This is a genomic window from Gardnerella sialicivorans subsp. sialicivorans (genome assembly GCF_056746795.1).
The window spans coordinates 115,343-173,013 of sequence record NZ_JBWPXA010000004.1 but is presented as its reverse complement, the minus strand read 5'-3'; the positions used below and the strand labels follow the sequence as shown (position 1 = coordinate 173,013).

General features: G+C 42.7%; 54 protein-coding genes and 1 tRNA gene (1 of these 55 cut by a window edge). 22 read left to right on the top strand and 33 right to left on the bottom strand.

The window, feature by feature from the left end; all coding sequences use genetic code 11:
* Positions 1-52 precede the first annotated feature (52 nt).
* Positions 53-685 (bottom strand): histidine phosphatase family protein, encoded by a 633-nt coding sequence (locus AC1EKB_RS04175; RefSeq protein ID WP_481248955.1) that lies wholly within the window; start codon positions 683-685, stop codon positions 53-55.
* 23 nt (positions 686-708) lie between these two features.
* Positions 709-1,218, bottom strand: a complete 510-nt coding sequence (locus AC1EKB_RS04170) for a GtrA family protein (RefSeq protein ID WP_481248926.1) — start codon at positions 1,216-1,218, stop codon at positions 709-711.
* 137 nt (positions 1,219-1,355) lie between these two features.
* Here AC1EKB_RS04170 and AC1EKB_RS04165 point away from each other — a divergent pair, with 137 nt between their 5' ends.
* On the top strand, positions 1,356-1,703 hold the full coding sequence (locus AC1EKB_RS04165; RefSeq protein ID WP_004124315.1) for a phenylpyruvate tautomerase MIF-related protein: 348 nt from the start codon (positions 1,356-1,358) through the stop codon (positions 1,701-1,703).
* A gap of 104 nt (positions 1,704-1,807) precedes the next feature.
* Here AC1EKB_RS04165 and brnQ read toward each other — a convergent pair whose 3' ends face one another.
* From brnQ to AC1EKB_RS04135, 6 genes are all read right to left on the bottom strand, one after another.
* Positions 1,808-3,364: a branched-chain amino acid transport system II carrier protein gene (gene brnQ, locus AC1EKB_RS04160; RefSeq protein ID WP_415694523.1), complete on the bottom strand. Its 1,557-nt coding sequence runs from the start codon at positions 3,362-3,364 to the stop codon at positions 1,808-1,810.
* Positions 3,365-3,578: 214 nt separating this feature from the next.
* The gene (gene argS, locus AC1EKB_RS04155) at positions 3,579-5,375 is read right to left on the bottom strand and encodes an arginine--tRNA ligase (RefSeq protein ID WP_481248925.1); all 1,797 of its coding nucleotides are present in this window, start codon (positions 5,373-5,375) and stop codon (positions 3,579-3,581) included.
* 165 nt (positions 5,376-5,540) lie between these two features.
* Positions 5,541-8,303, bottom strand: coding sequence for a valine--tRNA ligase (gene valS, locus AC1EKB_RS04150; protein WP_481248924.1), 2,763 nt, complete (start codon positions 8,301-8,303; stop codon positions 5,541-5,543).
* A gap of 69 nt (positions 8,304-8,372) precedes the next feature.
* Positions 8,373-9,956 (bottom strand): ABC transporter substrate-binding protein, encoded by a 1,584-nt coding sequence (locus tag AC1EKB_RS04145; protein ID WP_481248923.1) that lies wholly within the window; start codon positions 9,954-9,956, stop codon positions 8,373-8,375.
* Between the two features lie 133 nt (positions 9,957-10,089).
* Positions 10,090-10,716, bottom strand: a complete 627-nt coding sequence (gene nth, locus AC1EKB_RS04140; protein ID WP_481248954.1) for an endonuclease III — start codon at positions 10,714-10,716, stop codon at positions 10,090-10,092.
* A gap of 118 nt (positions 10,717-10,834) precedes the next feature.
* Positions 10,835-11,650 carry a response regulator transcription factor gene (locus AC1EKB_RS04135; RefSeq protein WP_415694519.1) on the bottom strand — a complete coding sequence of 272 codons (816 nt, stop codon included), beginning with the start codon at positions 11,648-11,650 and terminating at the stop codon, positions 10,835-10,837.
* 203 nt (positions 11,651-11,853) lie between these two features.
* Here AC1EKB_RS04135 and AC1EKB_RS04130 point away from each other — a divergent pair, with 203 nt between their 5' ends.
* Complete coding sequence (locus AC1EKB_RS04130; RefSeq protein ID WP_415694518.1) at positions 11,854-12,579, top strand: beta-carotene 15,15'-monooxygenase; 726 nt, start codon at positions 11,854-11,856, stop codon at positions 12,577-12,579.
* Between the two features lie 200 nt (positions 12,580-12,779).
* On the opposite strand, the gene AC1EKB_RS04125 is transcribed toward AC1EKB_RS04130, so the two are convergent.
* Positions 12,780-13,274: an inorganic diphosphatase gene (locus tag AC1EKB_RS04125; protein WP_481248922.1), complete on the bottom strand. Its 495-nt coding sequence runs from the start codon at positions 13,272-13,274 to the stop codon at positions 12,780-12,782.
* Between the two features lie 624 nt (positions 13,275-13,898).
* On the opposite strand from AC1EKB_RS04125, the gene AC1EKB_RS04120 reads away from it, so the two are divergent.
* From AC1EKB_RS04120 to pgl, 4 genes are read left to right on the top strand one after another with little or no spacing between them, the layout of a single operon-like run.
* The gene (locus AC1EKB_RS04120) at positions 13,899-16,169 is read left to right on the top strand and encodes an acyltransferase family protein (protein ID WP_481248921.1); all 2,271 of its coding nucleotides are present in this window, start codon (positions 13,899-13,901) and stop codon (positions 16,167-16,169) included.
* 56 nt (positions 16,170-16,225) lie between these two features.
* On the top strand, positions 16,226-17,806 hold the full coding sequence (zwf, locus tag AC1EKB_RS04115) for a glucose-6-phosphate dehydrogenase (RefSeq protein ID WP_415694516.1): 1,581 nt from the start codon (positions 16,226-16,228) through the stop codon (positions 17,804-17,806).
* Entirely contained in the window at positions 17,803-18,789 is a 987-nt protein-coding gene (locus AC1EKB_RS04110; RefSeq protein WP_481248920.1) for a glucose-6-phosphate dehydrogenase assembly protein OpcA, read from the top strand. Before zwf ends, AC1EKB_RS04110 begins: the two co-directional genes overlap by 4 nt.
* A 50-nt stretch (positions 18,790-18,839) precedes the next feature.
* The gene (gene pgl, locus AC1EKB_RS04105) at positions 18,840-19,661 is read left to right on the top strand and encodes a 6-phosphogluconolactonase (RefSeq protein WP_481248919.1); all 822 of its coding nucleotides are present in this window, start codon (positions 18,840-18,842) and stop codon (positions 19,659-19,661) included.
* A 279-nt stretch (positions 19,662-19,940) separates the two neighbouring features.
* On the opposite strand, the gene gndA is transcribed toward pgl, so the two are convergent.
* Positions 19,941-21,401, bottom strand: a complete 1,461-nt coding sequence (gndA, locus tag AC1EKB_RS04100; protein WP_481248918.1) for an NADP-dependent phosphogluconate dehydrogenase — start codon at positions 21,399-21,401, stop codon at positions 19,941-19,943.
* Between the two features lie 426 nt (positions 21,402-21,827).
* Between gndA and AC1EKB_RS04095 the strand changes: the two genes are divergently transcribed.
* The 4 genes from AC1EKB_RS04095 to nrdF all read left to right on the top strand — a co-directional run bounded on the left by AC1EKB_RS04095 (position 21,828) and on the right by nrdF (position 26,159).
* The gene (locus tag AC1EKB_RS04095) at positions 21,828-22,079 is read left to right on the top strand and encodes a glutaredoxin family protein (protein ID WP_415694512.1); all 252 of its coding nucleotides are present in this window, start codon (positions 21,828-21,830) and stop codon (positions 22,077-22,079) included.
* 79 nt (positions 22,080-22,158) lie between these two features.
* Positions 22,159-22,659, top strand: a complete 501-nt coding sequence (gene nrdI, locus AC1EKB_RS04090; RefSeq protein ID WP_481248917.1) for a class Ib ribonucleoside-diphosphate reductase assembly flavoprotein NrdI — start codon at positions 22,159-22,161, stop codon at positions 22,657-22,659.
* An 85-nt stretch (positions 22,660-22,744) separates the two neighbouring features.
* A complete protein-coding gene (nrdE, locus tag AC1EKB_RS04085; RefSeq protein ID WP_481248916.1) occupies positions 22,745-24,970 on the top strand; it encodes a class 1b ribonucleoside-diphosphate reductase subunit alpha in 2,226 nt (741 codons plus the stop codon).
* A gap of 94 nt (positions 24,971-25,064) precedes the next feature.
* The gene (gene nrdF / locus AC1EKB_RS04080; RefSeq protein WP_415694509.1) at positions 25,065-26,159 is read left to right on the top strand and encodes a class 1b ribonucleoside-diphosphate reductase subunit beta; all 1,095 of its coding nucleotides are present in this window, start codon (positions 25,065-25,067) and stop codon (positions 26,157-26,159) included.
* Between the two features lie 183 nt (positions 26,160-26,342).
* On the opposite strand, the gene AC1EKB_RS04075 is transcribed toward nrdF, so the two are convergent.
* Together AC1EKB_RS04075 and AC1EKB_RS04070 are read right to left on the bottom strand one after the other, a co-directional pair.
* Positions 26,343-26,618 carry a type II toxin-antitoxin system RelE/ParE family toxin gene (locus AC1EKB_RS04075; protein ID WP_012913985.1) on the bottom strand — a complete coding sequence of 92 codons (276 nt, stop codon included), beginning with the start codon at positions 26,616-26,618 and terminating at the stop codon, positions 26,343-26,345.
* The gene (locus AC1EKB_RS04070; RefSeq protein ID WP_415694507.1) at positions 26,611-26,922 is read right to left on the bottom strand and encodes a type II toxin-antitoxin system RelB/DinJ family antitoxin; all 312 of its coding nucleotides are present in this window, start codon (positions 26,920-26,922) and stop codon (positions 26,611-26,613) included. Before AC1EKB_RS04070 ends, AC1EKB_RS04075 begins: the two co-directional genes overlap by 8 nt.
* A gap of 335 nt (positions 26,923-27,257) precedes the next feature.
* On the opposite strand from AC1EKB_RS04070, the gene AC1EKB_RS04065 reads away from it, so the two are divergent.
* The 7 genes from AC1EKB_RS04065 (at position 27,258) to AC1EKB_RS04035 (ending at position 31,969) form a co-directional block, all read left to right on the top strand.
* Complete coding sequence (locus AC1EKB_RS04065) at positions 27,258-27,719, top strand: hypothetical protein (protein ID WP_004114257.1); 462 nt, start codon at positions 27,258-27,260, stop codon at positions 27,717-27,719.
* Positions 27,720-27,753: 34 nt separating this feature from the next.
* On the top strand, positions 27,754-28,407 hold the full coding sequence (locus AC1EKB_RS04060; protein ID WP_481248915.1) for a LuxR C-terminal-related transcriptional regulator: 654 nt from the start codon (positions 27,754-27,756) through the stop codon (positions 28,405-28,407).
* Between the two features lie 34 nt (positions 28,408-28,441).
* Positions 28,442-29,614, top strand: a complete 1,173-nt coding sequence (locus AC1EKB_RS04055; RefSeq protein ID WP_415694504.1) for a sensor histidine kinase — start codon at positions 28,442-28,444, stop codon at positions 29,612-29,614.
* Between the two features lie 295 nt (positions 29,615-29,909).
* Positions 29,910-30,500, top strand: a complete 591-nt coding sequence (locus tag AC1EKB_RS04050; protein WP_415694503.1) for a type IV toxin-antitoxin system AbiEi family antitoxin domain-containing protein — start codon at positions 29,910-29,912, stop codon at positions 30,498-30,500.
* Entirely contained in the window at positions 30,497-31,342 is an 846-nt protein-coding gene (locus tag AC1EKB_RS04045) for a nucleotidyl transferase AbiEii/AbiGii toxin family protein (protein ID WP_415694502.1), read from the top strand. The genes AC1EKB_RS04050 and AC1EKB_RS04045 overlap by 4 nt, the downstream gene beginning before the upstream one ends.
* Positions 31,343-31,505: 163 nt before the next feature.
* Entirely contained in the window at positions 31,506-31,799 is a 294-nt protein-coding gene (locus AC1EKB_RS04040; protein ID WP_415685486.1) for a DUF2089 family protein, read from the top strand.
* On the top strand, positions 31,796-31,969 hold the full coding sequence (locus AC1EKB_RS04035; protein WP_415694501.1) for a hypothetical protein: 174 nt from the start codon (positions 31,796-31,798) through the stop codon (positions 31,967-31,969). The genes AC1EKB_RS04040 and AC1EKB_RS04035 overlap by 4 nt, the downstream gene beginning before the upstream one ends.
* 80 nt (positions 31,970-32,049) lie before the next feature.
* Here the strand turns inward: AC1EKB_RS04035 and AC1EKB_RS04030 are convergent, their stop codons facing one another.
* The gene (locus AC1EKB_RS04030) at positions 32,050-33,282 is read right to left on the bottom strand and encodes a histidine kinase (protein WP_481248914.1); all 1,233 of its coding nucleotides are present in this window, start codon (positions 33,280-33,282) and stop codon (positions 32,050-32,052) included.
* Entirely contained in the window at positions 33,276-34,016 is a 741-nt protein-coding gene (locus AC1EKB_RS04025) for a LuxR C-terminal-related transcriptional regulator (protein WP_481248913.1), read from the bottom strand. Before AC1EKB_RS04025 ends, AC1EKB_RS04030 begins: the two co-directional genes overlap by 7 nt.
* Before the next feature lie 193 nt (positions 34,017-34,209).
* Between AC1EKB_RS04025 and AC1EKB_RS04020 the strand changes: the two genes are divergently transcribed.
* Positions 34,210-34,716, top strand: a complete 507-nt coding sequence (locus tag AC1EKB_RS04020; protein WP_481248912.1) for a hypothetical protein — start codon at positions 34,210-34,212, stop codon at positions 34,714-34,716.
* A gap of 26 nt (positions 34,717-34,742) precedes the next feature.
* Here AC1EKB_RS04020 and AC1EKB_RS04015 read toward each other — a convergent pair whose 3' ends face one another.
* Positions 34,743-35,090, bottom strand: coding sequence for a hypothetical protein (locus AC1EKB_RS04015; protein WP_481248911.1), 348 nt, complete (start codon positions 35,088-35,090; stop codon positions 34,743-34,745).
* A 259-nt stretch (positions 35,091-35,349) separates the two neighbouring features.
* Here AC1EKB_RS04015 and AC1EKB_RS04010 point away from each other — a divergent pair, with 259 nt between their 5' ends.
* Positions 35,350-35,586 carry a hypothetical protein gene (locus AC1EKB_RS04010; protein ID WP_248898922.1) on the top strand — a complete coding sequence of 79 codons (237 nt, stop codon included), beginning with the start codon at positions 35,350-35,352 and terminating at the stop codon, positions 35,584-35,586.
* Positions 35,587-35,771: 185 nt separating this feature from the next.
* Entirely contained in the window at positions 35,772-37,070 is a 1,299-nt protein-coding gene (locus AC1EKB_RS04005) for a right-handed parallel beta-helix repeat-containing protein (protein WP_481248910.1), read from the top strand.
* Between the two features lie 161 nt (positions 37,071-37,231).
* Here the strand turns inward: AC1EKB_RS04005 and AC1EKB_RS04000 are convergent, their stop codons facing one another.
* The 8 genes from AC1EKB_RS04000 to AC1EKB_RS03965 form a co-directional block, all read right to left on the bottom strand.
* The gene (locus tag AC1EKB_RS04000; protein ID WP_115794053.1) at positions 37,232-37,855 is read right to left on the bottom strand and encodes an FMN-binding protein; all 624 of its coding nucleotides are present in this window, start codon (positions 37,853-37,855) and stop codon (positions 37,232-37,234) included.
* Positions 37,856-37,911: 56 nt separating this feature from the next.
* On the bottom strand, positions 37,912-38,757 hold the full coding sequence (locus tag AC1EKB_RS03995) for an ABC transporter ATP-binding protein (RefSeq protein WP_481248909.1): 846 nt from the start codon (positions 38,755-38,757) through the stop codon (positions 37,912-37,914).
* A gap of 61 nt (positions 38,758-38,818) precedes the next feature.
* Positions 38,819-40,120, bottom strand: a complete 1,302-nt coding sequence (locus AC1EKB_RS03990) for an ABC transporter permease (protein ID WP_481248908.1) — start codon at positions 40,118-40,120, stop codon at positions 38,819-38,821.
* On the bottom strand, positions 40,110-41,504 hold the full coding sequence (locus AC1EKB_RS03985) for an ABC transporter permease (RefSeq protein ID WP_481248907.1): 1,395 nt from the start codon (positions 41,502-41,504) through the stop codon (positions 40,110-40,112). The genes AC1EKB_RS03990 and AC1EKB_RS03985 overlap by 11 nt, the downstream gene beginning before the upstream one ends.
* A 12-nt stretch (positions 41,505-41,516) precedes the next feature.
* On the bottom strand, positions 41,517-42,788 hold the full coding sequence (locus AC1EKB_RS03980) for a Fe-S-containing protein (RefSeq protein WP_481248906.1): 1,272 nt from the start codon (positions 42,786-42,788) through the stop codon (positions 41,517-41,519).
* Between the two features lie 136 nt (positions 42,789-42,924).
* A complete protein-coding gene (locus tag AC1EKB_RS03975) occupies positions 42,925-43,557 on the bottom strand; it encodes an iron transporter (protein WP_004131558.1) in 633 nt (210 codons plus the stop codon).
* Positions 43,558-43,624: 67 nt separating this feature from the next.
* Positions 43,625-45,388 (bottom strand): FTR1 family iron permease, encoded by a 1,764-nt coding sequence (locus AC1EKB_RS03970; RefSeq protein ID WP_481248905.1) that lies wholly within the window; start codon positions 45,386-45,388, stop codon positions 43,625-43,627.
* Positions 45,389-45,710: 322 nt separating this feature from the next.
* Positions 45,711-46,727, bottom strand: coding sequence for an FAD:protein FMN transferase (locus AC1EKB_RS03965; RefSeq protein WP_415694599.1), 1,017 nt, complete (start codon positions 46,725-46,727; stop codon positions 45,711-45,713).
* 609 nt (positions 46,728-47,336) lie between these two features.
* Here AC1EKB_RS03965 and AC1EKB_RS03960 point away from each other — a divergent pair.
* Positions 47,337-48,632: an ATP-binding protein gene (locus AC1EKB_RS03960; protein ID WP_481248904.1), complete on the top strand. Its 1,296-nt coding sequence runs from the start codon at positions 47,337-47,339 to the stop codon at positions 48,630-48,632.
* Between the two features lie 199 nt (positions 48,633-48,831).
* On the opposite strand, the gene AC1EKB_RS03955 is transcribed toward AC1EKB_RS03960, so the two are convergent.
* The 8 genes from AC1EKB_RS03955 to atpB form a co-directional block, all read right to left on the bottom strand.
* The gene (locus AC1EKB_RS03955) at positions 48,832-49,146 is read right to left on the bottom strand and encodes a F0F1 ATP synthase subunit epsilon (RefSeq protein WP_415694489.1); all 315 of its coding nucleotides are present in this window, start codon (positions 49,144-49,146) and stop codon (positions 48,832-48,834) included.
* A 2-nt stretch (positions 49,147-49,148) separates the two neighbouring features.
* A complete protein-coding gene (gene atpD, locus AC1EKB_RS03950) occupies positions 49,149-50,636 on the bottom strand; it encodes a F0F1 ATP synthase subunit beta (RefSeq protein WP_004131537.1) in 1,488 nt (495 codons plus the stop codon).
* Between the two features lie 6 nt (positions 50,637-50,642).
* Positions 50,643-51,647, bottom strand: a complete 1,005-nt coding sequence (locus AC1EKB_RS03945; RefSeq protein WP_415691407.1) for a F0F1 ATP synthase subunit gamma — start codon at positions 51,645-51,647, stop codon at positions 50,643-50,645.
* A gap of 3 nt (positions 51,648-51,650) precedes the next feature.
* On the bottom strand, positions 51,651-53,327 hold the full coding sequence (gene atpA / locus AC1EKB_RS03940) for a F0F1 ATP synthase subunit alpha (RefSeq protein ID WP_415694488.1): 1,677 nt from the start codon (positions 53,325-53,327) through the stop codon (positions 51,651-51,653).
* Positions 53,328-53,343: 16 nt separating this feature from the next.
* Positions 53,344-53,925 carry a F0F1 ATP synthase subunit delta gene (locus AC1EKB_RS03935; RefSeq protein WP_102704814.1) on the bottom strand — a complete coding sequence of 194 codons (582 nt, stop codon included), beginning with the start codon at positions 53,923-53,925 and terminating at the stop codon, positions 53,344-53,346.
* Between the two features lie 99 nt (positions 53,926-54,024).
* Positions 54,025-54,567: a F0F1 ATP synthase subunit B gene (locus AC1EKB_RS03930; protein WP_004133623.1), complete on the bottom strand. Its 543-nt coding sequence runs from the start codon at positions 54,565-54,567 to the stop codon at positions 54,025-54,027.
* A gap of 60 nt (positions 54,568-54,627) precedes the next feature.
* On the bottom strand, positions 54,628-54,861 hold the full coding sequence (atpE, locus tag AC1EKB_RS03925; protein ID WP_004105752.1) for an ATP synthase F0 subunit C: 234 nt from the start codon (positions 54,859-54,861) through the stop codon (positions 54,628-54,630).
* A 90-nt stretch (positions 54,862-54,951) separates the two neighbouring features.
* Positions 54,952-55,812 carry a F0F1 ATP synthase subunit A gene (atpB, locus tag AC1EKB_RS03920; RefSeq protein ID WP_415694487.1) on the bottom strand — a complete coding sequence of 287 codons (861 nt, stop codon included), beginning with the start codon at positions 55,810-55,812 and terminating at the stop codon, positions 54,952-54,954.
* 380 nt (positions 55,813-56,192) lie between these two features.
* Here atpB and AC1EKB_RS03915 point away from each other — a divergent pair.
* Positions 56,193-56,266 (top strand) — tRNA-Met (locus AC1EKB_RS03915).
* 56 nt (positions 56,267-56,322) lie between these two features.
* Here the strand turns inward: AC1EKB_RS03915 and AC1EKB_RS03910 are convergent.
* Positions 56,323-56,595, bottom strand: coding sequence for a hypothetical protein (locus tag AC1EKB_RS03910; protein WP_004131531.1), 273 nt, complete (start codon positions 56,593-56,595; stop codon positions 56,323-56,325).
* A gap of 76 nt (positions 56,596-56,671) precedes the next feature.
* Positions 56,672-57,671 carry the 3' portion of a co-chaperone YbbN gene (locus AC1EKB_RS03905; RefSeq protein ID WP_415694486.1) on the bottom strand. Its footprint extends 20 nt past the window's final position, so the window shows 1,000 of its 1,020 coding nt (coding positions 21-1,020); its start codon lies off the right edge, out of view; its stop codon occupies positions 56,672-56,674.

Here is a 57,671-nt window from a genome sequence, read left to right as displayed (position 1 = left end):
TACGCATCTTTTATGCATATTTTAAAGTCTACTGCTTATTATTCCACACGTTCTACTGCACACGCGCCGCAGGATCCACATATGTGATGGAAAGCACATTCATATTTGCGCAATCGAACGTAATCGACGTAATCGACGCCAAAGCCGTCTTGCGCAAAAGCATATTGTGCTCCGCGTGACCTGTTTCTAGCAGATGACGATAAGACCATATTGGCGATTCATGCGTTACAGCTACGATTTGTTCTCCTGGGTGATTTTTCACTTGTTCGCGCGCAAAATCGCCAACGCGATCTGCAATGCTTTTGTAGGATTCTCCCCAACTCGGCTTCCACAAGTTAGATACAAGCTTCCAATTATTGTTTTTCCACAAAGCGCCTTCGCCGTAGCCGATTCTTTTTCCGCGAAAATTGTTTTCCGCTTCGATTAGACGATTGTCTAAAATAATCGGGCCAATTTGCAAAGCGTTTGCGATTTGTTGCGCCGTTTCTTGTGTGCGCTCCAAAGGAGACGAATAAATCGCACTAATTCCGCGCATTTGTGGAACAGTCGCAATGTATTTTGCTGTAGCTTGAGCCATTTTTAAGCCGCGATTAGATAAGTGAAATCCTGGGAGTCTCTCGTAAAGCACGTGATTTGGATTTTCCACTTCTCCGTGGCGCACAAAATGAATAGTCGTAGCTGGCATATTTTCTAAACCTACTTCCAAACCTACTTCCATCCTTTTGGAGTGTGACTTAGCGACCACTCGCCCAACTTGTGAGCAAAAGTATTGTCTTTAGCGGCATCATAACCAGGTTTTTGTGACTTTGTGTCATCTAAAAGCCATTTTCTAATAACAAAATTCCACACAGCTACAACAACTGTTGCAATAAGCTTGCCAATGTTTGTGCGAAGCATGTAAATCGCAGTACCGCGCAAAGCTTGCGACATTCCAAGCGTGCTAAGCCAAATAATCGCATCATTAATAAGCAAACCAATAACTGCAGAAATAACAAAAATCAGCAATTCCATCCAACGAGCCATGTCTTCGCGGTGCTTAAACACGTACTTCATGCTGGCAATGTAGTTAAAAATAAGTGAGATTATAAAAGATATTGTTCCAGCAACAACGTTATTAAGATGCACAAGAAGAAGCAGATTTAGCAACACTACGTCAATAATCAGCGCAATGATGCCTACGATTCCAAACTTAACAACCTGTTCAATAAGTTTTTTCATACATTCAATTAAACACGCGGAGGTTAACAATTCACTATAATTATTGCGTAACACAAGTTTATTATTGCGTAGCGCAAGTTGCGTAACACAAGTTTATAAAACTTAGCAAGTTCATAAAATTTAGCAAAGGAGCAATTATGCCAGTTATTCACACTCACGTTTCTGTAAGCACTACACCTGCTCAGCGCGATGCCTTAAAAGCAGCGTACGGCAAGGCGATTAGCGCGGTTCCAGGCAAAAGCGAGCATTGGCTTATGTGCCCATTTGAAGACAACATGCCAATTTATTTTGCAGGAGATAATACTAAGCCTGCAGCTTACGTTGAAGTGAACGTGTTTGGTTCTAGCGTTCCAGGCTCGGCTTGGGAAAAGTTGACAGAGCAGATTATGGCAGCTTTGAATCGCGAGCTTGGAATTCCACAGGATCGCACTTATATTCGCTACACTGCAACCACTGACTGGGGTTGGAACGGCGGCAACTTCTAGTCGCAAGTCGCAAAAATCGCCATATCTTGTTACGTAAAATACGCACCAAAATATGGCGATTATTTATTATTACAACTATCTATACAAATAGATACAAATAGTCATTAGGATTGATTGCTAAAATTAGGCTCGTCAACAGTAGTTTTAGCAGATACAGCGAACGCATCCGACTCGTCAAGCTCATCATTGCCTGAAGAATAGTCATCGCTACTAGCAACACTGCCTTCAAGATCTGGGCCAGCAGCTACACGAGCCACTTCTTCCATACCTTTGTTGTCACATATAACCATGCGAACATAGCCAACAACAAATCCAACAACAGCAGGGCAAACCCAAGCCATTCCAAATTCCGAGAACGGCAACCAATTTTGAGCAACAATCAACATATCGTTCATATGCAATGCGTTTCGCAAAGCTGTTGGCAAACTATTCAAAAAGTCAAATACAGCTGCAACACCAGTAAAACCAAGTGTCCAAGCATACACGACCTTGGAATTTCCAAAAAGTCGACCGCACAAAGCCAAAAGAATCAATACGATTGACAGTGGATACAAGAACATCAATACTGGAACCGCGTATTCGATGATTGCGCTCAATCCAAAGTTTGCAAGACCAAACGAAACAAGCGTAATCAATACAGCCCAAACACGGTAGCTAGGACCCTTAGGGAATAACTTAGAGAAGGTTTCCGAGCAGCTTACGATTAATCCAACCGCAGTCTTTAAGCAGGCAAGCGTTACAGTTGCAGCAAGTACGAATAAGCCAGCATTCCCAAGATGGTAACGTGCAACTTGTGCCAAAGTTACGCCACCATTTTCCGCAGGTGGGAACAGAGCACGGCTACGCACACCAACAACAACAATCGCAACATAAATCAAAGCCATTAGCAAGCAGCTAAAGAATCCAGAGCGAGCAGTATTTACTGCCACATCTTTAGGATCTTTTACACCAAACTGGCGAATGGTGCTAACAACCACAATTCCAAATGCCAAGCTAGCTAAAGCATCCATTGTGTTGTAGCCATCTAAGAATCCCGTAAAGAATGACTTATTAACGTAATTTCCCATAGGAGCAGCATCTGAAGAAGCACCGCTTATAGGGGAAAATAGTGCCGTAAATACCAAAACCGCTAGGAACACAAGGAAGATTGGCGTAAGAACTTTACCAACCCATGTGAGTATGCCGCTTGGTTTCATAGCAAAGAAGAACGCGAGCGCAAAGAACACTACAGAGAACAAGAACAAGTACAATTGCCCATTCCCGTCTTGCGGAATAATTCGCTCCAAGCCAACAGTGTATGAAGTTGTTGCACAGCGCGGAATTGCAAAGAACGGGCCAATTGTTAAATAAAGAACGCATGTAAAGAACATGCCGTATTTTTTGCTAGCTTTGCTCGAAAGCTCAAAAAGTCCGTTTGCGCGACTCATTGCAAGAGCCGTAACGCCTAACAATGGCAAGCCAACGCCAGTAACAATAAAGCCTAATGCTGCAGGAGCAGAATTGTTTCCTGCGTTAGCACCAAGGAATACTGGGAAAATCAGGTTTCCAGCGCCAAAGAACATGCCAAACAACATGACCGCCACGTACGCGGATTCAATAATTGTCAAGTTCCTTTTTTTCGGGGCACTGTCTGTGCTGACACTTTGTGTTGTGACGCTCATGCTTACACCTCCTATATGGTGAAAATTGTTTAAGCATATTATTTAACGCATTGAATAACAAAACTGAAACCGAAAAATAATATTAGGGGGTATATTAATAAATCGCATGTACTTAATCGACAAAAATTTGCAATTTCGCGCGTGTCTTCTAATCAAAAATAAAAGGACGCTAACATAAAAGCTAGCGTCCTAAATAAAGGGTAAATGCGCTAAATCACATCTTTTCTGGCGCACTAACACCAAGCAAATCAAGGCCTTCTGCAATTACCGTACGCACAGCCGAATTAAGCTTAAGTCGAGCTGCAGCTCGTGCTGGCTCTGGGCACTTTGCAATGCGAACTGCCTCGCGCTCTGCTTCTGGCAAGCGATTTTCTGGGTCACTCAACTCCATTGGCACTACGCGCTCAAGGTTGTACCACTTGTGGTAGCTTGCAGCCAAATCCTCAAGATAATGCGCAACTCTGTGCGGAGCGCGCAAATCGCCAGCTTGCGCCAAAGCTGCAGGCCATTGCGCCAAAGCAGCCAACACTTCGCCGTCTGCCTCAGTATTAAGCAAGCTTAAATCGGCTCCGTCTGCACTAATTCCAGCGTCTGCCGCGTTACGAGCCACATTGCAACTGCGCGCGTGAGCATATTGCACATAATACACAGGATTATCGTTGCTGTGAGAAGCAAGCAAATCCAAATCAATATCAACGCTTGTGTTGTAATCTGTGCGCGCAAGCGAGTAGCGCGAAGCATCAACGCCAATTGCATCGTCTAAATCGTCAATTGTGATGACGTTTCCAGCGCGCTTGCTCATGCGTACAGGCTTGCCATCCTTCATAACATTTACCATCTGGCCAATAAGAATCTGCATATTTTCGCCAGGATTGTCTCCAAAAGCTGCGCACATTGCCATCATTCGGCCAATATAGCCATGGTGATCCGCGCCAAGCATGTAAATTGCTACGTCTGCAGGATTCTGCTCGCGATGGCGCTTGTTGCGATAGTACGCAATATCTGCAGCGAAGTAGGCGTAATTGCCGTCAGACTTAATAATTACGCGATCCTTGTCGTCGCCATGCTTAGTGGATTCAAACCAAGTTGCGCCGTCTTTTTCGAAAATGTCCCCGCGAGAACGCAAGTCTGCAATAGCGCGCTCAACTTCGCCATCCTCGTACAAGCTGTTTTCGTGGAACCACACGTCAAAACCAACACGAAAATCACGCATTGACTTGCGAATTTCCGCAAACATCATTGGAACTGCACGCTTGCGGAACTCTTCTCGCTGCTCGGAATCGCCTTCGCCAAGTGGCAATCCTTCCTCGTCTTTTCCAAGATCGATTCGTGGCAAAGAAAGAATATCAATGCCATCTGCTTGCGCTTCTTTTATAACAGCGTCCGCGATTTCGTTAATATACGCGCCTTTGTAGCCGTCTGCAGGCGTTTCTTCGCCGTGAGCTGCAGCAACTAAAGACTTTGCAAAACGGTTGATTTGCTCACCGTGATCGTTGAAGTAGTATTCGCGCACAACTTTTGCGCCGTTCGCTTCCAAAACTCGAGCCATAGAATCGCCAACTGCTGCCCAGCGCGTGCCACCAATGTGGATTGGACCAGTTGGATTTGCGGAAACAAACTCAAGATTCAAAGTTTTGCCGCTCAAATGCGTATTTTTGCCAAAATCCGCACCCTGATTTAAGACCTCGTCTACAACTGCCGCTGCAGAAGCAGAATCAAGCGTTATGTTAATAAAGCCAGGACCTGCCACCTCTACGAGCGAAATACCTTCTGCTTCTTGCAAACGATCGGCGAAAAGTTCGGCTAAATCGTGAGGCTTCATACCAGCTTTTTTAGCTAGCTGCATAGCAACGTTTGTAGCCCAATCGCCGTGTGCGCGATCTTTTGGTCGCATAACTGCAAGTTTTTCGGCAACAGGAATCAAATCTTCTGTTAAACTGCCAGCTTTACCGCTTGCTATTAAATCTTTAGCAATTTTTTCAATTAATTCACTTAAGCTTTCTGGATTCATGGTTTACAGTCTAGCGTTACCGCGCGATGCTTCGCGATTGCAATACACAAAAAGCGCTGGAGTCGAAGATTGACTTCCAGCGCTTTTGTTTTGCGACTAATCACAAGCAGCTTACGATTAGCTACTTTAGTTACTTGCGATTAATCATTTTTAATTATTTGCAAACTACTTCTTTTTTGCAGGAGCTTCACCGAGTTCGCTTTGAGCAACAGAAACATTTACATTAGCTGCATCAGATTCCGCAGATTCAGATTCAGAATCAGAAGAATCTCCAGCATCCGCAGCCTTAACAGCGTTAAGCTTTACTTCTCCAGTAACGCGTCCAGCTTCCGCAACGTCTCCCAAAGTTTCCTCAACAGCCTTATAAGCGTTTTCTGCTACGTTCAAAGTCACTTGCAAAATAGGAGTCTTCATAGAAACTTTTGCTTCAGACTTAATCTTGCGCAAAGTAGCCAAAGCCTCGCCCGCGTAAGCCAAAGTGTCTGCAGAAACTCCGTTTGCAGCAGCCTCATACGCCTTAGCGCATGGCCAGCTAGCACGATGCACAGAACCTTCGCCGTCATGCATCCAGCTCCACACTTCTTCCGTAGCGTAAGGCAAGTAAGGAGCAAGCAAACGAGCCAAAGCGTCGAGTGCAAGACCAAGAGTTGTGCGAGCAGACTTTACAGCAGATTCGCTTGGAGTGCGTCCCGTGGATTCCGCAGTTCCATAAGCACGATTCTTTGCAAGCTCAATGTAATCGTCGCAGAACTCCCAGAAGAAGGTTTCGATTGCTTCCAAAGCCTTAGAATGCTCATAAGATTCAAGCGCATCAGTTGCGGTACGAATAACGGATGCAAGCTTTGCCATAACAGAGCGATCCAAAACTTCCGTAACGTCTGCAAAATCCCAATCCGCGCTGGCAGACTCAAGAACCTGATGTTCCTCGTCTTCGCGACCAATCGCGAGCGCAAACTTTGTAGCATTCAAAAGCTTAATCGCAAGGCGGCGTCCAATCTTCATTTGGCCTTCGTCGTAAGTTGCATCCAAGCCAAGCTTTGCAGAAGTTGCCCAGTAGCGCACAGCATCCGCACCAAACTCTTCGATTGGCTTATTTGGCACAACCACGTTGCCCTTAGATTTAGACATCTTCTTGTGGTCTGGGTCTAGAATCCAGCCAGAAAGCGCAGCATGCTTCCAAGGCAAGCAGCCGTTTTCAAGATGCGCGCGATCAACCGTACTAAACAGCCAAGTACGAATAATATCCTGGCCTTGTGGACGCAAATCCATTGGGAAAGTAGCCTTAAACAAAGCTTGATTTTCCTCACCTGGCTCTTCCCAACGAGTCACAATTTGTGGAGTTAAGGAAGATGTAGCCCAAGTATCCATAATGTCTTGCTCAGCAGTAAAGCCATTTGGCTGGTCTCGCTGAGACTCGTCGAAGCCTTCTGGAACGTCAATAGTTGGGTCGATTGGCAAACGGTCTTCGCTAGGCGTCAAAGGATGCTCATAGTCAACTTCCCCATTTTCATTTACTGGATACCATAATGGGAATGGCACGCCGAAGAAGCGCTGGCGAGAAATAAGCCAGTCGCCATTCAAGCCATGAACCCAATTCTCGTAGCGCACGCGCATAAAGTCTGGGTGGAAGTTAAGCTCCTTGCCGCGCTCAATAAGCTCAGCGTTCAGCTTTTCGTCCGTGCCACCGTTCTTTAAGTACCACTGGCGAGAAGTGACGATTTCCAAAGGCTTATCGCCCTTTTCGTAGAAGTTCGTCATACGCTTTGTTGGCTTTGGATCGCCTTCCATATCTCCAGCTGCTTGCAAAGCTTCAACAACTTCCTTGCGAGCAGAGAACGTGGTTTTGCCAGCAATCTTCTCGAACATTTCGCGACCAGACTCGTCCGTAATCCAATCAGGAGTAGTCATTACAATGCGGCCGTTTCGCTGAATAATTGGTCGAGTTGGCAAACTCAAATCGCGCCACCACTCAACGTCTGTTACGTCGCCAAAAGTGCAGCACATTGCAATGCCAGCACCCTTGTCCATTTGAGCTGCAGGATGCGCCAAAATCGGAACCTTCACCTTAAACAGCGGCGAGTAAACTTCTTTGCCAAAGTACTTCTTGTAACGCTCATCGTCAGGGTGTGCAATCAAAGAAGTGCAGGCAGCAAGCAATTCTGGGCGCGTAGTCTCAATATAAATTGGCGTACCATCTTCGAAACGGAACGCAATCTTATGGTAGAAACCAGGATACTCGCGCGCTTCAAGCTCTGCCTGGGCAACTGCAGTTTGGAAAGTCACATCCCACAATCCTGGAGCATCTTTCTGATAAGCCTCTCCACGAGCAAGATTGCGCAAGAATGCTTTTTGCGCAACTCGACGAGGCTGCTCGCCAATAGTGTGGTAAGTTTGCGACCAGTCTACAGAAAGACCGAGCCTGCGCCACAATGCTTCAAAAAGCTTCTCATCTTGAGAAGTCAAGCGCTCACAAAGCTCAATAAAGTTCTGTCTGCTTACAGGAACCTGGTCTTTTGCCTCAATCTTCTTGCCTTCTGTGCCTTCAAATGGCGGCTTAAAATCAGGGTCATACTTAAGCGAAGTATCTACGCGCACGCCGTAATAGTTTTGCACGCGGCGCTCTGTTGGTAAGCCGTTATCGTCCCAACCCATTGGGTAGAACACATCAAAGCCTTGCATGCGCTTATATCGCGCAATCACATCCGTATGCGTGTAAGAAAATACGTGACCAACGTGCAAGTGGCCACTAACGGTTGGAGGTGGAGTATCGATTGAATACACGGCCTTGCGGTCGCGAGAATTGTGGAATTCGTAAGTCTTAGCTTCATCCCAATTACTACGCCATTTGTCTTCAAGACCATCAACACCAACCTTATTAGGCAATGGTGTTAAATGTGCGTGTTTTACTGTGTTATCCTGTTCACTCATGAACTGAATATTAGAAACTCACTGAGACATCGCACTATAACAGAGCACTAAGGACTCACTAAGCCAGCACTATTTAACAGTCACATCATGCAAAGGAAGCAGCTGATCAGTCATGTTAGTAGGATATCCACTCACATTTGACTTTGCAACAACAATGCTGTTTCTTGCGTACAACCATCCCGAAACCGCATAATCGCACAATTCTTTAGCGTACTTTTTAATGTTTTCTTCGTACTCTTGCGGACTTGTAGACTTCATTGCGTCTGCAAAATACTTTTGCGAAGCGTGATCTTGGAACAAGTAGTTAGACTTAGTGTCTGCATACATTCCAGAATCCAAAGTGTGATTAGTCCAAGTAAGAGCTAAGTCGTATTTGCCTTCGCGTATTCGTTGATCGATTACACTTTGGTCTAATTCTTCTAGTTTTACTGGGAATCCACCTGCATAGCTTAAGTTTTTTGCCATTTGATCGCAAACACTAGCCATTCCAGTCGGAACAAGCATTGTGATTCCGCGCAAATATCCTGCAACAAAGTAGTGGTACATACCGTAAGCTTTTTGAACGTCGTGAGGATACGTATTACTAAAATCTTCATATCCTGGAGACATAGGGTCGATTGGACCGCCAACAAGCTGGCCTCCAAAAGGATCGGAAGCAAGAATAACATTTGGCTCAATCACGTGTCTTGCAGCTCTACGAATTTGCTGATCGCAGAACATAGATGACATTCCCGTGTTAAAAGCAAACATTCTTAATCTTGTGCTTTTTCCCTTTACCAACTTAGTGTTTGACATTGCAGCCATTCGATTGTTTTCATTTCCGTCTAGTGGAATTGCCATTTGCACGCTGCCATCATTAACAGCGTTTGCTAAAGACGTGTCATCGTTAAAATACTTAAGAGTTATGCTTTGGCATCCAGCTTGCCCCGCCCAATAATTGTTGTTTCTAACAAGAACGAGATTTCCACCCTTATTGTATCCCTTTACCGTAAACGGACCTGTTCCAATAGCATCGGAAGCGTAATTAACAAAAATGTTTGTGTTGTAAACAATTCCAGCTCTTCCAGCTAATCGCCTTGGCAAAAGTGGGTCTGGAGTCTTAAGAGTTATGTTTAAAACGTTAGGCCCAGAATTAGAAACGCTTGTTATGTTTGTTAGCTTTTCGTAGCCAGGATAATTCTTTGTAATGCCTTGCTGAAGCGATTTAAGAACGGAGCTTGAGTTCATTGGGTCTCCGTTAGCAAACTTAATCCCGCTGCGGAGCCTAAATTTATAATTCAATCCATCGTCCGAAACGCTCCAAGATTGCGCAAGCCCTGGGTGTAAAACATTGTTTTCGTCTCGTTTTACAAGAGTTTCGTAAACGTTCTCCAAAAGTGCCTGTTGTAAGGAATCGCTATCGTCTGTTCTAATATCTAGCGAAGCTGGAGCCGTGCGTAATCCTATTGTTAAAGTTGAACTTGGCGCTGGAAAGATGTTTGTAGGTATTAAAGATCTTCCGCCTATAAACCGCCATCCGCCCCAAATCATTGCAGATAGAATGCCGATTAAAACAATAAATACAACCCATGGTTTAGCGCTTCGTCTAGTTTTATGCGCGTATCTTGCACTACGCACATGCGAAGCAGATGAGTATCTTTCAAATTCAGGCATGATTAAAAGTTTATATCACCGTTTGAATTTGATTGCCGAATTTATTCACAAAATAGTCTAAAAATATCCTAAAAATATTCTAAAAGAGTTTACTAGATGCCATTAATCTTGTAATCTTGCGCAAATTGACTTGCTACAATCTAACAGAAGGGCATAAAAACCTAAGCGGGCAATCAGCACAGCGCGGGTTTCTAGCAGTGCAAAACATTCTTCCGTGCAAAATAAGACGATGCGAAAGATTCGTCCATTCTTCTGGCGCAAAACAAGCTGTGACTTCTTGCTCGATTTTTACAGCATCTTTAGCTTTAGCACTAGCCTCACTAACCCAGCCAAGTCTTGACGTAACGCGCATAACATGCGTATCTACTGGAAATCCTGGAATCTTAAAAGCGTTTCCTAAAACAACGTTTGCTGTTTTTCTTCCTACGCCTGGTAGCTTTGTAAGATCTGCCATATTATTTGGCACAACGCCATTAAAATCTTTAACAAGTTTTTGCGAAAGCTCAATAATATGTTGCGATTTTACTCTATAAAATCCAAGCGAATGAATTATTTCTTGCACGTTGTATATTTGCGCTTTTGCTAAATCGACTGGCGTTGGGTATTCCTTAAAAAGCTTACTTGTAACAAGATTTACGCGATTATCTGTTGTTTGCGCACTAAGAACAGTTGCGATTAAAAGCTCAAATGGGTTCGTAAAATTTAGCGCACATTTTGGATTTGGGATTTCTTCGCATAAAATCCTGTATTCTTCGCGCATTTTGTTTTTATTTATCACATTTACCGTATTGATTTTATTTGTGTTATCTATTGTGTTATTTATTGTGTTATTTATTGTGTTATTTATTTTATTCGTGTTATTTGTAGCCAATATAAGCCTAGTCTAAATCGTTGGAAACGCTTGAATCCTCGTCACGCGAATCGCCAGAATCCTCGCGATTAGCGTTTTGTGCATAATCGTCATTTTCGACTTCGTCAACTTGAGCTTCTAATGGGTCAAAACGATATCCAACATTTCTAACTGTTCCAATAACATGCTCATATTCAACGCCCAACTTTGCGCGAAGCCTACGAATATGAACGTCTACCGTTCGCGTTCCGCCGTAATAATCGTAGCCCCAAACCTCTTGAAGTAAATGTGCACGCGTAAAAACTCTACGAGGATGCTGAACAAAATACTTAAGCAGCTCAAATTCTTTATACGCTAAATCGATAGGCTTTCCGTGCAAACTAACTGTGTAACTTTGCGTATCTACAACTAAATCTCCAGAGCACATTTGACCATTGCTGTTAACCTCAACGCTAGTGGAATCGGCAACAGTAGAGCCATCAGCAGAATCTGCAGATACAACTTTTTTAGCAGCTAAGCGCAATCTTCCTTCTACTTCGGCAGGAGAAGCAGTTGTTAGCATAACGTCGTTAACGCCCCAAGATGGGTTTACAACTGTAAAACCGCCCTCTGTAAGAATTAGAATAATAGACATTGTTAAATTAGACGCGCGCACAAGAGAACACAGCGATTTTGCTAAAGATAAGTCTTCTCTAGCATCAACAAGAAGAATAGTATCTTCTGGCATTTTAAGTATGCTAGAAGGTTCCATTGGCACTACGCGCACGCGATGCGAAAGAAGCGTTAGCGATGGCAAAACTTTTGCAGGCGCGGCACAAGAGGTCATCAATGTAATATCCGTCATATTGACACCTCCATAGCGCATAGAATTGAATGAAAATTCAAAATCAAGCTGTTATAAAAAAGAATTGTAATCCATGCTTAAGAAGAATCAAAAAGCGCAAGTGTACGCTTGCATATAAAATGATGTAAATACATGATTAACAAATTAAATACACGGATTGAATACACAGATTGAATACTGCGTAAACGCGATAGGAGCGTACAATGAGCAACACTATTCAGCGCAACAAAATGTATGATCACATTACGATTGTTGTAACTCAATTTGTTGCTATAGTTCTTTTAGCATCTGCTGCTATGCTTCCGTTTGCAACAGCAAAAGCAGTTTTAACTGTTTGCATTCTTATTCTTCTTGCTCTAATAACTTTTTGGCCACTCAAAGGCTCTACAGCCGATAAAGCTATTCCTTTTCTTGCATCAGTAGCGTCTATGTGGTGTGCAACGTTGGCCTTAAAAGGATGGCTGCCAAGCAGCGTGATTGATGGCGAATCAGAAGTTAGTATTCACAAATTTGTTGCTGCTATTAGACCATACGAGCGATGGGCGGTAAACTTTGCGCTAATTCTTGTTGCAGCAACATTTGTTAGCTTTGCTAGACAAATGTTTAGAGAAGATAGGTCTAATCTTGTACGAAACCTATCTCATTGCCTTACTGCAAGTATTGCATGCGCAGCCTTGCCTGGATGGCTTTTCTTGCCGTCGATTATTAAATTCACTTTTTCTGTGCGCGTATTAGAACTTGGCGTATTAGTGGCAATTATTGGACTGTTTGTTGTGATTGTTTTGGCTGGTCTTTCTCACCTTTGGATTAAAGATGCACAATACAATGCTGGAACAGTTTTCCCGCAAATTGGAACAGCTTTGATTCCAATTATGATGTGCGGAATGGTTGTTTACGGAGCTGGATTAGCAATGTTGCTTGTAGCGTAAGCGATTAAAGTTAATGCTAGTTGTTTCACACGTTGTTTCACGCACTGTTTCACGCAATTAGATAGCAATTACTTATTAAGATATTAAAAAAATATTAAAAGATATTAAAAGATATTAAAAAGTGTCTAACACATAAAATGCGTTAGACACTAATAAATACGTTGTTAAAACGCTTAGAAGCTTGCGACTAATCGCAAGAACTACTTTTCGCTTTCTTCCAAACGCTTGCGAGCTGCAACGATTTCCTTCTCTGCTTGATCAACTCCAGCCCAGAAGTCTCCAGGAAGAACTTCCTTGCCTGGCTCCAAAGCCTTGTATTGCTCAAAGAAGTGCTTGATTTCTGCCTTGTGATACTCGTTAACATCATCAATATCTTTAATGTCGTCAAAGCGAACGTCTGCTGGCACGCACAAAACCTTGTCATCTCCACCAGCTTCGTCAACCATGTGATACAAGCCAACAGCGCGGCATTCAACAACGCAACCAGGGAACACGGAATTTGGAATCATAACAAGAGCGTCAAGAGGATCGCCATCTTCGCCCAAAGTTCCATCAATGTAGCCGTAATCATCTGGATATCCCATTGCGGTGAACAAGGTACGGTCCAAAAATACGCGACCAGTTTCGTGATCAACTTCATACTTGTTCTTAGAGCCGCGTGGAATCTCTACCACAACGTTAAATGTTTCTGCCATTTTTACTCCTTAACGTAAAACTTAATGCTTAAGTACGTTTAAGCATTTGTTTATCAATCTAACGTTTGTACATCTAACTTAGACTGTTCAGTCTAACTTTAGCGCGCAGCAAAGAGTATATAAAACGCTACGCGCACTATAGCGATTCAGAACCAGTTAGATATGCGGACTATATGCGGACTATATGCGAGACATATTTGTGTAATATATTTGCGACATGTGGAAAATAGCGCGCAATACGCTTTACGATATACGCACAAGCAAATCGAAGCAAAGCGCAATAATGCGCGATTTAGATAAGACACAGAAAGTGTCAACTAACCGATGCAAAAAACATAAAGAAAAATATTAATAAAAAATATTAATAAAAACAGTAAAACATTTGAAAAATATTTTAGCTCACATTAAAAAAACTCTCGTTAATTACGCAAAAATACGCGAAAAATCAAGGAAAAACTAAGACACGCTATAGGCGTCTTTAGTGTCTTAATACATAGATAATATGACTACGTTTTAGAGCGATACTAATGGAAAAAATCGAACATAAACACTTGTAAAACTGAACAAAGAACTGAATACAAAAATACAGCAAACACAACAAACACGTATTAAGTTGTAGGCAAGATGACAGAATTGAACAACGCAACAAACGCTGCAAACAAACGCAACGCTGCAATAGACGGCATGCGCGCGATTGCAATTATTGGAATTGTAGCGTTCCACTTGCGTCCAATTGTATTCAACGGCGGCTTTCTAGGCGTAACAATGTTTCTTGTTATGGCAGGATACTTTAGCACCGTATCTTTGCTAAAAATGTTCAGCGAGAATAACAATAAAAATTCACATTTAGATGGCAACCAAGAAAGCCAGAAGAAAAAATCAAAACTTATTGCCTACTTTAAGTACCTGCTTAAACGCATAAAACGAATATGGCCTTCTACGCTAGGCATTATTGCACTAAGCGCACCACTTATGTGGCTGTTTTCGCCAAGCCTTTTAACAAAGTTGCAATCAGATGCTCTAACTGGAGCAACATTTAGCAGCAACATGGCGTATATTTTGCGAAAAGTCTCGTATTTTGAGCAATCGGGGCTGCCTTCTCCTATTAAGCATTTATGGTACTTAGGCCTTATTATGCAAATGTTTATTTGCTGGCCAATTATTCTATGCGCAATTCTTAAAATAGTTAAATCAAAGTTTGTGCGAATGCTTGTTACTGCAACGCTTACGATTGCGTCTGCGCTTACAAACATTGCAATAACAATTCTTTATGGAGAAGGGCAAACCATTGCACGCGTGTACTACGCTTTAGATACGCGCGCATGTGAATTTCTAATCGGCGCACTTTTGGCAATGTATTGCACATGGTTTAGCGGAAAATCTGCTATAAAAATCATCTCAGACGCGTGCCGCTACATTGTTGGAAGCAAAAGCGAAAAAGAACAAATTGAAAATCAAGAAAACGATTTGCAAAATGGCAAAAACAAAGGCAAGCAGCCAATTTTAGAATCCATTGTAGGATTTGCTGCACTAGCGTTTGTTTTATTCTGCTTTATTAAACAAGACGGACTAAAAACGTGGATTGTGTACGGCGGTTATGCGCTTTTTGCAATAGTTTGTGCGATTTTAATGCACGCTTGCATGATAAAAAACAACGTTTGCGCAAAAATACTTGGCACTAGCGTGTTAAGCTACTTAGGCAAGAGATCTTTTGCGATTTATCTTGTTCATTTTCCTATACTCGAAATCTTAAATCCTGCAACTAGAACAACGCACATAACGCTATTTGAGCAGATTTTGCAATGCGTGATTGTTGTTGCTGCAGGTGAAGTATTTTACAGAATTTTTGAAATGCCATTTGCAAGTAAATATATGACTTTTAGTGTTAACACAAAGTCAGAGAATACAAAAGATAATTCGATGGATGATTCTATAGATGATTCTATAGATAAAAATAAAAACCTTGATCTTTCTAGCGATACTTTAAGCGTTAAAAGCAAAAACATTCGACTTCCATTTGTTCTACGAAGAGTTGCAACTACTGTGTGCGCAATAGCGTGCATAGTGCTAATTGCTGCGCCATTAAACTGGAACAGCATTGCTCAGGCGCGAGCAATACAATTAAGACCAGAACTAACAAGTCAAGAACAAAACAATAAAACTCATTCGCAAAATGGCAAGCAAAAGCCAGAGTCAGGCCAAAGCTCAAAGTCAAACTCAAACAATAACAATAACTCAAACAACAAGTCGGGCACAAAGTCAAATCAAAATCAAAAAAGAAAAGTAGGCGGAAAACGCCAAAATATAACAAAACAAATGTTTCCAACAAAGCCAAGCGCGCATAGAGTTCTAAACCCAATCGCAGAAAAAGTGCCAGCAAACATAAACACAAAACCTTGGAAAATTGACTCAAAACAAGACGTTTGCACAGCAGACATAACAATGGTTGGAGACTCCGTAACCGAAGGCGCAAAACCGTACCTTATAAAAGCTCTACCAAACGCTTGGATTGACGGAAAAGTTAGCAGGCAGATTTTCCACGGAGCCGAAGACTACCAAAAAGACGTAGCCGAAAAACACCCTGGAAGTGTTGTAATCTACGAGCTTGGAACCAACGGGCCGCCTAGAGACGAGTCAGTTTTACAAAACATGGTGAATATTACTGGCGGAAAGCCCGTGTACTTTGTAACAACTCGCGTGCCGCAACCTTGGCAAGACGAAACGAACGCAAAATTGCGCGCATTTGCATCAAAGCGCAAAAACGTTGGAATTATTGACTGGAATGGCACTAGTGCAGGCCATAGCGAGTTTCTAACAGACGACGGAATACACTTAACGCCTATTGGCGGGCCACAATACGCACGAATGATACGACTAGCAGTGTGCGGCGGATGACTTGCGCATAGCAAAACAAACCGCCCAAATCACGTCAAAATATTACGATGGTACATATGAGTGAGTTAATAACCCCATTTTCCCAAAGCAATAAGGGCGATTCGATTGCAGATTGGAAGAATCCTCTGCGAGACCCGCGCGACTTGCGACTAGCTAAAATCGCAGGACCGTGCAGCCTTGTTATATTTGGAATCACGGGCGATTTAGCTAGAAAAAAGCTAATGCCAGCCGTATACGATTTGGCAAATCGAGGACTTTTGCCGCCTGGATTTGGACTTACGGGATTCGCTAGACGAGACTGGACAGATGAGCATTTTGTAAACTTTGTGCGAGAAAATATTCAACAGCATTGCCGTACGCCATTTTGCGAATCCACTTGGATTAATCTTGCAAAAGGCATACGTTTTGTTCGCGGCACATTCGACGACGCAAGCGCTTTCGAGCGATTAAGCAAAACCGTAAGCGAACTAGACAGAGATCGCGGAACTCGCGGAAATCACGCGTTCTACATGTCGGTTCCGCCATCCAGCTTCCCTGTTGTAGCTCAACAACTGGCTGCATCGGGGCTCTCACACTCCTCCGAAAACGCATGGCGACGAGTGATAATCGAAAAACCATTTGGCCACGATTTAGCAAGCGCACAAGAGCTGGATCGCGTAGTTTCCGAGGTTTTTGACCCTAATTCCGTGTTCCGCATAGACCACTATTTAGGCAAAGAAACTGTGCAAAATCTGCTTGCTTTGCGCTTTGCAAACGCAATGTATGAGCCAATTTGGAACGCTAATTATGTTGACCACGTGCAAATCACTATGGCAGAAGACATTGGCATAGGTGGCAGAGCTGGATATTACGATGGCATTGGCGCTGCACGAGATGTTATTCAAAACCACTTGTTGCAGCTAATGGCACTTACTGCTATGGAAGAGCCTGTAAGCTTTAGCGCTGGCGATTTAACAGCAGAAAAAACTAAAGTCTTGTCTGCTATACGATTGCCTAAAGATTTGGGCGCAAACACTGCAAGAGGCCAATATGCAGAAGGCTGGCAAGGCTCGTATAAGGCTATTGGATATTTGCAAGAGCAAGGAATTAGCCCAGATAGCACTACAGAAACGTATGCTGCTGTGCGATTAGACGTAGACACTCGCCGATGGGCTGGAGTGCCATTCTACTTGCGAACTGGCAAGCGCTTAGGCAAGCGCGTTACAGAGATTGCTGTGATTTTTAAGCGCGCTCCACACTTGCCTTTTGAGACTACTGCTGTTCGCGAACTTGGTAGCAATGCGATTGTGATTCGTGTGCAACCAGACGAAGGCGTAACAATGCGATTTGGCGCAAAAGTGCCAGGCGGAACGTCTATGGAAGTTCGCGATGTTTCTATGGACTTTAGCTATGGAAGGTCTTTTACAGAAAACTCTCCAGAAGCCTACGAGCGCCTTATTTTAGACGTTTTGCTTGGCGAGCCACCACTTTTCCCAACAACGCAAGAAGTTGATTTAAGTTGGAAAATTTTGGATCCGATTGAAGATTTTTGGGCTTCGCTTAACACGCGTCCGCAACCATACCGAGCTGGAACGTGGGGGCCTGAAGAGGCAGATCAAATGCTTGCTCGCGATAATCGCCATTGGAGGCTGCCATGATTATTAATCTTCCTAACACAAACACGTCTAAAATATCCGCAAAAATCGACGAACTTCACGAAGAACGAGGCGAATCCGCCACTGGCCGCGTGCTCACTCTTCTTATTGACACCACTCTTAAAGAGCTTGAAAATGCGCTTGGAGCAGCAAATGCAGCCAGCCGCGAGCACCCTTGTCGCGTTATCGCGATTGTTCGCGATTGGCAAAGCGCTAATGCAAGTTTGCATAATCAGAATCAAGGCAATCAAGAAAATCAAGAAGAAGAAACACCGAACTTAGACGCTCAAGTGCGATTTGGCGCAGATGCTGGAGCAGGCGAAATCATTATTCTCTATCCGCATAATGACCTTGTTCGTCACCCAGATACGCTTGTTATTCCGCTTCTTGTTCCAGACGCGCCTATTGTTGCATGGTGGCCTACAAACGCTCCAGAAAATCCTGCTAAAGACTTGCTTGGAGCTATGGCAAGCAGCAGAATTACAGACGCTCAGCGCGCCAGCAACACTCTTGAAACTGTACAAAATCTGCGAAAAAACTGGTCTTCTAAAGACGTTGATCTTTCTTGGACTCGTATTACGTCTTGGCGTGCAATGCTGGCTTCCATGCTTGATCAGCCGCCGCACTTGCCGATTCTTAGCGTTAAAGTTAGCGGCCCTAAGCACTACGTTCCACTGCATTTGCTTGCACAATGGCTAAAAATCTCACTTAATGTTCCTGTAGAAATTGTTGAAGATTCAAGCGCGAATGCAATTACGGAAGTAAGTCTTAAGCGGCAAGATGGCGAGCTTTCTTTAACTCGACCTTCCGGCAGCAGCCAAGCAATAATAAGTCTCCCTGGGCAAGCTTCTCAGCCTATTTCTATGCCGATTCGTTCTTTACAAGACTGTTTAAGTGAAGAATTACGCAGAATTGACCCAGACGAGATTTATGCGCAGCTTATTCACGCAAATTGTTGCACAATGCAAGATAACAGATGTGACTAAACACAATAGCACAATCAAAAATAACGAAGATTGCAAAATAAGAGGTTCATATGGCTAAAGATTTTAGATTTGCACATAACGCAACAGTGTACGGCTACGACAATCAGGATATTTTAGCTGCTGTTGCTGCACAAAAATTTGTAACTTTGATTATGCAATGGCAAAACAATGTTGAAAATCTTAATAAGCCATTCCATCTTTTGCTAACAGGTGGAACAGATTCGATTCGCATGTTTCAAATGCTAGCTAGCAATCCGTTACTTCCAGCAATCAACTGGTCTAATGTGCATATTTGGTGGGCAGATGAGCGTTTTGTAGCTTATAACAGCGACGATCGCAATGCGCGCAAGGCTCGCGAGCTACTTCTTAACATGCTTAGCGATCACAAAGTTTTGCAGGAGTCTCATATTCACGAAATGCCTGCAGATGAGCGCAATGCGCAAGAAGTGGCGAATGCTAGCGATGCTGAAAATGACGCTATTTTAGATGCGGCAGCGCACGACTATGAGGAAGAGATTATAGGATTACTTGGGCCAGAGCCTCACTTTGATTTGGCAATTCTTGGCATGGGGCCAGACGCGCACATGGCTTCTCTTTTCCCAGGATTGCAGCAAATTCACAATCGCGATCGCATAGTTTTAGGTGTGAATCACTCCCCTAAGCAGCCGCCAATGCGATTAACGCTTAGCGCACCCGTGCTGGCTCATAGCCGCCGAACTTGGTTCTTAACAGCTGGAGAGCAAAAAGGAAAAGCTTTAATGGACGCGCTTTCTAGTGACAATAACTCAGACTATCCTGCATCTTTTGCTAACGGAACTGAAGAAATCGCGTGGCTAACTACCGCAGAAACTTTGCGCGCTGCAATCCAATAATATGCATAATATTCAATCAACTAAAAATTGAATAAACATAGCCTAGATGTCGCATTTGCGAAAATATGGCTTTCAAAACATAGCGCATTGGGGAAAAACAGCCCCTAAAAACATGGCGCATTTGGGAAGAGTGTTATAAAATCGTTGAAATATCAAGGAAATCAATCAATTTAAGAATATTAGTAAAATTCAGCAATAAAATATGCTAGAAAGATCAGAATAGAGTACATGCCTCTGCATAATAATGCAAAGGCATGTTAGCTATAAATATTATTAGTTTTAATCTTGCTTAACTTCTGGGCGATTAGGCTCTGCCCACAAAGTGTGGAATACACCTGGCTCGTCAATGCGTCCGTATGTGTGCGCGCCGAAGAAATCGCGCTGAGCTTGAATAAGTGATGCTGGCAAACGCTTAGAACGCAAGCCATCGTAGTATGCAAGCAAGCTAGAGAATGCTGGAACAGGCACGCCATGCTCCACTGCACGCGCAATAACACGTCGCCAAGCAGCTTGCGACTTTTCAATAGCATCCTTAAAGTACGGTGCAAAAAGCAAGGAAACACTTGCCTGCCCAGATTCAAAAGCCTCAGAAACGCGGTTCAAGAACTGAGCACGAATAATGCATCCGCCGCGCCAAATGCGAGCAACAGCAGCCTGATCAATCTTCCAATCATGCTCAATTGCAGCAGCAGCAATCTCGTCAAATCCTTGCGCATAAGAAACAATCTTAGAAGCGTACAAAGCTTGGCGAATATCCTCAATAAATGCCTTACGCTCAGAATCGTTCAAATCAAAATGCATATCTGGACCAGTCAAACCCTGGTTTTCTGCAGCTTCACGCAAAGCAACTTGGCTAGAAAGCCCGCGAGCAAACACAGCTTCCGCAATACCCGTTACAGGGATTCCAAGAGAAAGCGCAGACTGTACAGTCCAAGTGCCAGTGCCCTTCATGCCAGCGTGGTCCACCATCATTTCAACCAAAGGCTTACCATTCTTAGCATCCTTCTGGCGAAGCACATCCGCAGTAATCTCAATCAAATAAGAATCAAGTTCGCCCTTGTTCCACTCGCTAAACACATCTGCAATGTCTTCGGACTTCATGCCCAAACCGCGAAGCATTAAATCGTAGCTTTCGGCAATAAGCTGCATATCTGAGTACTCAATGCCATTGTGAACCATCTTCACAAAGTGACCAGCGCCATCAGTGCCTATATGTGTTACGCAAGGCTCGCCTTCTGCAACAGCCGCAATCGACTTTAAGATAGGGCCGAGCGTCTTCCAAGATTCCTCCGTGCCACCAGGCATCATCGAAGGGCCGCGCAAAGCACCTTCTTCTCCGCCAGAAACACCGCAACCAACGTAGTGAAGACCGCGCGCGCGAATATTACGCTCTCGGCGAATCGTGTCTTCAAAGTAGGAGTTTCCGCCGTCAACGATAATATCTCCTGGCTCCATAGCATTTGCAAGCTCTTCAATAACAGCGTCTGTAGGAGCACCAGCTTTTACCATAATGATTGCTGTGCGTGGGCGCTTAAGCGAAGCCACAAACTCTTCAACAGTTTTAGCTGGCACAAAATCGCCTTCGCTGCCATGCTGATTCATCAACGTTTCTGTGCGCGAATAATGACGATTATAAACAGCAACTGTATTGCCGTGATGCGCAAGATTTCGCGCCAAATTCGATCCCATAGCTGCCAAGCCAACAACACCAATATTTGCTCTAGCTTGAGTTTCCGCCATTTTGCACCTCTATCTTTTAATATTTATAACAGTAATATTTATAACCGTTTTATTATTTTATGATTGTTTTATCTTTAACACTTAACCAATCAAAACACACTTTTTTAAGTTTATCGTTTTATATGCACAAGAGTTTTTGTTGCGCTCACACGTAAATTTTGCACTATCGCAATAGTGGCAATTTTGTGATAAAGATTACATTTTTACTTTTATTCATCGCTATTTAGAAAGCATAAATGCCGCTTAAATCTTATAGACACGCGTGCTGGCTCAAATTTGGAGACACTAGATATAGGGATTAGCTATACAACACGCCACTACAAATAGTGTTAAGTGGTAGTAGACTGTTAAATCGTGCCAAAAAGCACGAAATTAAATAATCATAAAGCAAAAACTTAAACACCACATAACGAAGGGAGACGAACCGTGACTATTACAGTTTTCACCAAGCCACATTGCCCACAGTGCGATGCCACAAAGCGTCAATTCACTAAGCTAGGCGTGAATTTTGAAACAGTAGACTTAACTCAAAGCCCTTCTACTTTAGACCAGTTGCGCGCTGCAGGATATCGCCAAGCGCCAGTGGTGATTACTCCAAACTCATCTTGGAGCGGATATCGTCCAGATTTGATTGCACAAATCGCAAGTCAATTAGAAGACAACAATCAAAACGGTTAAAGCAGTCAAGAATCAACAATCAAAATACGCAAAATACGCAAAGCAATCAAAATAATCAAAGCAATCAAGAAGCATAAAAATGTGTGATCAAGAAAATATGTCACAACCAAGCGAGCCAGAAGCGCGCGCACAAGGCGAATCAATCGGAGCTGTAGTCTATTTTTCTTCCGTCTCCGAAAATACACTACGATTCGTGAAAAATTGCGATTTTCCAAGCAACAATGTGAACGTGTATCGCATACCGCTTCGTCCAAAAGAACCAGAATTGCATGTGCGCGAACCATACGTTTTGATTGTGCCAACTTACGGCGGCGGAAATATTAAGAAAGCAATACCAATACAAGTGCGCAAATTCCTAAACAATCGCGAAAATCGTTCGTTTATTCGCGGCGTAATATCTTCTGGAAATACGAATTTTGGAGACGCATATTGCGCTGCAGGCGGTCAAATCGCTGGAAAATGCGCAATTCCAAATATGTACTCATTTGAGCTCACGGGAACTGCGGAAGACATAGAAAAAGTAGCGCAGGGAATACCAAAATTCTTAAGGCAACTAAAAGAAACAGAAGAAACGAAATAAACAAAAACAACAAATACAGCATATAAATAAAATCAACCAGCGTTTGAAAAGCAAAAACAACGCACTAGGAAAGGAATAAAAACCCATGAATAGCACGGATCCGATGAGCGAATCTACTTCGATTAATCTTGATCACACTGACGACGCCAGCACTGCCAGCAGTAGCACTGCCGAACGCATTCGCAACAGCCGCGACTACCACGTTCTTAACGCTATGCTCGGTCTTTTTGACCCAGAAAAAGGCATTCAGTTTGATAAAGATCAGGAAGCAGAAAAGCTTTATGTTTCGGGTTACGTGCAAGAACACAGCATGAAGTTTGCTTCCACTCGCGAGCGCTTGAACTATTTGATTGACAATTACTACTACAACGGCAACGTTTTCCACAAATATAGCGACGAGTTTCTAGATAAGTTCTATGAGCACGCAGAAGCCGCTCACCACACTTTCGGCACATTCTTGGGTGCTTTTAAGTTCTACACTTCTTACGCTTTGAAGACTTTTGACGGAAAGAAGTATTTGGAAAACTTCGCTCAGCGCGCAGCTGCAGTCGCTTTGGAACTCGCAGACGGCGATGAAAAAGCAGCGCTTAACTATTTGGACGAGATGCTTGCAGGCCGCTTCCAACCAGCAACCCCAACGTTCTTGAATCTTGGTAAAGCCCAGCGCGGCGAGGCTGTAAGCTGCTTCCTTGTGCGTTTGGAAGACAACATGGAGTCTATTGCGCGAGGAATTAACTCTGCTTTGCAACTTTCTAAACGCGGCGGCGGCGTGGCTCTGCTCCTTACGAATTTGCGCGAGCTTGGCGCTCCTATTAAGCGCATCGAGAATCAGTCGAGTGGCGTTGTGCCTGTTATGAAGCTTTTGGAAGATTCGTTCTCCTACGCTAATCAGCTTGGCGCTCGTCAGGGCGCTGGTGCTGTGTACATTAGCGCTCACCACCCAGATATTATGCGTTTCCTCGATACTAAGCGCGAGAACGCAGACGAGAAGATTCGTATTAAGTCGCTTTCTTTGGGCGTTGTGATTCCAGATATTACTTTTGAGCTCGCTAAGCGTAAGGAAAAGATGGCTTTGTTTAGCCCTTACGACGTTGAGCGCGAATATGGCAAGCCTTTTGCAGACATCTCCGTTACCGAGCATTACGATGAGATGGTTGCAAATCCGCGCATTCATAAGAAGTACATCGACGCTCGCGAATTCTTTATGACTCTTGCAGAGATTCAGTTTGAATCCGGCTACCCTTACATTTTATTTGAGGATACTGTGAATCGCACAAATCCTATTGAGGGCCGCATTACTATGAGCAACTTGTGCTCCGAGATTTTGCAAACTCAGGAAGCAAGCACTTATAACGCCGACTTGTCTTATAGCCACGTTGGTCGCGATATTTCTTGCAATCTTGGCTCTCTCAATATCGCTAAGGCAATGGATGGTGACTTGAGCACAAGCGTTGAGCTTGCTGTTCGTGCGCTCACTTCTGTTTCGGAGCATACTTCTATTGATTCTGTGCCTTCGATTCGTCGCGGAAACGCGGAAGGTCACGCTATTGGCTTGGGTCAAATGAATTTGCACGGTTTCCTTGCGCGTGAACACATGCAGTACGGAAGCGAGGAAGCTCTTGACTTTACAGACATGTACTTTATGACGGTTGCTTACCACGCTTATAAGGCTTCTCACGCTTTGGCTGTAGAGCGCGGGACTGCTTTTGCAAGCTTTAAGACTAGCGCCTACGCTAAGTCTGCAGGCAAAGGCAACTACTTCGATAAGTACACAGATGGCAGCCGCTCACTTGAGCCTAAAACTCAAAAGGTTCGCGATTTGTTTGCTCGTTTTAACGTTGCAATTCCAACCGTTTCGGACTGGGAGCAGTTGCGCGACGAGATTTTGCGCGACGGCATTTACAACGAGTATTTGCAGGCCGTTCCTCCAACTGGCTCAATCTCGTACATCAACCATTCCACGAGTTCAATCCACCCGATTGCTTCTCGCATTGAGATTCGCAAAGAGGGCAAAGTTGGTCGCGTCTACTACCCTGCTGCATACATGACGAACGAGAATATGCAGTACTTTAAGGATGCTTACGAGATTGGCTGGAAGGCTATTATTGATACTTACGCTGAAGCAACTCAGCATGTGGATCAAGGATTGTCCCTTACTTTGTTCTTCCCAGACACTACTACTACTCGCGATTTGAACAAGGCTCAGATTTACGCATGGCGTAAGGGCATTAAGACTCTTTACTACATTCGTATTCGCCAGAAGGCTTTGGAAGGTACGGAAATCGAAGGTTGCGTAAGCTGCACACTGTAAGTCGTAGCGAAGTAAATATTTCGCAAATTAAATCAAAGAAAAAACTTAAAAATTTTATAAAACGTAGTATGAAACAAATAATTTAGGAGTAATAATGACAGAACTCAGCCCAACCAAGCTCGACCCAACAGAACTGCGCAGTAGTCTCGATAAGCCTTTCGGCACTAATCGCGTAATCGCAGACGACGCTATGATGGCAGCTTCTATCACACCATCTCAGTACCGCTACCATCACGGATCGCGCGTACGCCCAGTTAATTGGAACAATATTATTGACGACAAAGATTTGGACGTTTGGAATCGTCTTATTGCTAACTTCTGGCTTCCAGAAAAAGTTCCGCTGAGCAATGATATTCCTTCTTGGCGTTCCCTAACTGACCTTGAGCGCAAGACCACTACTCGCGTTTTTACTGGCTTGACTTTGCTCGATACCAGCCAGGCAACTATTGGTGAGCTTTGCCAGATTGAGCACGCTCGCACGGAGCACGAGCAGGCTATTTACACGAATATTGCTTTTATGCAGTCAATTCACGCTCGCTCCTACTCCTCTATTTTCTCCACTCTTTGCTCTAGCGAGGAGATTGACGAAGCTTACCGTTGGGCTGTTGGCAACGACGTTTTGCAGCAGCGCGTTACCACCGTGCTTTGCGAGTACGAGAGCGAAGATCCGCTTAAGCGCAAGATTGCAGCAACTATGCTTTCTTCATTGCTTCTTTACGCGGGCTTCTATCTTCCGCTTTATTTTGCTTCTCGCGGTAAGATGATGAACACTGCCGATATGATTCGCTTGATTTTGCGCGATAAAGCAATTCACGGCTACTATTCCGGCTACAAGTTCCAGCGCGGCTTGGAGCTTAGAAGCGAGAACGATAAGAAGAATCTTGAAAAGTTCACTATGAACTTGCTTGACACTTTGTACGATTTGGAAGTTGAGTATTCTGGTCAGATTTACGAAGGATTTGACTTCCACGACGACGTTTTTGACTTCGTGCGTTATAACGCTAACAAAGCTTTGATGAATCTTGGTTACCCTGCTAAGTACAGCGAAGAAGAAACTCACGTAAGCCCAGAAATTCTTGCGGCTCTTTCTCCTGCTGCCGACGAAAATCACGACTTCTTCTCTGGCTCTGGTTCCAGCTATATTATGGGCAAGTCTGTTGAAACCGACGACGACGATTGGGATTTCTAGTCACTTAGTTGTTTCATTGCTTCGTTAATTAGTTAATTAATCAGGTTGCTTATGTACTTTTCATAAGCAACCTCTTTTTTATTTAATTATTTAAGAATATTTACATTTTGTAACTATTCTTAAATATCCGCGTACTTATGGCGTTATCGTGGCAGATTTTGTGATTTTAGCAGTTTTTGCTAGTTAGAATAAGTCATCGTGAGATCCTAAGCGTAGAAATATAATGCAATCTTCTTTAACTTGATACAACAGTAGAACATCTGCAGACACATGCAATTCATGCACGCCTTTATATGAGCCTTTAAGAATATGATCTCTATAAGTTGCAAGCTCGCGAGAATCTGCACCATTGCAAATAAGTCTTACAATATTGATTACTTGCTCAATATCGTAATGCTTCTGCTTATATTTCTTAACATCTCGCAGATAGATTGGACTATAAAATGGCGGTTTAGGCATTGCGCATCAGCTCAGCAAAATCGTCTACAGTGCCTGCAGCTATTGGTTTTTCTTTCATAGCTTCATCAATAGCGTGCTCGTATGGAGAACTTTCAAGTGAAAATGGGAAACGTTGCGTATTTACAATCTGATACAAAAATAGGTTGACTGCTGAACTCATATCAAGACCATAATGTTCAAGAACTTGCGATGCGCTATCTCGTATTTCTGGATTAACTCTTACACTTAATCTGCCTGTTCTAGCTGTTTTTGTAGAAGTCATGTTGTTTCCTTTAAGCTCAAAATCCATAAATTTGTTATTCATGCTTTGCTTTATTATAACAGACCTACAGCACCCAACGTAATGCCAAAGTAGCACCATTGTACACACAATTATTACTAAATCGAACGTTATCGTGGCAGTTTTTGCTAATTTTGCAATTTCTGTCACGATAACTCCATAAGTACGCCTCTATTTAAAAATAGTTCCAAAACGGAAATATTCTTAAATGTTGATTGTTGAGAACATGCAAACTGCTAATAGTAAAAGTTTTCTAAAAGCACTATCGTTAAAAATAGGTACGCCTATTTGTGTAGATAAAATCTGCACGTTAGTATGTTGGTAATTTACAAAACAAGAATCACAAGGAGGTGCTTATTATGACTAATCCTTTGCGCGGTATACGAGAAGAAGATATCGTCAAGTACTTTAAAGATCACAATCTTTCAGTTGATAAGACGTATGTATTTACAATGAAATACGACCCTTGGTGGAAAGATCTAATCAAACTATTTTTGTTACCTAAATTATTCTATGTAGCGCAAGGCGTTGTTGCGCGTATTATTGCTGCCACTAATAATGAGTTTATTATTGTTAATCCGAATGTCATTTTAGGCTCGGGTAATCTAGCTAAATTAGACGATAAGTATCTTCGTCGTATTGCGTGGAATCAACTCACTAATTTTGAAGTTATAAGTAAACCAACAACTCAAATAATTCGTTTTACTGCGAATGGCAAAACCGAAGAATGGAGTGTGCCAACGGAAAGTGCTAGCGTATGGCACTTTAATGTGTACAATCTTGATAATTTGAGAAAAACAATACAATCGCACATCTCTTGATAAGCGGATTCCAAAACAAGATACCATATATTGTATGAACACTACTTACGCAATTGTTGATAATGACACGCTTGTATTGCGATATATGCAACTTCTTCTAAAAAGTCGTTTGCCTGAAAACTTTGTTTGTGCATGGATGTGTTCTTCTGCAAAACAAGCTATTCATCGTTGCGTTACAGAAAATACTCCTGACGTACTTTTAGTAGATATGTCAATGAGAGAAATGAGTGGTGTTGATGTAATTAAAGCAATTCGCGAGCGCAATAGCAATATTGTTTTAATTGGCATTACTTCCTACATGCTGGATGAATACGTATTGCCAGTCGCTAAATCGGGTGGTCAAGCGCTAGTGCATAAAGACAATTTAGCAGACGTAGTTGCAGCCATCCAATCGCGCGCAACAAGCTACGGTTGTCCAGAATTGCCACAATATATTGACTATTTTCACACTCCGCAAGAATCATTTAATATGATTTCTCAACTTCCGAAGACTTCAGTTTTGTCTCCTCAAGAATCGGAAATTATGCGCTTGTGCAAACAGGGGTATTCTACGAAAGAGATTGCAGATCAGCTTAATGTGAAAGTTTCAACAGTTAACACGCATTTACGGCGTATTTATGGAAAACTTCAAGTCCGAAGTCGAATGCAGGCGCTTGCTGCGCTCGCAAAGTATTCGCATGACATATAACGTGTAAGAAATTAACGTGTAAAAGTAGGTAGTTATGAAATTATTAACGCGTATGATCAATTTTTTGCCGCATGATGCCTGGCAGAAAATTGGAATTGGTGTAATCATAAGTTGTACTTTGATTCTTGAAACTTGTTCCTATAATAATCTTCATTACTACTCTAATTGGCATACAATTACAGTTGAAATAGTATGGATTGTAATCTGCTTATGTATTGCAATATGGCCTCGTAAAGCATCTTTTATTGTGCTTATTTGGATGCCGTTGGTAATTATTGCGCCAAATATCAACTACTCATCTATGATGCTTACCATATTGATTTGTTTGGCAATTGCTGTAATCACTCAGCCTTGGTACACCGTGCTTTCTTCTTGCGGAGTATCTTCATGGTTCTTTATTATCTGCGATTTTCAAAACGCTTATGTGTTAGCGTGGTGGCTTCTTATCGTTCTTATTTCTAGCGCAATCGCAAAATACTATATTTCTACTATTCACCAACAGCAGGAACAGTTATTTGCACAGCGTTACAACGTTTTTCAAAAATATGCCACTATTGCCGCAATTCGCATGCACGATGAAGTAACTAATGAGCTTTCCAGCATTATGATGATGGCTCAACAATCTATTGAACCTCAAACGACTCATGACCAAGAGCATGAAAATTCGCGAGAGATTCTTCAACGTGCTACTACAACTGTTCATAGAGCACGTAATATCATTTCTCTTCTTGACAATGCTACAACTGCAAGCACTGGCGATGTTATGCAATCGACTACATGTTATAAAGATTTTTGTACAGGATTACGCGTTTTATTTGATGGTGAGCAAAAGTCATTTGAGAAGCTTGGCTATATTGGTTCCATTGACTTGAATAGTGATTTAGCTGCTGAAGATTCTAGATCAGCGCATTTGCCTTTTGAAGAATGTGCTCAAATTGAGTATATTTGCCGAGAACTGCTTGCGAACGTAAAAAAGCATGCTGCAAAACCTAAAGAATACGCCATGAATGTAATGCTTAATGACCATGAATGTCATATTACGTGTATAAATAGTGCGCAACGAGGTATTCTTGCTAATTTGCAATTAGGATATGGACTGCGTTTTCATAAGATACTTGCGGAACGCGTTGGCGGAACTTTTAAAGTTATTGAAGATGGCGATTCGTGGATTATTAATGTACACGTTCCGCTTCATGTAGAGAAATAGCCATTGTGCAAGATACTTATTGTGCTTTCTCTTGCGCGTTAATCGAATATTTGGACATATTTCAACCGAGTATTTGGACGTGTCTTCTGCATGGCAGATGCAAGTAGGCGGTTAATTTGCAATGCAGAATGCTGTTTCGTTGCTATGTTATAAGAGTTATCGTGGCAAAAATTACAAATCTAGCAAAAACTGCCACGATAACTTGCTTAAAAAATATAGCGTTGCAATTCTTTGTTGCTTTTACACTACAAAAAATATAAAATGTTAGTATGAAAGCAACAGAAGTGAGGCTATTGTGTCAAACAAAGAGATACTCCTTAACTATTTAGATAATAATCATGGAATAATTACATACAAGGATTGTAAAACATTAGATATTCCAACTATATATTTAACTCGTTTGAAAAACGAAGGTGTTCTTAATCGAATTGAAAGGGGGATTTTTCTCTCTTCCAATGGTGATTATGACGAATATTACTTCTTTCAATATCGTTATCCACAGGCCGTATTCTCTTATGTTTCAGCTCTTTATCTTCAATGTTTTACAGATGAAATTCCACAACATTTTGAAGTAAGCGTTCCTAGAGGATATCGTTTTAATAATCCACCCTCAAATTTAGCTATTCATTGGGTTCCAAGATTGTATAGCAAGTTAGGCGTTACTACAACGGCTACCCCAATGGGGAATAAAGTACGTGTCTATGATTTTGAACGTATTATTTGTGATTTTATAATAAACAGAAACAGCATTGATTCTGAACTCTTTGTTAAAACTCTTCAAGCTTATAGTAAGTACAATGGGAAAGATCTTATAAAACTTCATGAGTATGCAACAAAAATGAATATATCCAATAAAATTAAGCAAACACTGGAAGTGCTACTGTGAATAAGGCAAAATTAACAGCATTGTGTCATAAAATGTCCACAAAGACTGGTTTAACATTTAATTCTGTTATGACTTATTATTTTCTTGAAGTTATTTTGAAAAGATTAAGCCAAAGCCATTATTCAAATCACTATGTTTTCAAAGGTGGATTCCTTCTGTCAAACATAATAGGTATCAATTCCCGCAGTACGGTGGATATTGACTTTCAGTTTCATAAAATGGAACTTTCAGAAGAAAAAGTTCAAAAACAACTGACAGAAGTTTTTGCAAATTCAAAAGATAATATAAGTTTTTCTATTCAGTCTATTACGGCTATTAAAGAAAGCGATGATTATGGAGGATATCGCGCAACAATTTTGTGTGAGCTGGAAAATATTAAACAAATTGTTCATTTGGATATTGCTACTGGTGATGTTGTTACGCCACAGCCAATAAATTACTACTATAAAGCTATTTTTACTGATGAAACATTCCCAATTATTGCTTATAACGTTGAAAGTATATTAGCGGAAAAGCTTCAGACTATTTATTCACGCAATTTTTTAAATAGTCGCAGTAAAGATTTTTATGATATTTTTATTCTTTTAAAATTAAAAAAGAATGATATTGATTTTTCGCAATTAGTGATAGCTTGCCAAAGAACTTTCTTATATCGTGAAACAGAATTAGATTTTAATAAGATAATTAAGCTTCTAGAGTCTTTTAAAACTGATTATACGCAAAATCAACAGTGGCAAAATTATTCGAAAAAATATAGTTATACAAAAGAAATAACATTTTCAAGCGTACTTGATGAAATTATAAACTTATTGAACGTTCTTAACGCTAAGCAAAATGACTAAATTTTGTACCCATTGGCGACAAGACGACAATTTTGGTGACATAAAAATGTCGCTTTACGTCATACCTCTCATGTTTATTCTTGACAAACTCATACAACAGCTTTAATATTTTTAATAAAAGTTTAATTTAATTAAAGTTTTATAGGTTGAAGAAAGGGGTGATATGGATCATATTCCAAAATGGATGGCTAATCTCACAGACGAAGATATGTCATTTATAAAGAACTTTGTATTATCGTCTGGATCGTTAAAAGAAATGTCGCAAATGTATCAAGTCTCTTACCCAACGATGAGAATCAGACTTAACAGGCTCATTGAAAAAATTCGAATAAGCAACAATGAGCCAGAAGACCCATTCGTTCTTTTAGTAAAGAGTCTTGCTATTGACGATAAATACGATGTTGACACAGCTCGAACACTCATAAACGAATATAGAAAAAGAAAGGATGAATCATGAGCTATGCATTATTTGGCCCAATAATTGACATTCTTATTGCACTTGCTATATGTGCTTTAGTGTTCTTTATTGCAAGAAGTCTTATTCGATATGCGCATTCTCTTAAGAAAGACGATACGTCATCTAAGCAGTCTGCAGAAGATAAAAGAATAGCATTACAGGACTTATAAAACACAAAAATAACAAGTTATCGTGGCAGATTTTGCTAATTTTGCTAATTTTGCCACGATAACGCATGATTTGAGTGATGCTAGTTTAGTGGAATAACAACATTGACCAGCCAAGTGTCATCATCTTTTTGCGCGCTTAAAGATCCACCTAAACGTTCCACAGATTTTTTATGAAACAGTAGCCCTTTGCCAAAAACAAGCCTTTCGCCGAACTTGTTCAACATTGAAATCGAATTCATACACATTATTTTGCATTCTCGCTCATCAACCGTAACATTCATAGAAAAATCAACGCTAGTATTGCAATGCTTGCGAATATTAGTAAGCAGCTCGCTGCACATGCGAATAGCACATTGAGCTTTTTCAGTACTAACAGTTGCAGATGCAGTAAAATCGTTACTTCCCGAACTTTCATCATTTACTGTTAGAGAGCCATAGTACCCAAGCTGCTCACAAATCTTACGTTCAGCCTGTAAGCGCGCACGAATATTGCATAGAAAATCAGCCAAAGTCATGCAATTATTGCCATTAGAACCATAAATAAACTGCGTGCCAGCAATACTGGCAATATTTGAATCTAAAAAATCATCATACTTATGCTCAGCTTGCTCAAGTAGATTAATAACAAGTCGCGTTTTAGAAAGCGCATTACGAGAATGCTCAACAATCTGCTCTAGCGACTCTTTTGTATGATCACTTTTCTCGGCATACAAAGCATCAGTCGCAAGCAATGTAATATCCGTAATCTCATTGTTCACATCGTCGTGCAATTGCAATGCAACAGAAGCAATATAAGACTGGAACTCACTGCGCACAATATCCATTTTTGCGCGATTATTTTCCTCCAACATGTTCAAATACTTGCGCAAAGCGTAACCGCAAATCATGGAAATAAGAATAAAACAAGGGAAAGTAAGCGGAATGTACTCCATTTTTGCAAAGTACATAATATTCAGCGAAACTATGTACGCACAAAGCAAATACTTCCACGAATCGTAAAAGCCTGCAACAAACATGCTAGCGATCAATGAAAAAAGAAAGCAAGTTGCATTTACGCCTGGTACTGCTAACGTTACGCAATACAAAATCGGAGTTACGAGCGATATTTGACGCGGAAAAGCAATCATAAGAAAAGTTGCAAACATCCAAACGTATTGGCACGCAGATTGCTGCGGGTTATGCCACAACCCAGCTGTATTGCAAGATTGCACATCCATTGACACTACAAGAATCGCCAATATTATGAATAAAGTTCGCTGAATTTTCCAGCTTTTAACCAACTCAATAACGCGCGAAAATGTTTTCATTAACATGCGCTATCCGTTTCTTGCAAAAGATTCGGGTGATTTTGCGTCGAATCATTAAAATATTGCAGATTGCTAGTTTGCTCACGATTTTGCATTGCAGCAAATGCGGATATTGCTTGCACGCGATTAGAAACATGCAATTTTTTGTAAATCCTATGAATATGCGTGTTAATAGTGTTTGGCATAAGACCAAGTTGAGCCGCAATCTGATTTGTTGTGTGACCTTTAGCAAGCAGATCCATAATTTTTAGTTCTTGAGGCGGCAAAACGCTACGCAATCTTGATTTAGAAAGCCTAATAAAAGATTCTTGCGGTGTAGCAAAATCGTAAGCAACGTCTTTAACACAACGGCAGCCATACACATTCTGCTTATCGCAATATTGCAAAGCTTCTGCTAGTCCTTTGAAATTGTCTTTAGCAACCATCGCTTGCCCACCAGCTTGCGCAACCATCGAAGCGTAGGATCTACAATCGTACGAAGTCATGCCAATTAAAACAATGCTGTTGTCTTTCTCACGAATTGCGCGTATTACGTCTACTCCAGACATGTCTTTCATTGACATATCAATCAAAATATAATCCGAAGTAGTTTTTGCTACTTGGCAATATTTCAAAGCTTGCACGCCTGATTTTACGCACCATTTGCACACGTACTCGCTTGGCAAAAGCTTGCTGAGCACGTTTCGCATAACCGCTAAAACTAATGGGTCGTTATCTACTATTGCATACGTTTTTGGCATAATGGCTTTCTTGCAATCACACGCTACTTTTCTTATATTCTACTTTATAAACGCGCGCAAAGTAGAGCAAATCGTGTAGTAATAAATGATTACAAGTAATGCATGTAAATCAAATGTGATTATAATAAGTAACAATATGTGACTTTTGGTTGCGTTGAAAATTCATTTTCAATAATGATTGCAGCAGGATTATATGACAAAACGACTAGTAGTATTGCACTCCGCAGAAGTAGCTGCGGTGGCGCTTGCCTCAACAGCTGCTTTTATGCGTAGCTTTGGCTTTTTCGCTTTGTGGCTTGTACCAGGACTTCTTTCTGTTGCATTGTATTCTTATGCATATTTTTTCTTGCGTAAAAGCGTTATTAAAGAAAAAAATGCGTATATCGCAAATAATATATCTAAGATTGATGGCGCAGGCGCTAACAGAACAAGTAATGATGTTGAGAATATAGAAAGCAACAAAGATTACATAATTACTCTTGAGCAAGAGCGCAAAAAAAAAATCGAATCACAAAATAAGCAAATACTCAACAATTACTCAAATAATTTAATAAATATTATTTCATGCTTTATTTGTGGGCTTATTCACGTTCCTTGGATTTATTACTTCGGAATTGCAAATGGCGTTTTAACATTGGTGATTCTGTGGCGAGTAATAAAGCGTCCACAAGGTCACCCTATTGATGAAAGCGATTTTTAAAGATTTAAGACTTTAAGGATTTAAGCTTATTGCTGATCTTCCATTGAAAGATTTAATCCTTTTGCAGCATTGCGAAAATATTCTATGTGATCGCCATAACCGTCTGCAATAATAGCATCCTCTTTTACAACAAAAGAGCCATCTTCTAGCACAATATATTTTGTAAAGAATTCTTCTAATTGCTTAGCTAATTCATCAATTTCATCTTGCGAAAGCTCTTCGTTACTATTTTCCGCAAAGTTATCTTCCTGCTTTTGAATTTGATTAATGCTATTTTCACTAACATTTCCTATTTTGTTTACGTTATCTTCTGGCTGCCAAGAGTTTATACCAAAATCACTCATGCTTACATTACCCATATTTGCGCTACTCATGTTTGTATCTCCTTGTATTTGTAACATATTCACAACTTATATTCGCAACACATATTTTCAATATATTTGTGCGTTGCTTTAAGTCTAATTACAAACATTTTCCGTGCAATCTTGAGTACTGAGTTTTGAGTACATAGTATTTCTCGAAGACTTGCAGCATTTATACTAGAAATACAAAATGCATACGAACGAGAAGCAGCGTACGCGAATTAGCTACAATGCTCACAAACAAAACAGCAAATTGGAAGGGAAACAACTCATGAGCAAGGACTCTATAAAACTTATTAAAAAAACGCTTATTTGGATTCTTAAGTGGGCAATATTTACAGCAATCGAATTCCTTCTTTTGTACGTTGCGCTTATATCTTGGAATCATGATTTTGCACAGTTCATGAACGAATACAGAAATGCGATTATTCCATTTATGGCAGCAACTGGAGCTATGGCAGCAGCGATGATTCGCGACGAAGGCACTATTCTTGAAATCAAGGAGTAAGATAACTATTTTCAATAATACGTCTACAGCGAGGTATAGTGTGACGACTGTAATAACATGACGCATTAACTAGCGCCTAACTTCAGCGACGATATGGAGCTAACAATGAGAAGAAATAATAAATATAACGGCATGCGCATATTTGCTGCTTCAACTGTAATTGCAGCAATGTCACTATTTTCTGTATGTTCAATAAGCGCATTAGCTATTACCCCCCCCCCGCGGCAGCAGTAACCGCAACTAACCCATCTACAGAAACACAACTTTTTGTAGATGGCACAAACGGATCAGACGATAAAGATGGATCTGCAACTAATCAATTAAAAACTATTCAAAAAGCTCTTGAAAAAGCTACAACCAAACCTGCAAAGATTACCATTAAAGGCAATTTTTCGCTTACTGACCCTATAACAATTCCAAGTGACATTACACTTTCTATCGCTGAATCCGGCGCCACAATAACAGGCCCAAATAATACCAAAGATGGCATCACGCTGGAATCTGGTTCCACACTTCGCGGTGACGGCGAATTGACAATGAAGAACTTTAAGGTAGCTCTTACAGCGGATAAAGGCTCTACTATTACAGATGGCACATACACTTTCAAAGATAACGGAGCAACAAACGGGAGCGGAATTTACCTTGCGGGAACAGTAAAAGGCACAAGCAAAGATAGATTAAAAATTACTGCTGACGACAAATGTGATGCAATTTTTTATGGTCCTGATGTTACTTTCGAAAATGCTACTATTAACGTTAAATCACAAACTCCCGCATGGACTGAGGCATATGATTTAACTTTGAAGAATTCTTCACTTACTGTAGCAGGCTTTGGAGGGCCAGATGGTTCAGGACTGGCATACTATGTCAACAAATTAAACATGGACAATTCGGAGTTTGTGATTAATAAAAATGGTAACGGGAAACACAGAACTGGTTTAACAATTCAAGGCGCGGCAACTATCAATAGTTCACGAATTGTTGATAATGCAGGAGATCACGCAGGCATTTCCGTTTGCCCAAAGGCAAAATTAGACGTTACCAACTCTACTCTTGAATTTAATAATAATGGCGAGGTCGGCTTAAATATACATAGTGGAAAAGTAACTCTCACCAATTCTGCAATCACAGGCAGTACACGCACGCTTTATAAGGCTAAAGACGGCGGCTCTATTGAACCTGACAGCAACTCCTCAATAGGTGAGTCAGCAAGTAAAAATGAAGAAGCTAGTACTCCAAACGTCGAACATACACAACAGGAGGATATTGATCTTCCTGCAGATTCCCCAGAAAAAACACCAAACCCTACGCCACTACCAAAAGAAAATCCAAATAATAAAATCGTAGAAAAACGCAGAAACGAGAATAAAGAACTTCCAAAAACAGGAAGCACGATATTACTAACTGCTTTTTCTGCAATTTTAACATTTGGACTTGCTGGAGTCATAGCACAATTAAAGCGCATAAAAATGAATAAGCAATAATTTCATAAGAAAAAACAAACAAAAAATAGGGGCTAGTATTGTAAACAACTGCACTACTAGCCCCTATTAATTACGCTCAAATATTCAACAATATAATCACGATTATTATAATCACGATTATATTAATCACGATTATATTAATAAAGTAAGATAGTTCAAGATTATTTTGCGGATTGAATTGAAGCCTCTTGGCGAGCAACGTCAAGCGCTTTGTTGAAGGCATCACTAGTCCAACTTGCTCCAGCAACAACCGAAATATGCAAATCTTTTAACGGTTTTCCAACGATTTTTCCTGGAATAGCCTCACTAAAAGCGCTCATGTGTTTTTTGGAGATTGGCGTAAACGGATGAGACGTTATTTGCACACTGCTAATATTTCCATTTGCAACGCTTAAATTCACATCAATGCTATCTTCTGCAACTGGCCCATACTTAGCTTTGATTTTGTAATCGCCATCTTTGTAATTGCCAGTGTCTGTTTTAGGCGAATTTTGCTGATTTTGCTGATTTTGTGAATCCTCACTTTGCGCAGAAGCGTGCGATTGTTGAGCGCCAGAATCGTAAGACTTCGAAGCATTGCCACTATCGTTTTCGCTTTGACCAGAATTACCAGCAAACTCATCATTCATTGGAACAGCGCTCGGCTCACCGCAAGATGCAAGAAAAGCACTTGAACTAGCCAAAACCGCAATCGCAGCAACCGTTTTTGCAATTTTTTTAGACTTCAAATCATCACGCAAATTATTGCAGCGTGAAACATTATGAAACATATTATCTGAAACCATAAAATCATCGCCTTTAAATCTTAAATTAAAACTATACGCAACTAATCATCTAAAAACTAATCATCTAAATTCGCTAATTTAGGCGACTTAGTAGGCTCATGATTTTGCAAAGATTGCGCAACGCTTTCATCAACATGCGCACTCGTAAACGCAGGCTTGCCACCAATCGCCTCGTACGCTTTGCGCGCATCCTCATTATTCCAACGCTCCCCAACAAGCACACCGTGGTTGAGCATAATTTCACGATCCGCGCATTGAGCTACCAAAGAATCGTGCGTTACAACAATAATCGTAGTGCCTTGCTTGTGCAGCTGCTTAAACAAGTCGAGTACAATCTGCTCATTCTTTTCGTCCAAATTACCAGTCGGCTCATCCGCAAGAAGCAACTTCGGGCAGTTAATAAGAGCACGCGCAACACACACGCGCTGCTGCTCACCGCCAGAAAGCTGGCTTGGCAGATGGTGAGCGCGATCCTTTAATCCCACGCGTTCCAAGGCTTCCATTGCTTGCGATTCATCTACAACAGAATGATAATATTGCGCAACCATCACGTTTTCTACGGCTGTTAAATGTGGCACAAGATAAAACTTTTGAAACACAAGACCGATTACGTTTTTGCGAACGTCTGCAAGCTGACCCGCGTTCAAATCCTCGAGTTTGCGGCCTTGCAAAGCAACGGAGCCTTTAGACGGCGAATCCATGCACCCAATAATGTTCATTAGCGTAGTTTTGCCAGAGCCACTCGAGCCAACAATCGAAAGCCACTCGCCTTGCGGCACAGTAAGCGACAAATCGTCAACAGCGCGAAGAGAGCCGTAAATCTTGGAAACGTGGTCCAAAGTCAACAGCATTTCTGGCTTGGAATCTGTATTTTCCTGCCTATTTTCTACATTCTCTGCCATATCAAATCCTTAAAAATCCTTAACTAAACATTCTAAAAACATTCTAAAATCACTATAAAAGCTATTCTTCTCGAAGCACAATCGCAGGGTCGATTTTTGAAGCGCGCAAAACAGGCGGCAACGCAGCAACGCAAGACGCTGCAACGCTAAACACAATAGAAAACGCCACCAGCCACCAATTCACGCTCAAATCTCGCGCAAACACCATTGACGCAAGCAATCGCGCAAATCCATACCCCACTGCCGTACCAGCGATTCCGCCAATAAAACCATAAAGCCCAGATTCCGCAGTGAACTCAATGCCAATGCTCTTAGCGCTCGCACCCAAAGCTTTGCGCAAGCCAATCTCATTTCGGCGCTGTTGCACAATCGAAGAAATCGTAGTGCTTACGCCAACCATCATCAACGCAAGAACAACCAGCGAAACAATCCAAAATAGGCTGCGAAGCATAGCAATAATGCCAGTATCTGCCGCTGTAACTTTAGTAACTTGTTGCGCACGAACACGCATAGAAGTCATATCGTTAATGCTGCGCACAACAGCATCTACGTTCGGCGCAGAAGACGAGTAAGCGATCACGTCCGCACCGCGCTTAACGCCTGTAAGCACACGCAAATCCGCGTTAGTTGCGTAAAGCATGGAATCTTCGGCGTCTCCCGTATCTAAAATGCCGCAAACGCGGAAAGTTGTGCCGTGAGTATCCATAATATCTGTGGAAACTCTACCTTCAACAAGCTTATTTTGAGAAGATTTATCTGTTTGATTATCTGTTTGATTATCTACTTGATTACCTGCTTGATTACCTTGCGACTTTTGCGCGGGCTTGTGCGAATCTGGGGAATTATCGCCAGCGCGATACGCGATTGCAATGCGCGAACCAATCTTCAATCCCATAGCCGAAGCAACATCTCGCCCAACCATAACGTTGCCACTGCTAGGCCAAGCGCCATCCACGTTCCAATGCTTATTAAGCGACTTAACAGCGGAAACATCCACTCCAGCAAGCACGTACGGAGCCGCATTAATGCGCACATTTTCGTAACGGTACGTAGCAGATCGCATAGCACCTTTTGCAAGAACCATGTCGTTAGTGTGCAAAACCATTGCGCGATCAATGCCATTTTTCCACTCGCCTGCAAGCGGCGTCACAATAATATTCGCTCCGTACGTGCGCATTTCGTCACTCATTTGTTGAGGAACAACAATGCAAATTGCAGCCAAGCAAAACAGCGTAGCAGCACCAACAAGAGTGGCAACTACTGCCATAAGCGCACGCGACTTTCGGCGAAAAACCGCGCCAAAAAGCATAGTTGCAAACATTGCGCTATTAGAAGTCATACCCGAACCAGATTTAACGCCCATGAAGCACCTCCGCAGGACGCACATGCAAAATAGAGCGAATAGAAGAGCCAGCAGCAGCAAGAACAGTAATCGCAAGAAGCACAAACACCAGCACAAATACCATTGGTCGAAGCGAAATCGCAGAACCAAACACGCTAAATCCAATCACTTGCGCAACTCCAAAGCCTGCAACCATACCAATAATCGCACCAACGCACGCAATAACCGCTGTTTCCATAAGCATTAGCCGCGCAACAGCGCCATCGCGCGCACCCAGCGCTTTGAGCAGCGCAAGCTCCCCCGATCGCTCCGAAATCGCAGCCGCCATAAGATTTGCAACCGCAACAGCTGCCGCAACCAAGCTAAGCGCCGTCATAAGCACCATCACAGCGCGCGTCTTGTTAAGCACGCTGCCTTGCATAGCCGAAACTTGCCGCACTTGCTTTGCAACAGCTCCTGGAATCACTTCTTCAATTTGGTAAGTAATCGAGCTTGGGTAGGCTGTGCAATACCACGTCTCCCACTCTTCTTGGCTAAGAGCCGCTGGATTCTTCGCCGCTTTACGCGCTAAATCGTTTTCTGGCGTAGTCAATGCTTTAACTTCAATCGCCTCAACCATATTTGGCTTGTTTGCGAGACGCTGTGCCTGGCTGGAATCCGCGTAAATCGCGTTATTGTCACTATCTCCAGAATCGTAGATGCCAACAATTTTAAGTGAGATTTGTCTGCCAGAACGAGTTAGTTTTATTAGCTGACCAACTTTTAGATTATGACTTTTAGCAAGATTTGTGCCAACAGCGGCCTCTTGCTTAAAATCGCGCGGGAATCTGCCTTCAAGCATCTTCCACCAAGACCTCATTCCTTGCACGCCAACAACTGTTGTTTCTCCAGAAGCGAGCGCAAGCTTGCGATTAAACCACGTGCCGACAATCGGAACTACTGAATTAGCAGATTTAGCAGATTTAGTGGATTTAGCAGAAGAAGAATTAGCAGATTCAGCAGAAGAATTTGCTTTAAGATTTGCGTAAATCGTTAGTTTTGGTGCAAAATTCGTTATGTTAAACGCCCAAAAAATCATTTTGATTTTTGCAGCATCTGATTCCTTCAAAAAAGCGGTAGATTCTTGACTTTCAGCATCCGCCAAAGTTTGCAAAGTTTGCGAATTACTATAGCCTGACTTTGTGCGAGACGCATACAAGTCGTTCACAACAGCATTCGACTTAGGCTGAACAATAATATTGGATCCGTAAGAGCTAAGCTCCGCGTTAATTTTGTCTCCAACGTCGTAAACAACGCTAAGCATTGCAACGCTTACACACGCACTCAAGCACACAACAATCGCTATAAGAACTCGCTTTTTAATCTGCCTTGCAAGAGATCGCGCAACCATTCGAATCATAAACATTTGCAAGCACTCCTACTTAAAGTGCGAGCTAAGCACGTCTAAATCGGCTGTGTGAATGGTAATTTTTCCGCCACCAGCCTTGTATGGGAATGGAATCGGGTTGCATCCGCCCTTAAAACCAATAGTCGCCAAATTTATTGCAACATCGCATTTTCGGCATATTATCTTGCCGTCTTTTTCGTAGTAGCCTGCGTCTCCACAGTTTTCACACGCGTCCAAGCCCACGCCATACGCTCCACCATTTTTCTTGATGATTATAAAGCGCATAACAGTGCCATCTTTAGCTTTGTATTGGAATCGATGCAAGTGACCATCGCTAATTTGCACAAAGTTGATTGTTGCTACGCCATCATGCAACTCGTACGGTTCTGGCGGCGTAAGCGTTGGCTTAATATTCATAAGAGACACGCCAGCAGTAAGCGTAAGTATTACTACGATTGCAGCCATTAGCGCCGCAAGCGCAGACCTTCTAGACTTGCGCTTAAATGCTCGCTTTGCGCGGATTTGTGCAGAATTTTCTCCAACTACAGGCGTCTTAAAACCAATTACAAGAGAGGCGAATGCAGGAATCAAAAACACGCAAATTTGCGCCATAATCATAAGCGGAGCGTTGTTTATAAGCCAAACAAGAATGCTAAACGAAAAATCGTCTATATACAGCAAAATACTTCCTTGCATAATTTGCAGCAGGGATGTTAAATGCTGAATTAGTAAGATTATTAAGCTTAGAATAATTGCGATTCTAAAGGCGACTTTACTGGCGGTTGTGCGCAAAGATCGCACCATAAGACTTATACAAATCGCAGCAGCCGCGCCAAGAATAAATCCTAGCGCGCGAAGAAGCATATCGGAAGTAAACGGAGGCGTGCTGGAGTCAACGAAAATCGTAAGCTGCAAAATCACGTCTGGAAGCGCGTAAAACACTGTAAACGCTAGGCATAGCGCGCCAATCGCATTGCTTATGTGCAAGGGCCGCGGATTTTTGCGCCATTTTGCAACCGTTTTGCCAGATGCAGCAACACAAGCGATTGTTGCAATATCTAGCGGAACGGCAATGCAAAGCGCTGGAAGATTCACAAAATTGCGCTGATTAATCACCACGCTTGCGCGCAAAAATGCAAAGACAAGCGCCGCAACTGTTCCAAAAATCAAGCCGAAAAGTCGCCAGCGGGAGCTGATTGGCTTATCTCGCCCCTCGCCAACGCTTAGAGTTGCGCTTAATCCCATTGTAAGCAGCGCAAGAGGGAGCAGCCCTGGAAGAACTGTAACGAACAGCCTGAGCATGTCTCCCTCCTTTGCTGTTTATGTGTTATTTGTTATCTATTTTTGTTTTTTATTTATGCGCCATTTTGCACTATTTATGCATTACTCATGCATTTTATTGGCAAAACTACCACTGGCAAAACTACCACTGGCAAAATTACCACTGACGTGGAGTGTACTTCCAATCGTCGAATGTAGCGGTAATTGGCTCAGTCCAGAATCGGCCAGTCACGCCCGTAGCAGGATCTACGTGAAGCATCCAGCCCTTCTTTTCTGGCGATTCAACAGAAAGCACTAACTTGTAGTTTCCAGCCTTATCGAGCTTAACATTTGCACCGTAGTGTGGGCCGTCGGAAGCGTTCATTTGCATAAACGTGCCCTTTACAACAGCGTCGCCGCTCGCCTTATCAATAATTTGATAATTCACAGTCAAATCTGGAATAAACTCGCCCTTTCCGTAGCCAAGCTGTGCACCTTTCTTATTTGCGTGAATATCTGCCTCAAGGTGGAAGCTTGCCTCGCTTGCCTTTAAGCCCATGCCTGCTGGAACCATGTCGACTGGCTGGAAGTACACAGCGCCAATCGTAAGCGGGCCAATGTTCTGGTCTTGGTGAGGTCCAACTGGAACCTCTTCAAAGCCCTTGTCTCCGCCCTTATCGTCGGCCTTCTGCTCAGATGATTGTGGCTTTGACGCAGACTTTGCTGCGTTTCCGTTTGCGCCACAGCCAGTGAGTGTTAGCATTCCTGCAAGCGCTAAGGCTGCAATTGCCATCATCTTTTTATTCTTCATATCTAACCTTTTCTATTAGTTATTGTTTATTATTGCTTGATTTTTAGTTTTGATTTTTAGTTTTGACTTATCCGTTAACTGTTGCCACGGTTGCTTGCGATTTTCGCGCGCGCACAAAACTCGCGCAAAGCAGCGCAATAACTACGATTGCAGCTACGACTTGCGCCGAAATCGTTTCAACGTACGGATAGAATCCAAGCCAATCGTTAGTTGGCAAGCCTTGAATATACGCGCCAGCGAGCGCATCGCCCTCTATAAGCGCATGCACACCTCCGCCAGCAAAAATCACCACTAAAATGCACATAAGCGCGCTTGTTCCTGCAAAGAACGGGCGAATCGGCATGCGCACAGATGCAAAGCGAATCAGCAAGAAGATTACAACCAGCACGGCGGCTGCAGCCACGAATCCGCCCCAAATCATGGAGTCAGCTCCGCTTGATACAGCAAAAATCGCCTGGTAGAAGATTACTGTTTCTGCGCCTTCGCGGAATACCGCTAGGAAGCTTAGCAACGCTAGAGAAATCAAGCTGCCTTTAGAAACAGCTGCCGTTGTTTGGTTGCGAATATACTCGTTCCAAGCTTGCACAGAAGATCTTGAAATCATCCAATTGCTTGTGTACAGCAGCATGAGCATTGCAAACAGCGCCACAACGCCTTCCGTAATCTCTTGCTGCGGGCCAGAGCCGTTGAACAACAATCCAAAAAGCGCAGCAACAATAAGCGACGCCGCAATTCCAGCAACAAGCCCCATGTAAATGTACTTAACCATGTGCTTGTGCCCAGATTTAATAAGATACGCGATTATTGCAGCCACAACCAGCAGCGCTTCCAATCCTTCGCGCAGCAAGATTATAAAAGCCTGACCAAAGGAGCTTGTTATAAATTGCATAAACGGATTAGCATTGGCCGCCGCTCCGCCGTCTAGTTTTGCAGCATCTTCAATAAGCATTGACTTAAGATCTGTAACGAACTTTTTTGTTTGCGCGAACGACTTGCCATTGTTCATAGCTTGCCTGCACTCTTTGAATTGATATTCAACAGTGCTTACTCGGCTTCCGCTTATTGCGTTCATAACATTCTTTTCAAAGCCGAGCTTTTCGTAATACTGGTAGTAGGCTTCGTTTACTAAATCAACAGCTTTGGCAACTTCTGGCTTGTTTCCTTTTGCTGCTTTGTATGTTGATGCAGATTTATCTAGTATAACGTTCATTTCTCGCGCTACTTGGCTCCAAGTTCTGCCGTTTCGCCCAAGATTCTTCTTTTTTGCAGCATCGAGTTTTTTGCGTTCTTTTGCGATTTGAGCGCGCAATTTGGATGCATAAACATTCGGCTTATCTAGACTTGCGTTTGCGTCTAATTGAGATGCACTTTGCGCAACGTCTGCTTCTAAAGCAGATACAACTTCACTAATTTGCGCGGCCTGATTTTGTTGATAAACCAGCGTTTGCAACTGTTGGAATTGGTCACTTTGCGATTGAACTTTATCTTGACTAATCGTATCTCGCACAACTGTAATCATGTTTGAAGCTACATAAACAGAGTTATATGCGGCTTGAAACCTGGTTGCTGCTCCTGCCATATTTGCGTTTGCATACTCACTTTTGCCTTGTTCTAGCTGATCTTTAATAGCTAAAGAAACTTCCGACCAAGTGTTATATGTTCTATTGGCATCCGTAGCATAAGCAGACGTTGGAGCTGCGATTAGACCAGCAAATCCAGCAACCCCAGCAACTCCAGCAAACCCTATTGCGCAACTTACAAAAACGCATATCGCAAGTAAAAATGCATACACTTGCTGTGCTTTTTGGCGCGCTTTTGCACACGCGTGCATAATGTCTCCATATCTCCTTTGGCCCTAATCCCCATTGAGCGCACCCAACTTCTTTTGTTTTCGTCCTATTTTTTAGTTTTATCTGCAGCTTTTAGTTTTAAGCTTGTAGCTTTTAGCTTCAGTTTTCAGTTTTAATCGTTCAAATTTTTTGGCGATTTCCACGCGGTTGTTCTGTTTTATTAGAACTTGTTCCGTTTTGTTATGTTTGAAGTCGCCTCGCAAGTAACCCCATCAACATAATATCGATATATCAAGTAGATTGATATAGTTCAGCGCAAAAAACTCGCAAATATTACAAAAATGATATTGATAACGATAATTATCAATCTTTTTGAATTGACTCGGCAAAAAAGTGCGCTGGGAAGGCACACGTTTTGCGAAGCGCATGATTTGGCAGCATTACAGCAAACTCAGCGCCAACATTTTGCACGATTTTTTGCAAATCGCTTTCTTTCGATACAAACAACGCACTTGCAATTGCGTCGGCATAAGCCGTTGGAAAATCGCAAGTTTTAGCAGGAATATACGCCCAACTTGCGCATAAATCGCAAGCAGGAATGCCGTCAAGCGCATTAATCAAGTGAGTCGCAATTAAATTAGACTCAAAGCCACTTGCATCTTTTACTTTCCATCGCCTTCTTGCATTAGACGATGCACACAGCGCCCCGCTTGCGATTGATGCCACTCCAACTGCTTGAGTTGTGTCAAAAGGATTTTCCAGAGCAACTTTTATTTGACTATTCTCTTTTCTAAAGCAAGCGCGCATATCGCCGCCTGCGTTTACCAAAAAATCAAAATCGGCAGGAAGCTCCTCACCAAGCTCCTCTTTAATAATCTGCGTTACAAGATCTACAAAATAGCCTTTCCCAGCTGCACCAAAATCAAGCTGCACTGGTTGATTTGTGCAAAGCGTTGTGCTGCCGCTATCTTGCGAAATATCTGCCCACGTAATTGGCAAAGCGCGGCGATAGTTAGACCAACTATCACTGCTACTATTCTCATTCTTACCTGCACTAACTGCGGATTGCGGAATAAAGTGAACAGAATTGCTGTAGCCAAGCGCAAGCAAATCCGCGCCAATGCACGCGTCGAAAGCACCGTGCGTTGCAGCGTAAAACTCGCTATAAAGCGCAAAAAGAGGCTGAGCCCATGCTGGAAACTCAAACTCACCGCCATGCTCCGCACGAGCCATGCGCGAAACAAGCGAATCCGCACGAAAGCGCGAAAGCACCGATTCATACTCTTCAATAAAATCGCGAATCCGCTTCTGCACGCGCTGCGAAATCGGCACGCTGCTAGAGATAATAATCCCCGTTCCAAGCGCGCACTCAATCGCCATTACATTCCCAAACATCGCTTGCCTCACTCCCAACATCAAACACTTTATCAATCATAAAAAACCACAACAATATCCCCCCACCCAAAAAAGCCACAAAACAGCAAAATGTCGTCATGGTTTACAGAAAGACATGTTCTATACCTACATTTTGGCAAAATGAAGGCAGCATAGCGCGCAAAAAATACTCATCTATAACAACATTTTCGCAAAAACGCGCTATAGAAATATTGACAGCATCGGCAACATAACACCACTCGTTTCGGCGTAACACAATTTACGCACCTTAATGCCGAGCAAATCCAACGCTGCAAAACCAGCCAAATCCCACTTCGCAAATTTGAAAATTTTTTAATTTTGCGAAGTGAGAAGACGTTCACACAAGCCTCAAAACATAATAAACAGAACGCAATAAACGGAATACAAAAGGGCCTTCGAACGTTAAGGCAAACAGGCACTCACTTTCAAAACTTAAAAAATATTACAGTTTTGAAAGTGAAAATGATATAATACTTTCAAAAGTAAAATAAAATTAAAGTTTTGAAAGTAGAAATACGTGTTTGCTTTCAAAAGTGAAAAATAATACGGTTTTGAAGACGAAAGGCGATTGCAATGAAGCTCATTGAGAGAACAGATTACTTAAATCGCCTCAAACGCGTTAAATGCACACCAGATATAAAAATCATTACTGGTATTCGGCGTAGTGGAAAATCGGAGTTGTTGCGCGCTTACTGCACCTATTTAGAAAACACTTATGGCAATCAAAGTAACAAACTTTATACATCAGCCAAACACGCACATCAGCCAAACGAACTACAACCAGCTAACACAAACAACAAAGAACTTAACATAATCAGCATCGACTTTAATAACCTAAATTATGAAAATCTAAAAAATTACAAAAGCCTTTTTGAATACGTTGAAAGCCGTTACGTTCCCGAAGCGTACAACGTTCTTATGATTGACGAAGTGCAATTATGCCCAAAATTTGAGCTTGCGATTAACAGCCTTCACAATAGCAATAAATACGATATTTATTTAACAGGATCTAACGCATTCTTACTTAGCTCGGACCTTGCAACACTGTTTAGTGGAAGATTCATTGAAATACCAGTCTTCCCGTTTAGTTTTGCAGAATATTGCGAATACTTTGAAATAACAAGCAACTTTAACGATGCTCTGCAAAAGTATTTACAACAAGGCGGACTTGCAGGCTCATACGTTTACGCAAATCAAGACGATGCAGAAGCGTACATAAAAAACGTGTATACAACTCTTGTTAAACACGATTTAGTAGACAAATGCGCAATATCGGAAGTATCACTTCTTGACTCAATATGCGAATTTTTAATGGATAATATTGCAAATCTAACAACCGCAAACAATGTAAGCTCAATACTTAAAAAGAATCAGATTGAAACAACGCACGTAACAGTTGGCAATTATCTAAAATATTTATGCAATGCATTCATGTTTTATAAAGTAAAACGTTACGATATTCGCGGCAAAAAATATTTAGAAACAAACGAAAAATACTATTTAGCAGATACCGCGCTACGCTACGCAATTCTAGGAACGCGAAATATGGATTACGGAAAAGCGTACGAAAATATTGTGGCACTTGAGCTTATGCGAAGAGGCTACACGATTCATGTTGGCAAACTTTACCAAAAAGAAGTAGATTTTGTGGCAGTAAAGGCGAGCAAAAAGCTTTATATTCAAGTTTCAGACAACATTAGCGACGACGCAACATTGGAGCGCGAACTTTCGCCACTAAAAGCAATAAAAGACGCTTATCCTAAAATTCTGCTTGCAAACACTCGCCACGATTCTTACGACATTGAAGGAATCCGCGTAATAGACATAGCACAGTGGCTGCTTAACGCAAGCACGCCGTTTAGTTTGTAAGCATTACTTTCTCAGTTCGTTGACTGAGATATTAACAGTGTTTCGCCTCTGAGATCTATTTTTTTACGCGCGCAATAAAAACAAAAAGACAGGAGCTCGGGATACCCAAACTCCTGTCTTAATAAGAGATTACTCAACTTGCGCAAGTTTATAAAACTTACAAAAGCAATAAAACTTACGTAAGCAATAAAAGCAAACCCTAAATCACTTTTGCGTTAGGCAAAACGTTACCGTCTTTATCAACGTTGCAACTATGCTCAACAGCAATCGTAATGTGATCATTGTCAACAGAATAGAAGCCGTCAGTCACCTTAAAAACGTGACGAACGCCTTGCAAATCGTCAACCTTCACGAATCCGTAATCAATCAACGCAAGCACAGCCTCATGCCCAGGAAGAACACCCATTGTGCCATTCACAGAAGGAATAACAACAAACTTAGCATCGCCTTCCCAAACAGGATGCCTGGCTGCAACCACACTAACGTGCAGCGTTTTCACTTGCTTTTCTGCCATAATCACGCACCAAACTCTTGCTGCATATCGTGCCAACGACGCTCAAGATCGTCGATGCCACCAATACCAGAGAATGCCTGCTCAGGGATCTCGTCGTAAACGCCATCGCAAATGCGCGTAAACGCCTCAATCGTCTCGTCTGCTGGAACATAAGAACCTGGACGGCCAGTAAACTTTTCGGCCACGTAGAAGTTCTGACCAAGGAACTGCTCAATCTTACGAGCGCGGCTAACAGTGGTCTTATCTTCTTCACCAAGCTCATCAATACCAATCAAAGCGATGATGTCTTGAAGCTCCTTATTACGCTGCAAAATGGCCTTTACGCGGTTAGCGCAATCGTAGTGAGCCTGGCCAACATAACGCGGATCCAAAATTCTAGAAGTAGAAGCCAAAGGATCCACAGCTGGGTAAATACCCTTAGCTGCAATGTCACGCGAAAGCTCGGTAGTTGCATCCAAGTGCGTAAATGTTGTTGCAGGCGCAGGATCGGTGTAATCATCTGCAGGCACGTAAATAGCCTGAAGCGAGGTAATGGAATGGCCGCGCGTAGAAGTGATTCGCTCCTGCAACGCACCCATCTCATCTGCCAAGTTTGGCTGATAACCAACTGCAGAAGGCATACGACCAAGCAACGTAGAAACCTCGGAACCAGCCTGAGTAAAGCGGAATATGTTATCAATAAACAGCAACACATCCTGATTTTGTACATCGCGGAAGTACTCAGCCATAGTCAAAGCGGTAAGAGGCACGCGAAGACGAGTCCCAGGAGGCTCATCCATCTGGCCAAAGACAAGCGCCGTCTTCTCCAAAACGCCAGCCTCTGCCATTTCGCCAATCAAATCGTTACCCTCACGAGTACGTTCGCCAACGCCAGCAAACACAGACACACCGCCGTGGTTCTGAGCAACGCGCTGAATCATCTCTTGAATCAACACGGTTTTACCAACGCCTGCGCCACCGAACAGACCAATCTTTCCGCCTTGCACGTAAGGAGTGAGCAAATCGATAACCTTAATGCCCGTTTCAAACATTTGAGTCTTAGACTCAAGCTGATCGAAAGCAGGTGGGTTGCGGTGGATTGGCCAACGCTCGGTCACCTCAATGTTTTCACCTGGTTTAGCGTTCAAAATGTTGCCAGTAACGTCAAAAACGTGACCTTTTGTAACATCTCCAACAGGCACAGAAATTGGGCCACCAGTATCTCGCACTAAAGCGCCACGAACCAAGCCGTCCGTAGGCTTAAGTGCCACTGCTCGCACAGTCGAATCCCCAAGGTGCTGCTCAACTTCCAACGTAATCTCGTGGACGGTATCTCCCTCCGTGTTTCCAACGGTGTTGATATCAACCTTGAGAGCATTGTAAATATCTGGAAGATAGCCAACTGGGAACTCAACGTCAATCACGGAACCCTGAACACGGGTTACGCGGCCAGCCGTTGGGTCGTCTTCCTTTGCATCTTCTGGAGGTGCTGTGGTCTGATTTTCAGCCATATGCTCCTATTCCTCCTCATTATTCAGCGCATCAGCGCTGCCGATAATCTCGGTAAGTTCTTGTGTGATGGAAGCCTGGCGAGAAGCATTAAGCTTTCTCGTTAAATCATCCACCAAATTGCGGGCGTTGTCTGTAGCCGTATGCATAGCATTTTGCCTACTAGCCGTTTCGGAAGCTGCAGATGTAAGCAAGCATTCGTGAATACGCGACTGAATATACTTTGGCAAAACCGCATCCAAAACTTCGTCCGGGCTAGGCTCAAAGCAATATTCCACAGCATCTGGATTGCTGCGACTAACAGCTTCTTCACGCGCCGAAACCGCACCCGTAGAAGAAAGCGAAGCCGAAGGGCCAGAAGCTGCTTCGTAGTCAGGACGATGCATAGCAAACTCTTCACCGTCTTTTAACGGAACCAGCTCAACTGGAAGCATGCGTAGAGTGCGAACCTTTTGCCTCACCATGTTTATAAACTCAGTGAACACAATGTAAAGCTCGCTAACGCCACCATCTTCTTCGGGAGTCATGTACGCGTCCATTAAAGTATCGGAGATTCGCTCTGCAATTGTTACATCAGGATGATCCGTAGATCCTTCCCAAGTGCCTGCAACGTCTCGATTACGATACTTGTAATAGGTTGCACCTCGGCGACCATACACGTACAACTCAGCGTGCTTTCCTTCGGCGTCTAGCTTTGCAAGTAGCGCCTCGGTTTCTCGAATAATCGAAGACGTAAACGCGCCCGCCATTCCGCGGTCGGAAGTCAACGCCAGCACGGCTACGCGATTACCCGCACGCTCTTTCCCAAAGATTGGATGCTTAATGTTTGCTTCGTGATGAGCTACCAACGCCTGCACGGCATCGAAAATTGCGTCGCTGTATGGCTTAGCGTTAAGCGCAATATCTCGCGCTTTTGCAATATGCGAAGACGCAATCATTTCCTGAGCCTTAAAGATTTTGCCCAAAGACTGTGTGGAAATAATTCTCGATTTCAATGCAAGTTGGGAAGACATACGCTACTTCCCCTCAGACTCGTTATTGCTTGAATCGCGACCATCCGACTTTGGCTTTGCAACAAGCTTTTCCTTCTCAACAGGAGCAGGATTTTCAGCAGGAGGCAAAGAATCCTTAACAATCAAAGGTTTGCCTGCAGAAGTCTTAAACGTTCTACGGAAATCTTCGATTGCGGAATCAAGCTTTGCTTCTGTCTCTTTTGTAAAGTCCTCGGTATCGCGAATCACCTGCAAAATGTCGGTTCCCTTATCGAGATAATCCAACATCTCACGTTCAAAGCGAAGCACGTCTTTTACAGGAATGTCGTCTAACTTTCCATGAGTACCAGCCCACACGGAAACAACTTCTTGCTCCATAGAGCGAGGCGAGAACTGCTTCTGCTTAAGCAACTCGGTTAGGCGAGCGCCACGAGTGAGCTGAGCCTTGGAAGCTGCATCCAAATCGGAAGCAAACATTGCAAAGGATTCCAAAGACTTGTAACGAGCCAACGAAATCTTAAGCATGCCAGAGACCTTCTTCAAAGCCTTAGCCTGAGCTGCGCCACCAACACGAGACACGGAAATACCAACATCGACTGCTGGGCGCTGACCTGCGTTGAACAAATCGGACTGCAAGAAGATCTGACCATCGGTGATGGAAATCACGTTAGTTGGAATGTATGCAGAAACGTCATTTGCCTTGGTCTCAATAATTGGCAAGCCAGTCATTGAGCCTCCGCCCATATCGTCGGAAAGCTTTGCGCATCTTTCTAGCAGACGAGAGTGAAGATAGAACACATCGCCTGGGTAAGCTTCACGCCCAGGTGGGCGACGAAGAAGCAAAGAAATCGAACGATATGCTTCTGCTTGCTTAGACAAGTCGTCGAAAACAATCAAAACGTGCTTGCCGTTGTACATCCAATGCTGGCCAATTGCAGAGCCAGTATATGGAGCAATATACTTAAAACCTGCAGAATCCGAAGCTGGGCTTGCAACGATTGTTGTGTACTTCATAGCGCCTGCTTCTTCGAGGCTTTGACGTACAGCAGCGATTGTTGAACCCTTTTGTCCGATTGCTACGTAAATGCAACGAACTTGCTTCTTTGGATCTCCGCTTTCCCAGTTTGTGCGCTGGTTAATAATCGTATCGATTGCGATTGCGGTTTTACCAGTTTGACGATCGCCAATAATCAACTGACGCTGACCGCGGCCGATTGGCGTCATTGCGTCAATAGCCTTTAAGCCAGTAGACAAAGGCTCGTCCACAGGGTGACGATGAATCACGTCTGGAGCCTGGGCTTCAAGAATACGACGCTCCTTGCACTCAATCGCGCCAAGACCATCAATTGGATTACCCAATGGGTCTACTGTACGACCAAGATAGGCGTCTCCCACTGGCACAGATAACACTTCGCCAGTGCGGTAAACTTCCTGCCCTTCTTCAATGCCCGTAAAATCGCCTAGAATAACCACGCCGATTTCGTGAGCATCAAGGTTAAACGCTAGACCCAAGGTGTCGTTCTCAAAGGTGAGCAGCTCGTTTGCCATGCAGCCAGTCAATCCAGCTACGTGCGCAATGCCGTCACCAGCCGTAACAACATAGCCAACTTCTTGCGTTGGCATGTCTGCTGGCTTGTACGAGTCAACAAACCCGTCAAGTGCCTTGCGTATAAGGGCGGGATCAATAGATAGTTCCGCCATAATTCTCCTTAATTTATTACTTCACTGCCTGTGTCCAAGCGCCATTGCGCGCAGAACGCTGCAACTGCTTAAGCTGCATTAACATTGTGCGGTCTGTTACTTGATCGCCAATACGTATACGCATTCCACCAAGCACGTTTGGATCTACGATTGGGTTTATGTATGCACGATGACCCAACTTTTTGGTGTAAATCTCAATCAAACGCTTGATTTGCTTATCCGTAAGAGGCTGAGCGGTTGTAACAGTAACCAAAGTTTCGCCTGCTTCGCGCTCAAAACCAGACCATGCGCCGCCAAAGCTGCCCGTCTTGCCACTCTCTGCGCCACCATGCCAAGTTCCTACCAGGTAGTGCATAATGCGCAAAACAACGGGATGCGCCTTACCTCCAATAAGCTCGTCTATTAAGCGAGATTTATCTTCCGAAGACCTATTTGGATCGGTAATGGCGTCAGAAAGCTCTGGATACTTTTCTAGCGTATCCATCATTGTTGAAAGCTCATCAGATATGCGCTGAGCTTCGTCATGAGCATCTGAAATGGCTTGCGCAAGCGAAGAACGCGATAAGTTTTCGCTTACTCGCGATGCCTTTTCTGGCATCCGTACCTCCTCATTTATGCAAAACTAAGTAGCGATTAGCAACACTAAGATTTAAGATTTAAGACATAAAACTTAAGACTTAGTGAAAGCTTGCTTTAACTACTTGTTTTGCGCCGAATCCTTAACGTCTCCTACTTCATCAATCACATGATCAATGATTTTGGAGCCTACGGTATCGTCATCTAGCTTAGAAGCAAGAATCTTTCCAGCTAACGCCGCAGCGAGTACCGAGACTTCTCCTTGGAGGCTAGTCATGGCGTGCTTATGCTGAGCTTCAATGGAATGCTGAGCTTCACTAATAATCTTCGCAGCATCTTTCTCTGCACGCTGTCTTGCTTCATCAACAATCTTGGAAGCTTGTGCTCGAGCCTGTTCGCGAGTCTTTGCAGCATCTGCTTGAGCATTAGAGAGTTCTTCTTCCATCTGGCTCTTTAACTCATCAGCTTCACGCTGCACGTTTGCTGCTTTGGCCATTCCGCCTTCGATTTTTTCTGCGCGCTCATCAAGAATTGCCTGGAATTTAGGCATAACGAACTTGTAGAAAAACGCTGCAAGAACAACTAAAATAACCAGCGACCATATAACGTCGTAAGGCTCCGGCAAGAACAACGCCAGTTTATTAGTTTCGGCTGCATATGCCATGGCTTGTCCTTTCTATTCTTTCAACACTTGTATGCGTTGGAACGAGTTGTTTCGTTCGGTTCAGCTTCCCATAATGTAGGCAACGAATCCGAGCAAGCCCAGAACCTCGATGAATGCCAAGCCAATAAACATGAACAACTGAATACGGTTGCCGACTTCTGGCTGACGTGCAGTGGATTCCATAGCCTTGGATACAACCATTGCCATTCCGATAGCAGGGGAAAGAGTAGCAACGGCAAAGCCGAGAATGCTAAGGTTGCCCGTCAATCCTGCGAGAGCGATGATACTATTCATTGGTTTCCTTTCTTTAGGAACAGTAACCAGTTATAAACCCTAAGATTATTAAACCTGATTTATTTGTTTGCTTTAATTAGTTTTAACTATCTATGCAACAGCAACAGCAGATTTTTCTTCTTTCTCGGGGTAACTTTCCGAAATATACACAGATGCAAGAACGGTAAAAATAAATGCCTGCAAGCCTGCAACTATTATTTCGAATACTGTAAACAGAATGCCACCAAGCAGCCACAATGCACCGCCTAAGGCAAGGAGTTTATTGCTGGAATCCACCACAAAGAAGTTGGTGAATACTAGGCAAGTGGCCACCAGCAAATGGCCAGCAATCATATTCGCAAACAAACGGATTGTAAGCGAAAGTGGTCGCACAATCAACAATTCCAGCAGCTGCAATGGCGTAAGAATAAAGTAAATCGGCCATGGCACGCCTGCTGGGAACAAGGATTCGCGGAAGAACGTTAGGAATCCTTTTTCTCTAATTCCAGTGATTAAGTATTGGCACACAACCCAAAGAGCAAACACTAATGGCCCTGTAATAGTTGCGGTTGCAGCCATATTTAAGCCTGGAATAACTGAGCAAAGATTAAAGAAGAATATTGTTATAAAAAGAGTTGTAATCATTGGCACATAACGCTTTCCGCGCTCTTCGCCAATCATTTCGTACACAATGTTAAATCGCACAAAGTCCATTAGAATTTCTAGCACGCTTTGGAATCTTCCTGGAACCACTTTTGCGCGAGATGCACCAATGCCAAAAATAATCATAACGATTACGGCCATAATAAGACGCACCATAATAATTCGATTCATGGCAAAAGGTGTGCCTTGGAATAAAATCTCTGGCGGCAAAAAGTCATTAATGCTTGGCATCTCTGGCTTTGCTGAAGCTAGCAACGCCGCAACATTTATATGCGCAGCTTTCGCTAAAACTTCGATAGCTCCACTCATTCGTGCCTCCTTGTAGGACTCTTTTACAATACAGTTGCGTTAAGTATAAAGTTATTCACAAGCTAGTTTGTAAAACCGTAAATCCTGTAAATTCATTCGTTGACATATGTGCGAAACGAAAATATATCTCTAAAAAGCTGATTCTACTCTTAGTTTGTACATTTGAGTTATATTTGAGTTATATTGCTGATTATTAACGAGTGTTGCGATTATAGCAAGTACGCAAATTCTTAATAACTCGCTTTAGTCACTTGTTTATTATACTCCACATTTGTTTAAAATTAAACTGCTTGCGCGATAAAATTATGCGAGAAACACGCCGAAGACTTGACAAATCCAAATTTGCCCCTATCGTAGATAGAGCTGCTAAAAGTAGCCGACGCGGGGTGGAGCAGCTCGGTAGCTCGCTGGGCTCATAACCCAGAGGTCCATGGTTCAAATCCATGCCCCGCTACGAGAAAGCCAAGAATCGCATATTTCTCACGAATGCGAATCTTGGCTTTTCTTTTACTAACTAACAGCTCCTGCAAGCTTTCTGCGAACATACTCACTTCTGCTTATATGGTAACTTTTCGACGCTTTTGTTATGCTTTCAAGCTGCGCTTTAGGTAGTTTTATTGTCATACTAACTAAAGGTTCATCTTGTGCAGAGGCCATATGTAACCCATAATATACAGGTCCTATTACTCCATCATCTTGGTTCTCATCTTCCAAAATCTCAACATCCTTGTCAATTTGCTCGGATGTCATTCCAAATTTTCTTAGCAGACTCTCTTCGTTCATTTTCAATACCCTCTTTTAGCTAACTCAATTTTAATCTTTTTAGTTGGCGGAGTCATTGCGTGATATATCTGATATATCAATAAAGAAGGATCGCTAGGCGGCGGCGAGCACGATTCAAACGCTCATCGCCAGCAGGAAGCATAGCAAAATACTCAAGCATGCGGTTTTTAATTGCCTCTGCGCAATCTTTGTGAGAAGCAAGAAAATCAAGAAGTCTGCCAAAAGCATCGTCAATATGACCATCGATCATATCTACATCTGCTACAGCAAGCTGAGCGGAAACATCGCCAGGATTATCGCCAGCAGCCTTGCGCACAGCCTCCACGTTTGTATTCGTATTTCTGCTAAGAAGCAAAGCCTTAGCACGCTCACGAGATGCCAATTCGTCATTCGGATTAGCTTGCAATACTTTTTCATACTCGCGCGCAGCAAGAGCATAATCGCCATTCATAGCTGCATCGTGCGCAATTTTGTGCTCAGGAGGGACGCTGGAGGAATCGCCAGAATCCGCAGAGTCGCCAGAATCCGCAAAATTATCGTCTACACTAGAATCTGCCGAATCAACATAAGGAGCCGTTCCAGCAACACCAGACTTTTCCGCAACCTTAACTAATTGCGGCAAAATGGCACTACAAATCTGATTCAACTCATCTTCACTAGGCAATCCTTGGCAAATAGGCATTGGCCTGCCCCCAACCAATCCATATACAGCTGGAAGCTGCTGAGCACGCAAAGCTTGAGCAATCGATGGGCTTTCATCCGCATCAATTCGCGCAAGCTGCATTCTGCCATCTAAGGCGCTAACAGAATCCGCAAGCTTTTGCGCTAAGTCGTAAGAAGTTTCGTCACTTTTTTGCCAAACAAGCAAAATAATTGGAAAACTTACGGAAGTTTGAACCATTGCCTGGAAAGTTTGATCGTTAACATCAATCACATATCCGCCTGCAGGCGGAATTTTAGACTGCGGTTTGCCAGATTTTTCGGCAGCTTCTCGCTTTGCAAGAGCCTCCGCTTTGCGCTTTACGCCTTCTAAGTCTACTGCTCCAGCAAGCGAAAATCCGCCTGGATTCATGCCC

Coding starts and splice junctions, on each gene's coding strand:
- AC1EKB_RS04055 (WP_415694504.1), top strand. CDS start 28,442: ATGAAATTATTAACGCGTATGATCAATTTTTTGCCGCATGATGCCTGG.
- AC1EKB_RS04120 (WP_481248921.1), top strand. CDS start 13,899: ATGACAGAATTGAACAACGCAACAAACGCTGCAAACAAACGCAACGCT.
- AC1EKB_RS04000 (WP_115794053.1), bottom strand. CDS start 37,855: ATGGTTTCAGATAATATGTTTCATAATGTTTCACGCTGCAATAATTTG.
- AC1EKB_RS03955 (WP_415694489.1), bottom strand. CDS start 49,146: ATGGCAGAAAAGCAAGTGAAAACGCTGCACGTTAGTGTGGTTGCAGCC.
- AC1EKB_RS03985 (WP_481248907.1), bottom strand. CDS start 41,504: ATGTTTATGATTCGAATGGTTGCGCGATCTCTTGCAAGGCAGATTAAA.
- valS (WP_481248924.1), bottom strand. CDS start 8,303: ATGAGTGAACAGGATAACACAGTAAAACACGCACATTTAACACCATTG.
- AC1EKB_RS03965 (WP_415694599.1), bottom strand. CDS start 46,727: ATGGCGATTGAGTGCGCGCTTGGAACGGGGATTATTATCTCTAGCAGC.
- AC1EKB_RS03970 (WP_481248905.1), bottom strand. CDS start 45,388: ATGCACGCGTGTGCAAAAGCGCGCCAAAAAGCACAGCAAGTGTATGCA.
- AC1EKB_RS03975 (WP_004131558.1), bottom strand. CDS start 43,557: ATGAAGAATAAAAAGATGATGGCAATTGCAGCCTTAGCGCTTGCAGGA.
- atpB (WP_415694487.1), bottom strand. CDS start 55,812: ATGAGTGGAGCTATCGAAGTTTTAGCGAAAGCTGCGCATATAAATGTT.
- pgl (WP_481248919.1), top strand. CDS start 18,840: ATGGCTAAAGATTTTAGATTTGCACATAACGCAACAGTGTACGGCTAC.
- nrdE (WP_481248916.1), top strand. CDS start 22,745: ATGAATAGCACGGATCCGATGAGCGAATCTACTTCGATTAATCTTGAT.
- AC1EKB_RS03995 (WP_481248909.1), bottom strand. CDS start 38,757: ATGGCAGAGAATGTAGAAAATAGGCAGGAAAATACAGATTCCAAGCCA.
- AC1EKB_RS03990 (WP_481248908.1), bottom strand. CDS start 40,120: ATGGGCGTTAAATCTGGTTCGGGTATGACTTCTAATAGCGCAATGTTT.
- AC1EKB_RS04035 (WP_415694501.1), top strand. CDS start 31,796: ATGAGCTATGCATTATTTGGCCCAATAATTGACATTCTTATTGCACTT.
- AC1EKB_RS04020 (WP_481248912.1), top strand. CDS start 34,210: ATGACAAAACGACTAGTAGTATTGCACTCCGCAGAAGTAGCTGCGGTG.
- AC1EKB_RS04040 (WP_415685486.1), top strand. CDS start 31,506: ATGGATCATATTCCAAAATGGATGGCTAATCTCACAGACGAAGATATG.
- nrdF (WP_415694509.1), top strand. CDS start 25,065: ATGACAGAACTCAGCCCAACCAAGCTCGACCCAACAGAACTGCGCAGT.
- AC1EKB_RS04175 (WP_481248955.1), bottom strand. CDS start 685: ATGCCAGCTACGACTATTCATTTTGTGCGCCACGGAGAAGTGGAAAAT.
- AC1EKB_RS04110 (WP_481248920.1), top strand. CDS start 17,803: ATGATTATTAATCTTCCTAACACAAACACGTCTAAAATATCCGCAAAA.
- AC1EKB_RS03935 (WP_102704814.1), bottom strand. CDS start 53,925: ATGCCAGAAAAGGCATCGCGAGTAAGCGAAAACTTATCGCGTTCTTCG.
- AC1EKB_RS04030 (WP_481248914.1), bottom strand. CDS start 33,282: ATGTTAATGAAAACATTTTCGCGCGTTATTGAGTTGGTTAAAAGCTGG.
- AC1EKB_RS03980 (WP_481248906.1), bottom strand. CDS start 42,788: ATGCTCAGGCTGTTCGTTACAGTTCTTCCAGGGCTGCTCCCTCTTGCG.
- AC1EKB_RS03910 (WP_004131531.1), bottom strand. CDS start 56,595: ATGAACGAAGAGAGTCTGCTAAGAAAATTTGGAATGACATCCGAGCAA.
- AC1EKB_RS04165 (WP_004124315.1), top strand. CDS start 1,356: ATGCCAGTTATTCACACTCACGTTTCTGTAAGCACTACACCTGCTCAG.
- gndA (WP_481248918.1), bottom strand. CDS start 21,401: ATGGCGGAAACTCAAGCTAGAGCAAATATTGGTGTTGTTGGCTTGGCA.
- zwf (WP_415694516.1), top strand. CDS start 16,226: ATGAGTGAGTTAATAACCCCATTTTCCCAAAGCAATAAGGGCGATTCG.
- nrdI (WP_481248917.1), top strand. CDS start 22,159: ATGTGTGATCAAGAAAATATGTCACAACCAAGCGAGCCAGAAGCGCGC.
- AC1EKB_RS04070 (WP_415694507.1), bottom strand. CDS start 26,922: ATGAATAACAAATTTATGGATTTTGAGCTTAAAGGAAACAACATGACT.
- AC1EKB_RS04170 (WP_481248926.1), bottom strand. CDS start 1,218: ATGAAAAAACTTATTGAACAGGTTGTTAAGTTTGGAATCGTAGGCATC.
- AC1EKB_RS03930 (WP_004133623.1), bottom strand. CDS start 54,567: ATGGCATATGCAGCCGAAACTAATAAACTGGCGTTGTTCTTGCCGGAG.
- AC1EKB_RS04130 (WP_415694518.1), top strand. CDS start 11,854: ATGAGCAACACTATTCAGCGCAACAAAATGTATGATCACATTACGATT.
- AC1EKB_RS04145 (WP_481248923.1), bottom strand. CDS start 9,956: ATGCCTGAATTTGAAAGATACTCATCTGCTTCGCATGTGCGTAGTGCA.
- AC1EKB_RS04005 (WP_481248910.1), top strand. CDS start 35,772: ATGTTCAATAAGCGCATTAGCTATTACCCCCCCCCCGCGGCAGCAGTA.
- atpD (WP_004131537.1), bottom strand. CDS start 50,636: ATGGCTGAAAATCAGACCACAGCACCTCCAGAAGATGCAAAGGAAGAC.
- atpA (WP_415694488.1), bottom strand. CDS start 53,327: ATGGCGGAACTATCTATTGATCCCGCCCTTATACGCAAGGCACTTGAC.
- AC1EKB_RS03960 (WP_481248904.1), top strand. CDS start 47,337: ATGAAGCTCATTGAGAGAACAGATTACTTAAATCGCCTCAAACGCGTT.
- AC1EKB_RS04075 (WP_012913985.1), bottom strand. CDS start 26,618: ATGCCTAAACCGCCATTTTATAGTCCAATCTATCTGCGAGATGTTAAG.
- nth (WP_481248954.1), bottom strand. CDS start 10,716: ATGCGCGAAGAATACAGGATTTTATGCGAAGAAATCCCAAATCCAAAA.
- AC1EKB_RS04010 (WP_248898922.1), top strand. CDS start 35,350: ATGAGCAAGGACTCTATAAAACTTATTAAAAAAACGCTTATTTGGATT.
- argS (WP_481248925.1), bottom strand. CDS start 5,375: ATGAATCCAGAAAGCTTAAGTGAATTAATTGAAAAAATTGCTAAAGAT.
- AC1EKB_RS04060 (WP_481248915.1), top strand. CDS start 27,754: ATGAACACTACTTACGCAATTGTTGATAATGACACGCTTGTATTGCGA.
- AC1EKB_RS04125 (WP_481248922.1), bottom strand. CDS start 13,274: ATGGCAGAAACATTTAACGTTGTGGTAGAGATTCCACGCGGCTCTAAG.
- atpE (WP_004105752.1), bottom strand. CDS start 54,861: ATGAATAGTATCATCGCTCTCGCAGGATTGACGGGCAACCTTAGCATT.
- AC1EKB_RS04065 (WP_004114257.1), top strand. CDS start 27,258: ATGACTAATCCTTTGCGCGGTATACGAGAAGAAGATATCGTCAAGTAC.
- AC1EKB_RS04025 (WP_481248913.1), bottom strand. CDS start 34,016: ATGCCAAAAACGTATGCAATAGTAGATAACGACCCATTAGTTTTAGCG.
- brnQ (WP_415694523.1), bottom strand. CDS start 3,364: ATGAGCGTCACAACACAAAGTGTCAGCACAGACAGTGCCCCGAAAAAA.
- AC1EKB_RS04135 (WP_415694519.1), bottom strand. CDS start 11,650: ATGACGGATATTACATTGATGACCTCTTGTGCCGCGCCTGCAAAAGTT.
- AC1EKB_RS04015 (WP_481248911.1), bottom strand. CDS start 35,090: ATGAGTAGCGCAAATATGGGTAATGTAAGCATGAGTGATTTTGGTATA.
- AC1EKB_RS03945 (WP_415691407.1), bottom strand. CDS start 51,647: ATGTCTTCCCAACTTGCATTGAAATCGAGAATTATTTCCACACAGTCT.